Origin of the sequence: Pantoea sp. ARC270 (assembly GCF_003236725.1) — a bacterium.
Classification (GTDB): Bacteria; Pseudomonadota; Gammaproteobacteria; order Enterobacterales; family Enterobacteriaceae; genus Pantoea; species Pantoea anthophila.
Genome location: NZ_PUGA01000021.1, coordinates 1 through 55,835, shown reverse-complemented (window position 1 = coordinate 55,835; position 55,835 = coordinate 1). Strand labels below are relative to the sequence as shown.

Sequence of the window (55,835 nt, the reverse complement as noted above, 5' to 3'; positions counted from 1 at the left end):
GCCTGCAGGCCGCTGCTGCGTGAAGCACTGAGCTGAGCGCGCAGTCCCAGCGTATCAAACAGCGTCAGGGGATCGTCTGCCAGCAGCTGGTCAGGCATCCGGCCCTCAACAGCGGTCAGCAGTACCGCCAGCAGGCCACGTACGATGCGTCCTTCGCTGTCACCGTAGAAATGCAGCGCGCCATCCTCACGCAGCTGGCTGCCCAGCCAGACCCGGTTTTCACAGCCGCTCAGCTCAATGTCCGCGGTTTTCAGCGCCTCCGGCAGAGCCGGCAGCTGACGACTCAGCTGAATCAGCTGACGATAGCGATCTTCCCACTGATGAAAGTGGCTGAAACGCTCTGTCAGGCTGGCAACGGTAATCTGCTCGCCAAACGGGTGTGGCGCTAACAGCGATGAACACATAATCAAAACTCCGATAACAGCGCGACGGCGCTCTTCATGGCGCGCACCAGCGCATCAACATCCTGCAGGTTATTATAGGGGGCAAAAGAAGCCCGCAGCGTGCCGCTGACGCCCAGCGCCGCCAGTAGCGGCTGCGCACAGTGCTGACCGGCCCGCAGCGCGATACCCTGTTCGGCCAGCAGCGTCACCAGATCGCTGTGATGCTGATCGGCAAGATCAAAGGCCAGCAGGCTGGCACTGCCACAGCGGAAGCTGCGGAAACCCGGCAGCTCCGCCAGCTGCTCCTCGGCCAGCGTTGCCAGCTGCTGGCTCCAGCGCTCCATCTGCGTCAGGTCGTACTGCGACAGCCAGCTCAGCGCGGCACTTAAGCCCACCACGCCCGCCACATTCGGTGTTCCTGCCTCGAAGCGCCACGGTACCGGCTGCGGCGTAAAGCCCGTGAAATCGACATCGGTAATCATCTTGCCGCCGCCCTGCCAGGGTTCCATCGCCTCCAGCAGTTCAGCTTTGCCATAGAGCGCACCGATGCCCATTGGTGCGTAAATTTTATGGCCGGAAAAGGCGTAAAAGTCGACATCCAGCGCCTGCAGATCGGGCGGGCAGTGCACCACCCCCTGCGCGCCATCGACCATCACCCTGGCACCCACATCGTGCGCCAGCTGAATCGCCCCGGCGAGATCGGGACAACCGCCAGTGACGTTCGACATCTGGCCGACCGCCAGCAGGCGGGTGCGGCGGTTCAGCAGGGCGGGCAACAGGCCGATATCGGGCAGCCGGTCCGGCCCTAAGGGCCATTTCACCACGCGCGCACCGCAGGCCTGGGCGGCCATCAGCCAGGGCACCAGGTTTGCGTGATGCTCTGCTTCGCTGACCACAATCTCGTCGCCGGGCTGTAAGCGCGGACGCAGCCAGCTGTTTGCCACCAGATTGATCGCTTCGGTGGTGCCGCGTGTCCAGACGATCTCACGATCGTCCGCGGCGTTAAGCCAGCGGGCAACCTGCGATCGCGCCTGTTCATAGCGCTGGGTCAGGGCCTGCGCGGCGGCAAACTGACTGCGGTGCACCGTGCCCGCACTCAGGCTATAAAACTGCTGCGTACTCTCAATAACAGCCTGGGGTTTCAGCGTGGTCGCTGCGCTGTCGAGATAGACACCGGCGTCGGCGAGTGCGGGAAACTGCTGGCGAAATGCGGTGGGATTAAATGCGGTCATGCCTGGCCCATAGTGTGAATAATCAGGACCACACTGAAAGCGTGGTCGGCGTCTGGCAAAGCTGGAAAAGCGCGTTATGCTGAATATTGCAAGGTTTGAACCAAACCCGCATAACGATCGGACGTTCACTGGTCGATCTCACTTATCGGCTGCCTCTGGTTAGCGTAACGCGGGTGGTTTGATGCAATCAATCTACAAGGAGATAGCAGATGAATAAACTTACCGCAGTGCTGGCCGTGTGTACTCTGGCTTTTACCCTGGCGGGCTGTTCAAGCAATTACGTGATGCATACCAATGATGGACGCACCATTGTTGCTGATGGCAAGCCTAAGGTTGATGATGATACCGGTATGATCAGCTATAAAGATGCGAATGGCAACGAGCAGCAGATTAACCGTACTGACGTCAAAGAGATGGTTGAGATGGGCCAGTAAGCAGCAAAAAAAAGCACCGCAATTTGCGGTGCTATTTAAAATCACTATGGACAGACAGGGTAAATCTACAGGAATTAAGAGTTCGATCCGCAATCGTCGGATCAAAAAATTGCAAACACAACATCACGACCACAAGCCAAAAGCTTTCAGAAAATCTGCGAACTCACTCACAAATCTAAAAACTTTTCGTTCCGGCTCAGGAAGTGCGGCAACTATAGGTATTTGCTGGTGGTTCCTCAACGGACAAATTATAATGCCTCGGATTAAAAATTCTAATACGTAAACGCTTTGTATAAGCCCGCGTATTTTTCGCCGATCCGGATACGGAAAACCATGTCGAAACGCCTTCCTCCTCTCAACGCACTGCGTGTTTTTGACGCGGCTGCGCGTCATCTCAGCTTTACCAAAGCCGCTGAAGAGCTGTTTGTCACCCAGGCAGCTGTAAGCCATCAGATAAAGTCTCTGGAAGATTTTCTCGGGTTAAAGCTGTTCAGACGGAGGAATCGTTCGTTATTACTGACGGAAGAAGGACAAAGCTACTACCTCGATATCAAAGAGATCTTCTCGGCGATAAACGAAGCGACCCGCAAGCTGCAGGCGCGCAGCGCCAAGGGGGCGCTGACCGTCAGTTTACTGCCGAGCTTTGCCATTCAGTGGCTGGTTCCCCGTCTCTCCAGCTTTAATATGGCTTATCCGGGGATCGATGTGCGCATCCAGGCCGTAGACCGCGACGAAGAAAAACTGGCCGACGATGTCGACGTGGCGATCTTTTACGGACGCGGTAACTGGCCGGGGCTGCGGGTGGAAAAACTCTATGCCGAATATCTGCTGCCGGTCTGTTCACCGTCGCTGATGACCGGCGATAATCCGCTGAAAACGCCGATGGACCTGTCGCGCTTTACGCTGCTGCATGATGCCTCCCGCCGTGACTGGCAATCCTATATCCGGCAACTCGGCCTGCAGCATATTAATGTGCAGCAGGGGCCGATCTTCAGCCACAGCGCCATGGTGCTGCAGGCGGCGATTCATGGTCAGGGCGTGGCGCTGGCAAATAATGTCATGGCGCAGAGCGAAATCGAAGCGGGGCGGTTAATCTGTCCGTTTAATGATGTCTTAGTCAGTAAAAATGCTTTTTATCTGGTTTGTCATGACAGTCAGGCAGAACTGGGTAAAATAGCGGCCTTCCGACAGTGGATCCTGGCAAAAGCCGCAACCGAACAAGAAAAATTCCGCTTTCGTTACCAACAATAACATCTTGATTTATTTGCATTACGATGCAAAAGCACCCTGAGGATCGGTTAATGTCCAGTCGTGCCATGTTTGTTTTTGCGGCTATCAGCGGTTTTCTGCTGGTGGCTTTTGGCGCATTTGGTGCCCACGTTTTACGTCAGTCGCTGGGCGCGGCTGAAATGGCCTGGATTCATACCGGGCTGGAATATCAGGCTTATCATACGCTCGCGGTGATGGGCCTGGGGGCGGCGATGTTGCGCCGTGCCAATATCTGGTTTTACTGGAGCAGTGCGCTGATGGCGCTCGGCACCGTGCTGTTCAGCGGCAGCCTCTACTGTCTGGCGCTGTCGCATCTGAAGTTTTGGGTTTTTATCACCCCCGTGGGCGGAATCTGTTTCCTCGCCGGTTGGGTATTGATGTTGATTGGCGCGCTGCGTCTTAAACGAAAGGCAGAACGCCATGAATAAAGTTTTACTCTATTGTCGTCCCGGTTTTGAAAAAGAGTGCGCGGCGGAAATCAGCGCCAAAGCGGCAGAACGTGAAGTCTACGGTTTTCCGCGGGTTAAAGAGGATGCCGGCTATGTGCTCTTTGAGTGCTATCAGTTTGAAGATGCTGAGCGTCTGGTGCGGGAACTGCCGTTCCAGGAGCTGATCTTTGCCCGGCAGATGCTGGTCGTGGGCGAACTGCTGCGCGACCTGCCACAGGAGGATCGCATTACGCCGATTGTCGGTATGCTGACCGGCGTTGTTGAGAAGGGCGGCGAACTGCGTGTTGAAGTGCCGGACACCAACGAAGCCAAAGAGCTGACCAAATTCTGCCGTAAGTTTACCGTGCCGCTGCGCGCAGCCCTGCGTGAAAGTAAGATCCTGCTCAACTACGAGAGCCCGAAACGGCCGGTGGTGCATGTCTTCTTCATCGCGCCAGGTACCTGTTATGTTGGCTACTCCCTGCCGGAAAACAGCTCGCCGTTTTACATGGGGATTCCGCGCCTTAAGTTTCCATCGGATGCGCCAAGCCGCTCCACCCTGAAGCTGGAAGAGGCGTTTCACGTCTTTATTCCGGCCGATGAGTGGGATGAGCGCTTAGCCAGCGGCATGTACGCGGTCGATCTGGGTGCCTGTCCGGGCGGCTGGACCTATCAGCTGGTCAGACGCAGCATGATGGTTTACGCGGTCGACAACGGTCCGATGGCCCCGAGCCTGATGGAAACCGGTCAGGTGATGCACGAAAAAGCGGACGGTTTTAAGTTCCGTCCGCCACGCACCAATATCAGCTGGCTGGTGTGTGACATGGTGGAGAAACCGGTTCGCGTGGCAAATCTGATGGCCGACTGGCTGGTCAATGGCTGGTGCCGTGAAGCGATCTTTAACCTCAAGTTGCCGATGAAAAAGCGTTATGAAGAGGTAACGCAGAATCTGGCGATGCTTCAGGAGAGGCTGAATGAGAACGGCATCAATGCTCAGATCCAAGCGCGTCAGCTCTATCACGATCGCGAAGAGGTGACGGTGCATGTCCGTCGCATCTGGGCCGCCACAGGGGGGCGTCGCGACGAACGTTAATCGCCGGGCTGAGTGTTGCGGCACTCAGCCACGATAACGCAGCGTGTTCAGATTCCCTGCCAGCAGCAGATCCCGTTTCAGCGTCGCGACCTGACGGCTGATTTCAGCCATCTGCTGTCCTTCCGCAAGCTTTTCACGCCATTTAGCCGGCACCTTATCGAGTTGCTGATAGATCCCCTCCAGCGTGTGAAACTCTGCGAGCAGCTGTTTCGCGCTTTTCGGGCCGATGCCGCTGATACCCGGAATCTTACTGCTGCTGATCCCGCACAATCCCCAGAAGTCGGGCAACTGCTGCGGGGGAACGCCAAATTCGGCGTCGATAAAGGGCTGGTCGAGCCAGCGCTTCTGGAAGTAATCGCGGATGCGGATTTCGGGGGCCAGCAACTGGCAGTAGCCTTTATCCGTAGAGACAATAGTGGCCTGATGGCCAGCCTGGGCCATTTTGACCGCCAGCGTCGCCGCCAGATCATCTGCCTCATCCTCGCCCGCCATCCAGCAGCTTACCCCGGCGGCACGAAAGGCTTCCTGCAGCGCCGGCATCTCCGCCTGCAAATCCTCAGGCATCGGCGGACGCCCGCTTTTGTAATCGGCTAACAGCTGATGACGCCAGCCCTGATGACGCGCGTCGCCATCAAATACGGCCACGGCGTGCGTCGGGCGGGTGTGGCCTAAGACCTGACGCAGCGCGGCGACGCAGCCTTCGACACAGGGGGAGCCCTGAACCGCATGGAGACGGCGTATCAGGTTCAGCGCATCAACAATAACAAGATGAAGAGCCATGAGAGTCCGGGCAGCCCGATGGGCTGCCTCCTGGTTTATTTAATGATTTCGTAGCAGGGGATGTAGGCGGTGCCGGGCAGTTTCATACGCTGCTGAGCAACGAAGCCCTGCAGCAGCTCGTCCATGCGGTGCATGATGTCGGCATCGCCATGCAGCCGGTAACGTCCCTTCTCACGGATTTCGCGGATCCCGATCTCTTTCACGTTACCGGCTACGATGCCTGAGAAGGCCCGGCGCAGGTCAGCAGCCAGCTTTTCAGGAGGCTGGTTGGTGTAGAGATTGAGGTTCGCCATGTTTTCATGGGTTGGCAGGAAAGGGATCTGCAGATCGGGCTCGATGCGGATGGACCAGTTGAAACTGTACGCATCGCCGGTTTCGCGACGATTCTCTTTGACCTGCGGCATCGCTTTCTTCATCAGACGCGCCACTTCGGCAGCATCATTAATGATGATCTGATAATGCTTACGCGCCTGCTCGCCCAGCGTGTTAACAATGAAATCATCCAGCACGCGGAAGTAGTCGGCACTCTCTTCCGGTCCGGTCAGGATCAGCGGCAGCACTTGGTCCTTGTTCTGCGGGTTCATCAGAATGCCCAGCAGGTAGAGCAGCTCTTCGGCGGTGCCGACCCCGCCCGGGAAAATGATAATGCCGTGGGCAATACGCACAAAGGCTTCCAGACGCTTCTCAATGTCCGGCATGATGATCAGCTCATTGACCAGCGGGTTAGGCGGTTCCGCCGCAATAATTGAGGGTTCGGTGAGGCCAATAAAGCGGCTGTCACGGTAGCGCTGCTGCGCATGGCCGACGGCGGCCCCTTTCATCGGGGCTTCCATGACGCCGGGTCCGCAGCCGGTACAGATATTCAGTTCACGCAGGCCCAGCTGTGTGCCGACATTGCGGCAATACTGATATTCAACCGCGTTAATGGAGTGACCGCCCCAGCAGACCACGGTGTTGGGGTACTCACCGATGTGCAGTGCCCGTGCATTACGCAGAATGGAGAAAACGGTGTTGGTGATCGTGGCGGAGTCATTCTCTTCACCCGCGGTTAAGCGCCCCGGCATGGCGAGCTGGCCGCTGACAAACAGGATGTCGCGCAGTACCGCAAACAGGTTCGCCTGCAGGGAGCGGATGATGCGGCCATCCACAAAGGCCTCTTCCGGTGGGTTGATCAGCTCCAGTTTGACGCCACGCTCACGGCGCAGCACGTTGATGTCGAAGTTTTCAAAGCGGGAGAGCAGTTCGTGGCTGCTGTCAGTCTGGCTGCCAGAGTTAAGCACGGCCAGAGAGCAATTGCGGAACAGCTGATAGAGGTCGCTGCTGGCGGTGCGCTTGAGCATATCGACTTCCAGCTGCGAGAGCAGATCCATTGAGCCAAGGGGGCTAATATGGGTAATCAAATGAACTCCTTTACACCCGCCTGGGTGCGTGTTGGCACTGCAACGGCAGTGACGAAAATCCCTGGTCGGCAACCCGCAGATTGCCGCCATCACCAGAGTAGCCTTGTCGGCCCGCCCAGCTCAAGCGGAACTGCGCTTCCTTCATGCAGCCTGCGAGAGCTCTCGCAAACTACTGACGCACCAGACGCGAAAAACCGGGCGAGAAAGGCACATTCGTGCGCCATGGGTTGATGTCCAGCCCGCCGCGCCGCGTGTAGCGCGCATAGACCGTCAGCGCTTCCGGGTGGCAGAACCGCATCACATCGTTAAAGATGCGTTCGACACACTGTTCATGAAATTCGTTGTGCTGGCGGAAGGAGACCAGATAACGCAGCAGCGCTTCGCGGTGAATGCGCGGACCTTTGTAGCGGATCATCACCGAGCCCCAGTCGGGCTGATGGGTAATCAGGCAGTTTGATTTGAGCAGATGGCTGACCAGCGTCTCTTCCACGATTTCGCTGCCTGCGGCATCGGCCAGATAGTCAGCGTTAAAGCGATAATCCTCGATGGCGATATCCTGCTCATCAATGCAGGTCCCCTCAAAATGGCCGATCGGCTGTCCTTCGATTTCATTCAGACGGAACAGCGCCACCCGCACGTCACCTTCAGCACAGGCGCGGAGATCGCGCTCCAGCGTCTGACGCACCTCACCCCAGTCGGCAAAGCGGGTCTGGTTGAAACTGTTGAGATAGAGCTTGAAGCTTTTCGACTCGATGAGGTTGCGGCTATGCGCATCCAGCACCACTTCACCCACGGCAACCTGCGGCAGCCCCTTGCTGTTCAGCCAGGAGAGCTCATACAGCGTCCAGATATCGCCGCCGGTAAACGGCAGACTTTCAGGAAACAGGCCAAGAGGTTCGCGGTTCAGGCTGCGCGGCACCGCCTGCAATAAGCCATTGTCATAGCGATCGTGATAGGCTGTGGGCTTGCCCAGCGTCAGGTTGCTGAGTGCCTGATCCTGTTCGTGTGTAGTCATTGCGGTTACCACCAGAATTCATCAAAGTGGCTAAGTGTAACCCATCAGAAGTGAGAATATGAATGATGCAGCAAACTGCCGCCGCGTTGCGCGACTTTACCACCCGTTACTGCCAGCACTGGCTGGCGCAGAGGGGGCATGCTCCGGCCAGCCGGGATCTCGCCGGCGTCGCGTCGCCCTGCGCGCTGGAGGAGCGCGAGGAGCAGGTCATCTGGCAGCCGCAGCCTTTTAGTCTGCCGCCGACACTGGATGGAGTCGAGCGGGCCGTGGATCTGCAGCTGCAGCCATCAGTTACCGCCTTCTATACCACCCAGTTTGCCGGCGACATGCCGGCGCGTCATGGTGAGAATCAGCTGACGCTGTTGCAGGTGTGGAGTGAAGAGGATTTCCTGCGGCTTCAGGAGAACCTGATTGGGCATCTGGTTATGCAGCGCCGCCTCCGACAGTCACCGACGCTGTTTATCGCCACGACGGCGTCAGACGAGGAGATCATCTCCCTCTCTAACCTGACTGGCGAGGTGATTCTGGAACAGCCTGGCCGTAAACAGCGCCAGATTATTGCGGAAAATCTTGAGATGTTTCTTAAGTCATTACAACCGGTTATCATCTGAATTGCAGTGATTTGCCGCCTCGCTTGTGAGATATCTCTTACATGTGATGTAAGAGATCGCTATATAAAATCTGAGCCATCCGGAAGGCTGCAATGTAAAAATATTGTGAATCATCAACTTAATGGCGATTATCTGAATTTGTGCCGCACATTTTGTAAAGTTCAGCTGTAAGTCACTTGTGTGCGTAACGAGTTCTGTCAAAATATTTCCCACTGCAGGATGCTCAGGAAAAAGATATCGTCAGGATGATGATAAGCCATGAGGCAGGAACGTAACGGAGCTTACGGCACACGGAAGGTTTCAGGATGAAACAGGATCGCTCAGGATTGAGTCAGGGACACCTCCAGGATGGAGAACGGGAGCCCCTCGGACGAGGTGGCGGGCCAGGATGCTTAGGAATCATCAGGACGATGCGCGACAGGAGTTCGCACTGGACAAGTTGTCACGGAAGAGCAGGGAGCATTAACGTAGCAGGATGGCTGCAAACGAACCGGGAGCACTGTTTATACAGTGCTCCCTTTTTTTGTGCCTGTGCCAACAAGTGATATGCTTGCCGCCCATTTTTTGACGGCTAGCCGGAGGTGGCGCATGACGCCTGAACAATTGATTACGCAGCGGCTGGAGCAGCTGGAAGCGGTGATGCGTGAATATCAGCTCTGGCAGAGCACGCCGCCTGCCGTGGAGGCGCTGGAGAGTCGTGAACCCTTCTGCCTCGATACGCTTGAGCCGCTGCAATGGCTCCAGTGGGTGCTGATTCCGCGGATGCACGCCCTGATGGCGGCCGGCCATCCGCTGCCGCAAAACTTTGCCGTCGCGCCCTATTATGAGGTTGCGCTGGTGCCTGACCAGCCCGGCATTGCGCCGCTGCTGCTCACGCTGCGTCAGCTGGATGCGTTGCTCAGGGATGCGGCCCACTGATGCTGGAGATACTCTATCAGGATGCGTGGCTGGTTGCGGTCAACAAGCCCAGCGGCTGGCTGGTGCATCGCAGCTGGCTGGATCGGCATGAAACCGTGTTTGTGATGCAGACCGTGCGTGATCAGATCGGCCAGCATGTTTTTACCGCCCATCGTCTGGACAAGCCGACCTCCGGGGTGCTGCTGATGGGGCTATCGAGTGAGGTTGGCCGCCAGCTTTCTCAGCAGTTTGAACAGCATCAGATGCAGAAAACCTATCACGCCGTGGTGCGTGGCTGGCTGGAGAGCAGCGGGACGCTGGACTATCCGCTGGTTGAAGAGCGGGACAAAATCGCGGACAAGCACGCCACTGAAGCACGCGCCGCACAGCCCGCGGTCACCGACTATCAGTCGCTGGCCACGGTCGAGATGCCGGTCGCCATCAGCCGTTACCCCACCTCGCGCTACAGTCTGGTTGAGCTCTCACCTAAAACCGGTCGCAAACATCAGCTGCGCCGTCATATGTCCCACCTGCGTCATCCGATTATTGGCGATTCGGCGCATGGCGACCTGCGTCAGAACCGGGGCGCCGCGCAACATTTTGGCGCGGACCGGCTGATGCTGCACGCCAGCAGTCTGGCCCTGACCCACCCGGTGACCGGCGAGCCACTGGTGCTGCGCGCCGGACTGGATAGCGTCTGGCAGAGGCTGATGACGCAGTTTGGCTGGCAGGATTGCATTCCTGAGGTGCCGCGGGTTGAGTTTGACGCCGCGCCAGGACAGGATAACGTTTCAGAATAAGGGAGAGATCAGATGGCAAAGATTGGCATTTTTGTGGGGACGGTTTACGGCAATGCGCTGCTGGTGGCGGAAGAGGCCGAGCCGGTTCTGCAGCAGCAGGGGCACAGCGTGACCCTGTTTGATGACCCGACGCTGGCGGACTGGCAGGCCTTTGCAGGCGATGTGGCGTTAATCGTCACCTCAACCACCGGTCAGGGCGATTTTCCTGACACCATTTCCGGTCTGTTCCATGCCATAAAGGATCAGCTGGGGCACCAGCCCGCGCTGCGCTATGGCGTCATTGCGCTGGGCGACAGCAGTTACGACCACTTCTGTGGCGCGGGCAAAGCCTTTGATGCGCTGCTGCAGGAGCAGGGCGCACAGCGGGTCGGTGAGGTGCTGCTGGTGGATGCCACCGAAAATCCAGAACCGGAAGCGGTGACCTCGCCCTGGGTCGATGCCTGGGGTGTGCTGCTCTGATCGCCTCGCCCGGGCTCTCTCTGCCAGCCGACGGCAGGGAGACACCGGGCACGACTCACGTCACCGGTGCCGGATTAAAGACCGCCAGCTGATTACGGATGCCCCAGCGATCGGACCAGGTCTGCTTCCTGCCACTGGCGATATCGAGAATCAACGCAAACAGCCGCCAGCCGACCTGCTCAATACTCTCTTCTCCGGTGGCAATCGTGCCGGCATTGATATCCATCAGATCGTGCCAGCGCTCGGCCAGCGCGTTGCGGGTTGCCATCTTGATGACCGGAATGGCCGCCAGCCCGTACGGGGTGCCGCGACCGGTGGTGAAGACCTGCAGCGTAATGCCGGAGGCGAGCTGCTGGGTGCCGCAGACAAAATCGCTGGCGGGCGTTGCCGCATAGATCAGTCCGCGGCGGGAGGGGCGCTGACCGGGAGACAGCACTTCCACAATGGCGCTGCGTCCCGATTTGGCGATGGAGCCGAGCGCTTTCTCCACCACGTTCGCCAGTCCCCCTTTTTTATTGCCCGGTGACGGATTGGCGCTGCGGTCGGTGTTGCCCTGGTCGAGGTAATTGTCATACCAGGCCATCTCTTCAAGTAAACGCCTTCCGACCTCCTCATTAATGACCCGCGGCGTCAGCAGATGAATGGCATCCCGCACCTCCGTGACCTCAGAAAACATCACGGTGGCCCCGCAGCGCACCAGCAGATCCGAGGCGAACCCCACCGCCGGATTCGCCGTCACGCCGGAAAACGCATCGCTGCCGCCGCACTGCATGCCGACAATCAGTTCCGAGGCGGGACAGGTTTCGCGCTGACGCTGATTCAGCCGCTGAAGATGACGCTCTGCCACCTGCAGAATCGCCTTTACCATCGCACCAAACCCCACCAGCTTTTCATCCTGCAAACGCACGATGTCATCATCATCCAGCGAAATCGCCTGCACGTCGGGGGTGCCGGTCAGCAGACGCTCCGGCTGTAACTTTTCGCAGCCGAGGCTGATGACCATCACTTCACCGCCGAAATTCGCATTCAGCGCCAGGTTGTGAATCGTGCGAATCGGCACCACCGCTGCGGGGGCGTTGATCGCCACGCCGCAGCCGTAGAGGTGATTCAGCGCGACCACGCCATCCACATTCGGATAGCGCGGCAGTAACTCCCGTTCAATGATCTGTACCACATGATCCACCACACCCGCCACACAGTGGACGCTGGTGGTGATGCCGAGCAGGTTACGGGTGCCCACGCTGCCATCCGCATTGCGGTAGCCCTCAAAGGTGTAGCCCTCCAGCGGCGGCAGGTCGGGCGGGACCTGGGTGGCTAATGGCAGGCTCGCCAGCGGCGGCGCCTCCGGCAGCACCACCAGTGACTCATCGATCCAGCTGCCGCAGGCAATATCCCGCACGGCATAGCCGATCACTTCGCCATAACGCACGATCGCCCCTCCTTGGTGAATCGCCTGCAGCGCGACTTTATGCCCCTGCGGCACATGTTCCGTCAGCCTCAGGCCATCCGCAAACTGCGTGCCAGCGGGCAGACCCAGCGTGTTGACCACAATCGCCACGTTGTCATGCTCATGGACTCTGATGCAGAGCGGCTGTTCATCTGTTGTGGGGTTCATCGCCTATCTCCTGTCGGGCGCACCGGCTTGTCCGGCTCGCATAATCTGACCTGTTACCTGCCGTGTATTAGCCAGCTTCAGTATAAAGAGGGGAAGCAGGCCACACATTGTGCAACTGACCACTATTACGCCGATCTGCCGCGCTGTTTTGGGTCGATTCTCCAGAAGCAAGTGAAACGCCTCACAAAGCGGAGGGGAAAGGGCGACCCGGCACGGTTTCTGCGGCGCTATTTGCCGCTTTCGTGAGCCATGCCGCAGGGGTTCGTGCATCCGCCAGACAATCACTTCATAACGGCTGTTATTCCAGGGCGATACGCCAATGTGCTCGCCACAGGCTGTTTTTATACTGAGCGCCGTTAGCCAAAGTCAGGTTATCTGTCACGACGTATTAGCCCGTCCTGAACCAAAGAGATCGCCGTGTTTAACCCAACTTCTCTCTGATACCCAACGCGATGTGTATGCAGTCAGAGCGAATGTAGCTCACGCTATATTTCAGGAGTGCATCATGAATAGTTTCAGCCAGACTGCGGAAGCGGTGCAGAAGCGCACCAACGCCCGTTACTGGATTGTGGTGATGTTATTCATCGTCACCTCATTCAACTACGGCGACCGCGCCACCATTTCGATAGCCGGTTCGGCGATGTCCAAAGATATCGGCCTCGATTCGGTCGGACTGGGCTACATCTTCTCTGCTTTCTCATGGGCGTACGTGATTGGTCAGATCCCAGGCGGCTGGCTGCTCGATCGTTTTGGCTCAAAGCGCGTCTACTTCTGGAGTATTTTTACCTGGTCGCTGTTTACCCTGCTGCAGGGCTTTGTCGATATCTTCAGCGGCTTCGGCATCATCGTGTCACTCTTTCTGCTGCGCTTCCTGGTGGGGCTGGCTGAAGCCCCCTCTTTCCCTGGCAACAGCCGCATCGTGGCCGCCTGGTTTCCGGCGCAGGAGCGTGGCACCGCGGTGGCGATCTTCAATTCAGCGCAATATTTCGCCACGGTGATCTTTGCGCCCATCATGGGCTGGCTGGTGTCGGAAGTGGGCTGGGCACACGTCTTCTGGTTCATGGGCGGGCTGGGGATCATCCTGAGCTTCATCTGGCTGAAAGTGATCCACGATCCCACCGACCACCCCGGCGTAAACAAAGCCGAACTGGCCTACATGGAGCAGGGCGGGGCGCTAATCAATATGGATGTCAAAAAGGAGAGCCGCAGGGTGAGCTGGAGCGAAAAGTGGTTCCAGATCAAACAGCTGCTGACCTCCCGCATGATGCTCGGCATCTACCTCGGCCAGTATTGTGTTAACGCCTTAACCTACTTTTTTATCACCTGGTTTCCGGTCTATCTGGTGCAGGCGCGCGGCATGTCGATTCTCAAAGCGGGCTTTATCGCTTCGGTGCCGGCGGTGTGTGGCTTCCTCGGCGGGGTGCTGGGTGGGGTGATCTCCGACTGGCTGATGCGCAAAACCGGCTCGCTGAATATTGCACGTAAAACGCCGATTGTGCTCGGCATGCTGCTCTCTATCTCGATGGTGATGTGTAACTACACCGAAACCGAGTGGCTGGTGGTCTTCTTCATGGCGCTGGCGTTCTTCGGTAAAGGGATCGGCGCGCTGGGATGGGCGGTGATGGCGGATACCGCCCCCAAAGAGATCAGTGGCCTGAGCGGCGGCCTGTTCAACATGTTCGGCAACTTCTCCGGCATCGTGACGCCCATCGCTATCGGCTACATCATCGCCACCAGCGGCTCCTTTGAGGGTGCGCTGATCTATGTCGGTATCCATGCCTTCGTCGCCGCCTTCAGCTTCCTGGTGATCGCCGGTGATATCAAACGTGTTGAACTGAAAACCCGGCCGGTTAAGGACGCCTCATGACGACGCAAAGTTCACCCGTGATTACGGCGATGCAGGTTATCCCGGTCGCCGGTTACGACAGTATGCTGCTCAACATTGGCGGCGCGCACAACGCCTGTTTTACCCGCAATATCGTGGTGCTCACCGACAGCGCCGGACACACCGGCGTGGGTGAAGCGCCCGGCGGCGACACCATCTACCAGACCCTGATGGCCGCCATTCCGCAGGTCGAAGGCCAGCAGATTGCCCGCATGAATCGTCTGGTGCAGCAGGTGCACAAAGGGAATGCGTCGGCTGACTTCACCACCTTTGGCAACGGTGCCTGGACCTTTGAGCTGCGGGTCAACGCCGTGGCCGCGCTGGAAGCGGCGCTGCTCGACCTGCTGGGACAGTGTCTGGGCGTGCCGGTGGCGGAACTGCTGGGGCCGGGCAAACAGCGGGATGAAGTCACGGTGCTGGGCTATCTCTTCTATCTCGGTGACCGCCGCAAAACCGATCTGCCCTATCAGAGTGGTGAGCAGGCCAGCCACGACTGGTATCACCTGCGTCATCAGGAGGCGCTCACCAGCGAAGCGGTAGTGCGACTGGCGGAGGCGGCGGCGGATCGCTATGGCTTTAAAGATTTCAAACTTAAAGGGGGCGTGCTGCCGGGCGAGCAGGAGATCGCCACGGCGGTGGCGCTGAAGCAGCGTTTTCCCGGCGCGCGCATCACGGTGGACCCCAACGGGGCATGGCGGCTGGATGAGGCCATCACCCTCTGCAAGGGGATGCAGGATGTGCTGAGCTACGCCGAAGACCCCTGCGGGGCAGAGCAGGGCTATTCGGGACGTGAAGTGATGGCCGAGTTCCGGCGCGCGACCGGCCTGCCGGTCGCCACCAATATGATCGCCACCAACTGGCGGGAGATGAACCACGCGGTGATGGTTAACGCGGTCGACATCCCGCTGGCGGACCCGCACTTCTGGACGCTGAGCGGGGCCGTGCGGGTCGCCCAGCTGTGCGATGAGTGGGGCCTGACGTGGGGCTGCCATTCCAATAACCATTTCGATATTTCGCTGGCGATGTTCACCCATGTCGGTGCGGCCGCGCCAGGTAACCCGACCGCGATTGACACCCACTGGATCTGGCAGGAGGGCGATCAGCGCCTGACGAAAAACCCGCTGCAAATCCGCAACGGAAAGATTGCCGTGCCGGATGCGCCGGGTCTGGGGATCGAGCTCGACTGGGACCAGGTGCACAAAGCCAGTCAGCTCTATCAGTCACTGCCCGCCGGTGCGCGCAACGACGCCACGGCGATGCAGTATCTGATCCCCGGCTGGACATTTGATCGCAAGCGCCCGGCATTTGGCCGTGCAACAGCATAAGGAGCAGGAGATGAGTTCAACACCCAAAGTGACCGCCATGCAGGTGATCCCGGTTGCCGGCTACGACAGCATGCTGCTGAATCTCAGCGGCGCGCACTCGCCATTCTTCACCCGCAACATTGTCATTATCAAAGATAACGCCGGACATACCGGCGTCGGTGAAATCCCCGGCGGGGAGAAAATTCGTCAGACGCTGGAAGATGCCGCCTCGCTGGTGGTCGGCAAAACGCTGGGCGAATATAAAAATACCCTCAGCCTGGTGCGCACGACCTTTGCCGATCGGGATGCGGCCGGTCGCGGCAATCAGACCTTTGATCTGCGCACCACAATCCATGTGGTCACCGGCATTGAGGCAGCACTGCTGGATCTGCTGGGTCAGCACCTGGGCGTTAACGTCGCCTCGCTGCTGGGTGACGGGCAACAGCGCGACCGCGTGGAGATGCTGGGCTACCTCTTCTATATCGGCGACCGCAGAAAAACCGCCCTGCCATATCAGAGCCAGCCGGACGATCCGTGCGACTGGTATCGCCTGCGTCATGAAGAGGCGCTGACCCCTGAGGCCGTGGTGCGCCTGGCGGAGGCCGCCTATGAGAAATATGGCTTTAACGACTTCAAACTCAAAGGCGGCGTGCTGCGCGGCGGCGAAGAGGCCGAAGCGGTGACGGCGCTGGCAAAACGCTTTCCCACGGCGCGTATTACCCTCGATCCCAATGGAGCCTGGTCGCTCAATGAGGCGATCCTGCTCGGCAAACAGCTCAAGGGCGTGCTCGCCTACGCAGAAGATCCCTGTGGCGCGGAGCAGGGCTACTCCGGGCGGGAAGTGATGGCGGAGTTCCGCCGCGCGACCGGCATGCCTACCGCCACCAATATGATCGCCACCGACTGGCGGCAGATGGGTCACACCCTGTCGCTGCAGTCGGTCGACATTCCGCTGGCCGACCCCCATTTCTGGACGATGCAGGGCTCGGTGCGGGTCGCACAGATGTGCCACGACTTCGGCCTGACCTGGGGCTCCCACTCTAATAATCACTTCGACATTTCGCTGGCGATGTTTACCCACGTTGCCGCGGCCGCGCCGGGCGCGATCACCGCCATCGATACCCACTGGATCTGGCAGGAGGGGAATCAGCGTCTCACCAGAGAGCCGTTCCTGATCAAAGGCGGCATGGTGCAGGTGCCGCAGAAGCCCGGTCTCGGTATCGAGCTGGATATGGATCAGGTGATGCAGGCCCACGCGCTCTATCAGAAGCAGGGGCTGGGCGCGCGTGACGATGCCGAAGCGATGCAGTTCCTGGTGCCAGGCTGGACTTTCGATAACAAACGTCCGTGCCTGGTTCGTTAATCTTTCTGGCTCACGCGGAGCCGTCCTCACAGGAGTTCAACCATGAGTAATGCAGCCTGGCCCAACGGATTTCGTCGTCGCCTGTTAGCGGGTGAAACCCTGATTGGCAGCTGGTGCGCGCTGGCCAGTCCGATCTCTACCGAAATCCTGGGGCTGGCCGGTTTTGACTGGCTGGTGCTGGATGGGGAGCATGCGCCCAACGATATCACCACGTTTGTGCCACAGCTGATGGCGCTGAAAGGGAGCCACAGTGCGCCGGTCGTACGGCCGCCCTGCAACGAGCCGGTGATCATCAAGCGCCTGCTGGATATCGGGTTTAACAACTTCCTCGTGCCTTTTGTTGAGACAGAAGAGGAGGCGCGGCGCGCGGTCGCCTCAACCCGCTATCCGCCCGCCGGTATTCGCGGCGTGTCGGTCTCCCATCGCAGCAACATGTACGGCACCCTGCCGGATTACAACCAGAGCATCAATGACAACATCACCGTGCTGGTGCAGATCGAAACCCGGCAGGCGGTTGACCACATCGACGCCATAGCCGCAGTCGACGGCGTGGACGGCATCTTCGTCGGGCCGGGCGATCTCTCTGCGGCGCTGGGCTACCTCGGCCAGCCCGCCCACCCGGAGGTGCTGGACGTGATTAAACACATTTTTGACCGTGCCAGAGCGGCCGGGAAGCCGGCGGGCATACTGGCCCCGGTGGAGGCGGACGCCCGTCGTTATCTGGAGTGGGGAGCCACCTTTGTGGCGGTCGGCAGCGATCTCGGGGTATTCCGCAGCGCCACCCAGGCGTTGTGCGACAAATTCAAGCGCTAAGCAGCAAGGAGACACGCAATGAAGATTGGATTTATTGGCCTGGGCATCATGGGTAAACCCATGAGCAAAAATCTGCTGAAAGCGGGCTATTCAGTGGTGGTGCGCGATCACCACGCCAGCAACGAAGCTGAACTGGCTGAACTGGGCGCGACCGTGGCAACCTCGCCGAAAGAGGTGGCTGAGCAGTGTGAGGTGGTTATTACCATGGTGCCCAACTCGCCGCAGGTGAAAGCGGTCTGCCTGGGAGAGGGCGGCATTATCGAAGGCGCGAAGCCGGGCCTGGTGGTGATCGACATGAGCTCGATTGCGCCGCTGGCGAGTCGGGAAGTGCACGATGCGCTGGCTGAGAAAGGGATCAGCATGCTGGACGCCCCGGTCAGCGGCGGGGAGCCGAAAGCGATTGAAGGCACGCTTTCCGTCATGGCCGGCGGAGAGAAAGCGGTGTTTGATCGCTGTTACGACATCATGAAGGCGATGGCGGGATCGGTAGTGCACACCGGTGACATCGGCGCAGGCAATGTCACCAAGCTGGCCAATCAGGTGATTGTCGCGCTGAACATCGCGGCGATGTCCGAAGCCCTGTCGCTGGCGACCAAAGCGGGGGTCAGTCCGGAGCTGGTGTTCCAGGCGATTCGTGGCGGCCTGGCGGGCAGCACGGTGCTGGAGGCGAAAGCGCCGATGGTGATGGATCGCAACTTCAGACCGGGCTTCCGCATCGACCTGCATATCAAGGATCTGGCGAACGCTCTGGATACCTCGCACACGCTGGGCGCGCATCTGCCGCTGACGGCGGCGGTAATGGAGATGATGCAGGCGCTGCGTAATGATGGCCAGGGAACGTCCGACCACAGTGCGCTGGCCTGCTATTATGAGAAGTTAGCGAAGGTTGAAATCGCCCGCTAAATCCCGGTGCCGGTCTCCGCGGAAACCGGCCGGGTTCAGCGCCGTTTCAATGACTCAACTGTGCTCGGATTGCCTATGAAAATCGTAATCGCACCGGATTCATATAAAGAGAGTTTATCCGCCCTGGAGGTGGCATCGGCGATTGAAGCGGGATTCCGTGACATCTTTCCCGATGCCCACTACGTGAAAATACCAGTCGCCGACGGCGGCGAAGGAACGGTAGAAGCGATGGTCGCGGCGACGAAAGGAAACATCGTCAGGCTGAAGGTGACCGGGCCACTGGGCACACAGGTCGAGGCTTTCTATGGCCTCTCTGGCGATGCGTCCACTGCCTATATCGAAATGGCGGCGGCCAGCGGACTGGAGCGGGTGCCCGCCGCCCAGCGCGATCCGCTGATCACCACCTCGTTCGGCACCGGGGAGCTGATCCGGCATGCGCTGGATAAAGGCGTCGGTCACATCATTATTGGCATTGGCGGTAGTGCGACCAACGATGGCGGTGCCGGGATGATGCAGGCGCTGGGCGCCCGGCTGCTGGATGATCGCGGCCAGCAGATTGGTTATGGCGGCGGGGCGCTGCCTGACCTCGCCACCATTGAGATTGATGCACTGGATGCCCGTCTTCGGCAGTGTCGCATTGAGGTGGCGTGTGACGTCACCAATCCGCTGACCGGAAAGGAGGGCGCTTCGGCTGTTTTCGGTCCGCAGAAAGGGGCGACACCGGCACTGGTGCAGCAGCTCGATCAGGCGCTGACCCACTACGCCGCGATTATTCAGCGCGACCTCGACATCGACGTGCTGCATATCCCCGGCGGCGGTGCGGCGGGCGGCATGGGGGCGGCGCTGCATGCCTTTTGCCAGGCAGAACTGCGGCGCGGCATTGAAATTGTCACGGAGGCGCTGGGGCTGGCGGAGCAGGTAAAAGATGCCGACCTCGTGATCACCGGGGAAGGCCGCATCGACAGCCAGAGTATCAATGGCAAGGTGCCGGTGGGGGTCGCCAGCGTGGCAAAGCGCTTCAACAAGCCGGTGATAGGCATCGCCGGCAGCCTGACGGCGGATGTGGGGGTGGTGCATCAGCATGGTATCGATGCGGTGTTCAGCGTGCTCTACAGAATCTGCACGCTGGATGAGGCGCTCGCCACGGCCGGCAAAAATGTAACGATGACGGCGCGTAACGTCGCCGCCACGCTAAAGCTGGCCGGCTTTCACTGATCCTGCGGCCAGCCCCGGATTACCCGATGCCCAGCAGCTGCCGGGCTTCACGCGCCACGTTCTCCATCTCATCCTGCAGCTCCAGCAGTTCCGGCTCCAGGGCGGCGATATCGCTGGCCTGCAGGAGCTCTCTCTCCAGCTGGTGGCAGAGCTGCTTCATGCGCGGCACGCCGCTGTAGCTGGCACTGCCGTGCAGCTTGTGAATAATCTCCCGCAGGGCCGTGACCTCATTGGCGGCCATAAACTGCGCCATCTTCGCGTGGACTTCCGGTAAAAACTCCAGCAGCATCCGCAGCAGATCCCGTGCCAGGTCGGGTTTATTCGCCGCCTGCCGCAGTGCCAGCTGCCAGTCCAGCGTCGGCAGTATCGGCGGCAGTTCCGGCACGGCGACCACCGGTGCGGGCGTATAGCGCGCCAGCAGCTGCCTTAACTTGCTCTCATCAATCGGTTTGGCAAGATAGTCATTCATGCCCGCTTTGATGAGCTGCTCGCGTTCGCCATCGATGGCGTGAGCGGTCACCGCCACGATGGGGGTCGTGGCGTGCAGCGGCAGACCACGGATGATTTCGCTGGCGCGAATGCCATCGATGTCAGGCATCTGAATATCCATCAGAATCACATCCAGCGACTGCTGGCGCGCCTCGCGGATAGCGTGTTCGGCGCTGCTGCACAGCAGGATATTCTGCACCTGCTCCTCCAGCAGCGCACCAATCAGCTTGAGGTTGGCAGGGTTATCATCCACTGCCATCACCGTCAGCGGCAGGCGCGGGGAGAAGGGCAGCTCGCTGATCTGGCGGGTGTGCAGATCCAGCAGCATCGGCAGGAGTCGCGTCAGGGAGATCGGCTTCGCAATGCAGCCGTCAATGCCGCGCACCTTCAGTTCATCAGCCAGCAGCATCATCGGGCTGGGCAGGGCCATCAGTACATTGTCTGCCCGATCCAGCAGCGCATTGATCCTCCCCTCGTTCAGCAGCTCGGGCTGGCTGATGCTGACCGGCATTGCCATCAGCAGCAGGGGATAGTGGGACGCCGGCAGGCCCTCCAGCGTTTCGCTGTAGTCAATCTGCAACGGCGTGGCGCTCAGCATCTCCAGCGCCGCGCGGGCAACGGTGGCATCCGCCTCGACATAGGCGATGCGGGACTGGGACAGCGCTTCCAGCACGCGCGGCATACCGGGCGCGTTGGGGTTGAGATCCAGCTGCACGCGAATCACAAAGGTAGAGCCCTGATCCGGCTGGCTGCTGAAGGTGATATCCCCGCCCATCTCCCGCACCAGTTTCTGGGTGATGACCAGCCCCAGCCCGGTGCCGCCATGACGGCGCGAAATACTGGCATCGGCCTGGCGGAACGCCTGAAACAGCTGCGTCTGCTGCTGCTCAGAGATACCGATGCCGCTATCCTCTACCTGAATCTCCAGCTCGACGCGCGTCTGGGTCATAACGCGCTGCGTGACGCGCAGGCCGATATGGCCCTGTTCAGTAAACTTGATGGCGTTGCCAATCAGGTTGATCAGAATCTGCTGCAGGCGCAGCGCATCGCCGATGACGTTGTCCGGCACGCTGCTGTCGCACACCACCGTCAGCTCCAGCCCCTTGTCATGCGCCGACGGGGCCAGCAGCACCAGGGTCTCATCCAGGGTGGCACGCAGGGGGAAGGGGATCGCCTCCAGCATCAGCTTGCCCGCTTCCAGCTTCGAAAAATCGAGCACGTCGTTAATGATGCTGAGCAGGTTGTTGGCCGAGCGCTCGATGGTCTGCATGTAGTCGCGCTGGGTCGTGCGCAGCTGAGTTTTCAGCATCTGGCGGGTAAAGCCCAGCACGCCATTAAGCGGCGTTCGCAGCTCGTGCGACATGTTTGCCAGAAACTCCGATTTGATGCGCGCCGCTTCCTGAGCGCGCTTCTTCGCCAGATCCAGTTCGACGTTCTGTATCTCCAGCTGTTCCAGCGTTTCCCGCAGATCGTACGTCGCCTGGTCGATGTTATGCTGCATCTCTTCGTGATAGGCGGTCAGCGACATCGCCATGGCGTTGATGCCGTTTTTCAGCGTGCTGAGTTCGCCCAGCATGTACCCCTCAACGCGGCTGTCGAGCTGACCGCGACGGATGCGGTCAACGGTGGTCACCATATTGCGGATCGGGCCGGTTACATCACGCATCAGACGATAGGCAAACAGCATCGCAAGGCAGAGGCAGAAGAGCAGCATCAGGGTCGCGACAAACACCTCTTTATACTGCTGCAGGCGCACCGACTGCAGATCGAGTTCAATCGCCACATAGCCCAGGGGGTTGCCCGAGGGTTTGACCTTTTCATCGGGCAATTCATCCAGATCGTAGCGCTCGGCCGTGATCGGCGTGCGCAGAATCAACAGATTACCGTGACGCTCCATGGAGACATCATCGGGCAGGGCGTGGATATCCTCCTGCTGCAGCAGGCTGAGGTTCTGCCGGTTATTGGAGGTGACGTAGAGCTGGTTATGATTATCGAACACCGAGATCGCCCGGACGATGCCGGAGTGGCGGCGGTGCAGTAAACTCACCAGCTCCCGCATCGCATCGCGATCGTCCCAGGTCATGCTGTATTCGCTGGAGATCGCCAGCGGTTCGATGATATTCGCCCCAGCATCGATTACCTGGCGCTGCAGTTCATTGTAGCGATGGACCACAAAAAATGAGCTGAGCAGCAGGCCAACCATCAGCGTGGGTGCCAGAATTAAAATCATCATTCGCGCCCGCAGGCTGTATTTGGTCATAATAGTCGCCTGGCTACTCCGGCATTAACCTCCCTGCACATCCTGTCGACAGCACCGTGCAGGTCGTTTCGATAAAGAGAACTGATAACACTATGGCGCAATTTTACGTTGCAAAACAGCGCGTGGCGACACAACAGCGGATCACCGTCACCATCGATGAGCTCGATCCGTTCGGGCAGGGCGTGGCGCGTCACAAAGGCAAAACGATTTTTGTCGCCGGTGCCTTGCCGGGTGAGCAGGCGGAGATCACGCTGACAGAGGATAAACGCCAGTTTGCCCGGGGGAAAGTGAAACGGCTGCTCAGCCGCAGTCCGGCGCGCGTCGCACCGCGCTGTCCCCACTTTGATCGCTGCGGTGGCTGCCAGCAGCAGCATGCAGAGGTGGAGCTGCAGCAGCAGAGCAAAGCTCAGGCGCTGAGCCGGATGCTGAGCCAGGCCGCCGCGCAGACGATCGCGGTGGAGGAGGTGATCGCCGGTGAATCCTGGGGCTACCGGCGTCGCGCCCGTCTGGGTCTGCAGTGGCAGAATAAAGCGCAGCGGCTGCAGATGGGGTTCCGCCAGGAGGCGAGCAACGATCTGGTCGATATTCAGCACTGCCCCGTTTTAGTGCCCGAACTTGAGGCATTGTTGGTGCCGCTGCACCACTGCCTGAGTGCACTGCGCGCCGTCAGGCGTCTCGGTCATGTGGAACTGGTGCTGGCGGATAACGGCCCGCTAATGATCCTGCGCCATCTTGATGCGCTGCACCCGGACGACCGTGAAAAACTGGAACAGTTTTCGCATAAGCATCAGCTGATGCTCTTCCTGGATGCGGGTGATGAAGGGTTAACGTCGCTAACGACTCAGATACCTTTTTATCACTCTCACCAGCTTAAGCTAACCTTCAGTCCACAGGACTTTATTCAGGTTAACGATGCGGTGAATCAGCAGATGGTGGCAAAGGCGATAGCCTGGCTCGATCTGCAACCGGAAGACCGGGTTCTGGATCTCTTTTGCGGCATGGGAAACTTCACACTTCCTATAGGAATCTTCGTACAAAATGTGGTTGGTGTGGAGGGGGTTGCAGCATTAGTGCGGCAGGCAGCGTATAATGCTGATTCGAATAATCTTAAAAACGTCAGTTTTTTTCAGCATAATCTGGAAGAGACGGTGTCGCGCCAGCCGTGGGCGGCACAGGGATTTAACAAGGTATTACTCGATCCGGCACGCGCCGGGGCTGCGGGCGTGATGGCACATGTGGTTAAACTTGCGCCAGAACGCGTGGTCTATGTGTCGTGTAATCCAACAACACTCGCCCGCGACAGTCAGGTCTTGCTGTCGGCAGGCTACCAATTGGAAAGGGTCGCGATGCTGGATATGTTCCCTCATACCCGTCATCTCGAATCCATGGTGCTGTTCAGAAAAACATAAGCGATGTATGTCGTTGTGCAGGAGAGGTTATGGTTGCGGTCAGAAGTGCGCATTTAAATACTGAGGGGGAATTTGCCCTCGACCAGTGGATCGCCAGTCTCGGTATCGCCAATCCGCAATCATGTCAACGCGTTGCCGATACCTGGCGCTACTGTGAAGCGCAGACGCAGGACCATCCCGATCAGTCGCTGCTGCTGTGGCGCGGGATCGAGATGGTGGAAATCCTCTCCATGCTCAGCATGGATATCGAAAGCCTCTGTGCGGCGCTGATCTTCCCGCTGGCTAACGATGAAGTGGTGAGTGAGGAGGAGCTGGAAACCGCCGTCGGCAAAGGCATCGTCTCGCTGGTGCACGGCGTGCGCGACATGGACGCCATCCGCCAGCTGAAAGCGATTCACAACGACTCCATGGCCTCTGAACAGGTCGATAACGTCCGCCGTATGCTGCTGGCGATGGTCGAAGATTTCCGCTGCGTGGTGCTGAAGCTGGCCGAACGCATCATGAACCTGCGCGAAATGAAAGATGCGCCGGAAGATGAGCGGGTGCTGGCGGCCAAAGAGAGCACCAACATCTATGCTCCGCTGGCCAATCGTCTCGGCATCGGTCAGCTCAAATGGGAGCTGGAAGATTACTGCTTCCGCTACCTGCATCCCGACGAATACAAGCATATCGCCCGGTTACTGCATGAGCGGCGTATCGACCGCGAGCAGTATATCGACAACTTCGTCAGCAACCTGCGCAAAGAGATGGCCAAAGAGGGCGTGCGCGCCGAGGTCTACGGTCGTCCGAAACATATCTACAGCATCTGGCGTAAGATGCAGAAAAAGTCGCTGGCCTTTGATGAGCTGTTTGATGTGCGGGCGGTGCGCATCGTGGCCGATCGCCTGCAGGATTGCTACGGCGCGCTGGGCACGGTGCATACGCTCTATCGCCATCTGCCCAGCGAGTTTGATGACTACGTCGCCAACCCGAAACCCAACGGCTATCAGTCGATTCATACCGTGGTGTTAGGCCCGCAGGGCAAAACGGTGGAGATTCAGATCCGTACCCGCCAGATGCATGAAGATGCGGAGCTGGGGGTGGCGGCGCACTGGAAATACAAAGAGGGCCCAACCTCGAGCAGCGCGCGTGGCGCTGCCGGCCACGAAGAGCGCATCGCCTGGCTGCGTAAGCTGATCAGCTGGCAGGAGGAGATGGCGGACTCGGGCGAGCTGCTTGAAGAGGTGCGCAGCCAGGTGTTTGATGACCGGGTCTACGTCTTTACCCCGAAAGGGGACGTGGTGGATCTGCCCGCCGGATCGACACCGCTCGACTTTGCCTACCATATTCACAGCGACATCGGTCACCGCTGCATCGGCGCAAAAATCGGCGGCCGCATTGTGCCGTTTACCTATCAGTTGCAGATGGGCGACCAGGTTGAGGTGATTACCCAGAAGCAGCCGAACCCGAGTCGCGACTGGCTCAACCCGAACCTGGGCTACATCACCACCAGCCGCGGACGCTCGAAGATCCACAACTGGTTCCGCAAGCAGGATCGCGACAAGAACATTGCCGCCGGACGGCAGATTCTGGATAACGAGCTGAACCAGTTCGATATCAGCCTGCGCGAGGCGGAAAAACTGCTGCTGCCGCGCTATAACGTGACCTCGCTTGAAGAGCTGCTGGCGGCGATTGGCGGCGGCGATATTCGTCTTAATCAGATGGTGAACTTCCTGCAGGCGAAGCTGAATAAGCCGAGCGCCGAAGAGGAAGATCGTGAGGCGCTGCGCCAGCTGACGCAGAAAGCCTACACTCCGCCGGCGCGCAAAGAGAGCGGGCGCGTGGTCGTGGAAGGGGTGGGCAATCTGATGCACCATATCGCCCGCTGCTGCCAGCCGATCCCGGGCGACGATATTGTCGGTTTCATCACCCAGGGACGCGGCATCTCTATCCACCGCGCCGACTGCGACCAGCTGGCCGAACTGATCTCACACGCCCCGGAACGCATCGTCGATGCGGTGTGGGGCGAAAGCTACTCCAGCGGCTATTCGCTGGTGGTGCGGGTGACGGCCAACGATCGCAGCGGGCTGCTGCGCGACATCACCACCATTCTTGCCAATGAGAAAGTGAATGTGCTGGGCGTGTCCAGCCGCAGCGACACCAAAAAACAGCTCGCCACCATCGACATGGACATCGAGATCTACAACCATCAGGTACTGGGACGTGTCCTGGCGCGCCTGAACCAGGTCTCTGATATCATTGACGCCCGTCGCCTGCACTGATTGTCAGTCAGGCCCTGCGGCAACCGGCAGCGTGCGGTTGCGCGGGCGCAATCTGCACCCCGGGGCGCTGCCGGACGCGCGTTACTGCATCCGTCAGCGCCTGCCATGCGCCTCTCTGTTTCCTGTCATCTGACCATCAATCAAGGATCTACCCGAATGAACGCTATTGAGCGCCTGCTTGGCATTATGAAAACCCTGCGCGATCCCGAGCATGGCTGTCCGTGGGATCGTGAACAGACCTTTGCCACCATCGCGCCCTATACGCTGGAAGAGACCTATGAGGTGCTGGACGCCATCCAGCGCGAAGATTTCAGCGACCTGCGCGGCGAGCTGGGCGACCTGCTGTTTCAGGTGGTCTTTTATGCCCAGATGGCGAGCGAAGCGGATCGCTTCAACTTTGAGGATGTCTGCCACGCCATCAGCGACAAGCTGGAGCGCCGTCATCCGCACATCTTTGGCGAGGCCACAGCGGAAACCAGCACGGAGGTGCTGAAAAACTGGGAAGCGATTAAGAGCGCCGAACGGGCAGAGAAAGCGCAGCATTCGGCGCTGGACGATATCCCCAAAGCACTGCCTGCGCTGATGCGCGCCCATAAAATCCAGAAGCGTTGCCATAATGTCGGCTTCGACTGGACCACCCTGGGGCCGGTGGTGGCGAAAGTGCATGAAGAGATTGATGAGGTCATGCACGAGGCGCAGCAGAGCGTGGTGGACAGCGAAAAACTGGAAGAGGAGATTGGCGATCTGCTGTTTGCCACCGTCAACCTGTCGCGCCATCTGGGCAGCAAAGCAGAAACCGCACTGCAGAAGGCCAACGACAAGTTTGAGCGCCGCTTCCGCGCGGTGGAAGCGATCATTGCCGCGCAGGGACTGAGTATGCCGGGTGCGACGCTGGAACAGATGGAGGCCGCCTGGCAGCAGGTCAAAGCCGGAGAGAAGTGATGATTATTCCAGCGCTGTGCATAAAGTCGCCGTTTGCGCTTACACGATTCAGCGTGCCATCAACTTTGTGACGCACGTCAACATTTCTTTGGCGGCTATCCGCTATGTTAGCCGCAGCAATGCGTTGGAGGATGGCTGTGATTCATCAATTGTGGCTGATAGCGGTTTCCAGTATACTGTTTTCCCGTCCTGGTTATTCCACCGTCTTTAAACCTAAACTCTCAGGTTCAGCATGACAACGAATTATATTTTTGTGACCGGCGGGGTCGTTTCCTCTCTGGGTAAAGGCATTGCCGCAGCCTCCCTCGCAGCCATTCTCGAAGCCCGTGGTCTGAACGTGACCATCATGAAGCTGGACCCGTATATCAACGTGGATCCAGGCACCATGAGCCCGACGCAGCACGGCGAAGTTTTCGTCACTGACGACGGCGCCGAAACTGACCTGGATCTGGGTCACTACGAGCGCTTCATCCGCACCAAAATGACGCGTCGCAACAACTTCACCACGGGTCGTATCTACTCAGATGTCCTGCGCAAAGAGCGCCGGGGCGACTATCTGGGCGCAACCATTCAGGTTATCCCGCACATCACCAACGCCATCAAAGAGCGCATCATTGAAGGCGGCGAAGGTCATGATGTCGTGCTGGTCGAAATCGGCGGCACGGTAGGCGATATCGAATCGCTGCCGTTCCTGGAAGCGATTCGTCAGATGGCCGTCGATGTGGGCCGCGAGCACACCATGTACATGCACCTGACGCTGGTGCCTTATATGGCGGCGGCGGGTGAGGTGAAAACCAAACCGACTCAGCACTCTGTGAAAGAGCTGCTGTCGATCGGTATCCAGCCAGACGTGCTGATTTGCCGTTCTGACCGTGCCGTACCGGCTAACGAACGCGCCAAAATCGCCCTGTTCTGTAACGTCCCTGAAAAAGCGGTTATCTCGCTGAAGGACGTCGATTCCATCTACAAGATTCCTGGCATGCTGAAATCGCAGGGCCTGGATGACTATATCTGCAAGCGCTTCAACCTGAACGCACCGGAAGCCAACCTGGCCGAGTGGGAGCAGGTGATTTACGAAGAAGCCAATCCGGGTGGCGAAGTCACCATCGGTATGGTGGGCAAGTATGTTGAGCTGCCGGATGCCTACAAGTCCGTGATCGAAGCGCTGAAACATGGCGGCCTGAAAAATCGCGTGACCGTGAACATCAAACTGATCGATTCGCAGGATGTGGAATCACGCGGTGTCGAATTGCTGAAAGATCTGGATGCGATTCTGATTCCGGGTGGCTTCGGTTACCGCGGTGTGGAAGGCAAGCTGATGACCGCGCAGTATGCGCGTGAAAACAATGTGCCGTACCTGGGTATCTGCCTGGGCATGCAGGTCGCGCTGATGGAGTTTGCGCGCAATGTCGCCGGGATGCCGGGCGCCAACTCCACCGAATTTGTGCCAGACTGTAAATACCCGGTGGTGGCGTTAATCACCGAATGGCGTGACGAAGAGGGCAACGTCGAAGTCCGCAGCGAGCAGAGCGATCTGGGCGGCACCATGCGTCTGGGCAGCCAGCAGTGTCAGTTAACGCCGGGCAGCCAGGTTCGCCAGCTCTACGGCTCTGACACCATCGTTGAGCGCCATCGCCACCGCTACGAAGTCAACAATATGCTGTTAAAGCAGATTGAAGCAGCCGGTCTGCGCGTGGCGGGTCGCTCTGGTGATGATCAGCTGGTTGAGATCATCGAGATCCCGAACCACCCGTGGTTTGTGGCTTGCCAGTTCCACCCGGAGTTCACCTCGACACCACGCGACGGCCATCCGTTGTTTGCCGGCTTTGTGAAAGCCGCGCATGAGCATCAGAAGCGTTTAGCGAAGTAAATTTCACAAACAGCGCGCGAACTTTTCGCGCGTTGTTTGTCTTAGGATTGACTAACTTGTACTGAGGAAAATCGTAATGTCCAAAATCGTAAAAGTCATCGGTCGCGAAATTATCGACTCACGTGGTAACCCGACTGTTGAAGCTGAAGTGCATCTGGAAGGCGGTTTCGTAGGCCTGGCCGCTGCGCCATCAGGTGCCTCTACCGGTTCACGCGAAGCGCTGGAACTGCGTGACGGTGACAAATCACGTTTCCTGGGCAAAGGCGTAACCAAAGCCGTTGCTGCAGTAAACGGTCCGATTGCTGAAGCGGTAAAAGGCAAAGACGCGAAAGATCAGGCGAACATCGACAAGATCATGATCGACCTGGACGGTACTGAGAACAAATCTAACTTCGGTGCAAACGCCATTCTGGCTGTTTCCCTGGCAGCGGCAAAAGCGGCGGCGGCGTCTAAAGGTCAGCCACTGTATGAGCACATCGCTGAACTGAACGGCACCCCAGGCAAATACTCTATGCCTCTGCCAATGATGAACATCATCAACGGTGGCGAACATGCCGACAACAACGTCGACATCCAGGAGTTCATGATTCAGCCGGTTGGCGCAGCTAACGTGAAAGAAGCCATCCGTATGGGTTCTGAAGTGTTCCACAACCTGGCAAAAGTGCTGAAAAGCAAAGGCATGAGCACCGCTGTCGGTGACGAAGGCGGCTACGCACCAAACCTGGGTTCCAACGCTGAAGCACTGGCTGTTATCGCAGAAGCGGTAAAAGCAGCAGGCTACGAGCTGGGCAAAGACATCACACTGGCGATGGACTGTGCGGCATCTGAGTTCTACAAAGATGGCAAATATGTTCTGGCCGGTGAAGGCGGTAAAGCGTTCACCTCTGAAGAGTTCACCCACTTCCTGGAAGATCTGACTAAACAGTATCCGATCGTCTCTATCGAAGATGGCCTGGACGAATCTGACTGGAACGGCTTCGCTTACCAGACCAAAGTTCTGGGCGACAAAATCCAGCTGGTGGGTGATGACCTGTTCGTAACCAACACCAAAATCCTGAAAGAAGGTATCGAAAAAGGTATCGCTAACTCCATCCTGATCAAATTCAACCAGATCGGTTCTCTGACCGAAACTCTGGCTGCGATCAAAATGGCGAAAGACGCGGGCTACACTGCGGTGATCTCTCACCGTTCAGGTGAAACCGAAGATGCGACCATCGCTGACCTGGCGGTTGGTACTGCAGCAGGCCAGATCAAAACCGGTTCAATGAGCCGCTCTGACCGTGTTGCTAAGTACAACCAGCTGATCCGTATCGAAGAAGCGCTGGGTTCTAAAGCGCCATTCAACGGTCTGAAAGAAGTTAAAGGTCAGTAATGACCCGGTGCTGATGCCACGTTGCGTGGCATCGCATAAACAGAAAGCCCCGCCCTGTGCGGGGCTTTTTGTTTATGCAGTGTACAGTCACGGATGGCAGGGCCCGATCAAGCGGCAATCCTGCCGGCCCGTGCACTTCCCTGCGCGCGGAGAAAAGGCACAACGCGTGGTTGAGCTGCGCGACAAATCTGCCATAATCAGCGCCCCGATTTATCCAGGCGAGTAAAAAATGTTCTACCCGATTAACGAAATGTTCCAGACACTGCAGGGCGAAGGTTACTACACCGGCGTGCCTGCTCTCTTTATCCGCCTGCAGGGATGCCCGGTGGGCTGTAGCTGGTGCGATACCAAACATACCTGGGACAAACGGGCAGATCGGGAAACCTCGCTGGGCGACATTTTGATTAAAACGGTGGAGAGTGATGCCTGGGGCGATGCCGACGCGGCGACCCTGCTTCGCGCCATCGAACAGCAGGGCTGGACGGCGCGGCACGTGGTGATTACCGGCGGTGAACCGGCGATATACGATCTGCGTCCGTTAACCGCTGCGCTGGAGCAGCAGGGTTTTCAGTGCCAGATTGAGACCAGTGGCACTCACGAAATCCACTGCTCTGAACAGACCTGGGTGACGGTGTCGCCGAAGGTGAACATGCGCGGCGGCTACGACGTGCTGCCGCAGGCCCTGAGCCGGGCTGATGAAATCAAACATCCGGTGGCGCGCCAGCGTGATGTCGAGGCACTGGATGAACTACTGGCGGGCATTGAGGACAGCAAACCGCGCATCATCGCGCTTCAGCCCATCAGCCGCAAAGAGGAGGCGACCCGCCTCTGCATTGAGACCTGCATCGCCCGCAACTGGCGTCTGTCGATGCAGACCCACAAATATCTCAATATCGCCTGATTTTCATCGCGGCGGTTTCTGCGCGCGGAGGGGGGCGTGCAGAGCAGGGGATAGCAGAGGCGAAAAAGGGGAGCCGCGTCGGATCGAAGGATTCGATCCGACAGGGTCAGCCGCGGTAAACGCAGCCCGCAGTACAGGTTTCTTTGATCATGACCGCGCTTAACAGCGGCAGTTGCGGCTTCATCTGATCCCAGATCCATTTCGCCAGCACTTCGCTGGTGGGATTTTCCAGGCCGGGAATATCGTTCAGGTAGTAGTGGTCCAGCCGATCGTAGACCGGCTTAAACGCCGCTTTCAGTTCAGCAAAATCCATAACCCAGCCGGTATGCGCATCCACTTCGCCGGTAATCTCCAGACGAACCAGGAACGAATGACCGTGCAGACGGCCACATTTGTGTCCGGCCGGCACATTCGGAAGATGGTGCGCGGCCTCGAACTGGAATTCTTTAAACAGGGTGGTAGACATAGTGGTTCTCAGACATTAAAAAACCGCTGGATTCTACCTGATTACCGCTTTTTTCGCACCCGCTGCGCACGAAGCGTTCTTTTTCTTCACCCCTCTTCCTCTGATGTCCAGCTAATTAACTGATATAGCGCCGCTTTGCTTACCACTTTTGCTGATTAATCCTACCTGAAAAACCATTTAGTCATTTTGGTTATTTGATATGTCGAAGGCGTATTTAATCGTTAATATACAGCCCGGTAACCTACGCACTCTTCCGCCATTTTACGGTCCGGACTTCTGATACTGGAATTTTTAACGCGATGACGACTCAGGCACCTGGTTCAATGCTTCCGCTCTCTCCGGAACAACTCGCCCGCTTACAGGCGGCGACGACAGATTATTCCCCGACTCAACTGGCGTGGCTGTCAGGCTATTTCTGGGGCAGGGTAGAACAGGCACCGGGTAGCGCCGTCGCCAGCAGCACACCGCCTGCGGCGGCCGCTGAAGCACCGGTTATCACACTGCTTTCCGCCTCACAGACCGGCAATGCCCGTCGTCTGGCCGAGCAGCTGCGTGATGACCTGCTGGCCGCGAAGCTGAATGTCAACCTGGTGAACGCCGGTGATTACAAGTTCAAACAGATTGGCCAGGAAAAGATGCTGGTCGTCGTTACCTCGACCCAGGGCGAGGGCGAACCGCCTGAAGAGGCGGTGGCGCTGCATAAGTTCCTGATGTCGAAAAAGGCACCGAAAATGGAGGGGGCCGCCTTTGCCGTGTTTGGCCTGGGCGACACCTCCTATGAATTCTTCAGTCAGGCGGGCAAAGATTTTGACAGCCGTCTGGCCGAGCTGGGCGGCGAGCGCCTGCTTGATCGCGTGGATGCGGATGTCGAGTATGCGGAGCAGGCCACGGCCTGGCGCAGTGCGCTGACAGCGATCCTCAAAGCGCGGGTGCCGACCGAATCGCCGGCGCAGGCGGCCGCGACAGTGGCAGGCAGCGTCAACGAAGTGACCACCAGCCCCTACAGCAAAGAGGCGCCGCTCAGCGCCAGCCTGGCGGTGAATCAGAAAATCACCGGACGCGATTCCGACAAAGATGTGCGCCATATCGAAATCGATCTGGGCGACTCCGGTCTGCGCTACCAGCCCGGCGATGCGCTGGGCGTCTGGTATGAAAACGACGCGGCGCTGGTCAGCGAACTGCTGGAGCTGGTCTGGCTGAAAGGCGATGAACCGGTTGAGGTTCAGGGCAGCACGCTGCCGCTGGCCGAGGCGCTGCAGAAGCATTTCGAACTGACGGTGAACACGGCGCAGATTGTTGCGCAGTACGCTCAGCTGTCGCGTAACGCCGAACTGCTGGCTCTGGTGGATGATAAAGCCAGACTGCAGCACTATGCGCAGCAGTACCCCATCGTCGACATGGTGCGCCTGGCTCCGTCTGAGCTCAGCGCAGAACAGCTGACCGGCCTGCTGCGTCCGCTGACGCCGCGACTCTACTCTATCGCCTCCTCTCAGGCAGAGACCGATACCGAAGTGCATATCACCGTGGGTGCCGTTCGCTTTGATATTGAAGGTCGCCAGCGTGGCGGCGGTGCATCCACCTGGCTGGCCGATCGGATCGAAGAAGAGGGCGAGGTCCGGGTGTTCATCGAACATAACGACAACTTCCGCCTGCCGGCCGATCCGGATGCTCCGGTCATCATGATCGGGCCGGGCACCGGCATCGCTCCCTTCCGCGCCTTTATGCAGCAGCGCGATAACGACGGTGCGGGCGGCAAAAACTGGCTATTCTTTGGCAATCCCCACTTCACCGAGGATTTCCTCTATCAGGTCGAGTGGCAGAAATATGTGAAGGATGGTCTGCTGACCCATATCGACCTCGCCTGGTCACGCGATCAGGCTGAAAAGATTTACGTTCAGGATAAGATCCGCGCGAAAGGTGCTGAAGTGTGGCGCTGGATTCAGGAGGGCGCGCATCTTTATGTCTGTGGCGACGCCAATCGCATGGCAAAAGACGTCGAGCAGGCATTGCTGGATGTGGTGGTCGAACACGGCGGAATGGATCGTGAAACGGCCGACGAATTTTTAAGTGAGCTGCGCATTGAGCGCCGTTATCAGCGAGACGTTTACTAATGAGCGATAAACACCCTGGACCGCTGGTTGTAGAAGGCAAATTAACCGACGCCGAGCGTCTGAAGAAGCAGAGCAACTATCTGCGCGGCACTATTAAAGAAGATCTGGAAGAGGGGCTGACCGGTGGATTTACCGGCGATAACTTCCTGCTGATCCGTTTCCACGGCATGTACCAGCAGGACGATCGCGACATCCGCGCCGAGCGTGCTGAGCAGAAGCTGGAGCCGCGCCACGCCATGATGCTGCGCTGCCGTCTGCCGGGCGGGATCATTACGCCGACCCAGTGGCTGGCTATCGACAGATTTGCCACCGACAAAACCCTTTATGGCAGCATCCGTCTGACTAACCGTCAGACCTTCCAGTTTCACGGCATTCTGAAAAAGAACGTGAAGCCGACGCATCAGATGCTGCACGAAGTGGGGCTGGACGCGCTGGCGACCGCCAACGACGTCAACCGTAACGTGCTCTGCACCTCGAACCCGGTTGAGTCGGAACTGCATCAGGAAGCGTATGAGTGGGCGAAGAAGCTCTCTGAGCATCTGCTGCCGCGCACCCGTGCCTATGCCGAGATCTGGTGGGATAAGGAAAAGATCGCGACCACCGATGAAGAGCCGATCCTCGGTGAAACCTATCTGCCGCGTAAGTTCAAAACGACGGTGGTGATCCCGCCGCACAACGACGTGGATCTGCACGCCAACGATCTGAACTTCGTGGCGATCGCTGAAAATGGCAAGCTGGTGGGCTTTAACCTGCTGGTGGGCGGTGGCCTGTCGATCGAGCACGGCAACAAAGCGACCTACGCACGCACCGCCAGCGAGTTTGGCTACTTCCCGGTGGATAAGATCCTCGACGTGGCTGAAGCGGTCGTCACCACCCAGCGCGACTGGGGTAACCGTACCGACCGTAAAAACGCCAAAACCAAGTACACCCTGGAGCGCGTGGGCGTCGAGACCTTTAAGGCGGAAGTGGAAAAACGTGCCGGCGTGACCTTTGAGCCGATCCGCCCGTATGAATTCACCACCCGTGGCGATCGCATTGGCTGGATTAAAGGCATCGACAATAAATGGCACCTGACGCTGTTTATCGAGAATGGTCGCCTGCTCGACTATCCAGGCCGTCCGCTGAAGAGCGGCATTGCCGAAATTGCGAAAGTCCATCAGGGCGATTTCCGCCTGACCGCCAACCAGAACCTGATTGTGGCGGGCGTGCCGGAGAGCGAGAAAGCGAAGATTGAAGCGATTGCCCGTGAACATGGTCTGATGGATCACGTCACGCCGCAGCGCGAAAACTCGATGGCCTGCGTGGCCTTCCCGACCTGTCCGCTGGCGATGGCGGAAGCAGAACGCTTCCTGCCTGCCTTCGTGACCAAAGTCGAGGGCATCATGCATGCGCACGGCGTCGGTGATGAGCACATAGTGTTACGCGTTACCGGTTGTCCGAACGGTTGTGGTCGTGCCATGCTGGCAGAGCTGGGTCTGGTGGGTAAAGCGCCAGGCCGCTATAACCTGCATCTGGGCGGAAACCGCACCGGAACGCGTATTCCCCGCATGTACCGTGAGAACATTAACGAAAGCGAAATTCTCGCCACCATTGATGAGCTGGTGGGACGCTGGGCCACCGAGCGCCAGGCCGCAGAAGGCTTTGGTGACTTCACCATCCGCGCGGGCATTGTCGCGCCGGTGCTGGACCCGGCACGCGACTTTTGGGAGGAGGCAAAATGAGTCATCCTGACCTCGCAACACTGAATGAGATGTCCAAAGTCCAGCGTGCAATGGCGCTGGCGGCGACCAATGCGCAGCTGGAGAAGGCGTCAGCAGAAGAGCGGGTCAGCTGGGCGCTGGAGCATCTGCCGGGCGCCTATGTGCTCTCCTCCAGCTTCGGTATTCAGGCCGCGGTGTCGCTGCACCTGGTGACGCGTCAGCAGCCCGATATTCCGGTGATCCTGACCGACACCGGCTATCTCTTCCCGGAGACTTACCGTTTTATTGATGAGCTGGCTGACCAGCTCAATCTCAACCTCAAAGTGTTCCGCGCCGAAACCTCCCCGGCCTGGCAGGAAGCGCGCTACGGCAAACTGTGGGAGCAGGGCGTCGAGGGGATTGAGAAGTACAACGAGATCAACAAAGTCGAACCGATGAACCGCGCGCTGGAAACCCTGGGCGCGCAGACCTGGTTTGCCGGTTTGCGCCGCGATCAGTCGGGCAGCCGGGCGAATCTGCCGGTGCTGGGCGTGCAGCGCGGCGTCTTTAAGGTGCTGCCGATTATCGACTGGGATAACCGGAAGATTCATCAGTATCTGGAACAGCACAAGCTGAAATACCATCCGCTGTGGGATGAGGGCTATCTCTCGGTGGGCGATACCCACACCACCCGCAAGTGGGAACCGGGTATGGCAGAAGAAGAGACCCGCTTCTTCGGTCTCAAGCGTGAGTGCGGCCTGCACGAAGGCTGAATCCTGCGCCTCTTTTCTCCCCCCTGGCTGGGGGGAGAGAAGGGCGTCACTGCCCGAACTCAGACGCCGGTTAAGCCACTGAAGGCTTCCGCTGCCCGCGTGACATTCACCTTTGTCACCTCATACTGCGCCACGGCGACAAAAGGATCTTCCGCTAAGATCGCCTCCAGCCGTTCACACTCAATATCCCTCACCAGCAGCATCCCGCCGGTGCGCGGATCTTTCCGTCCCGCCGCAATAAAAATGTCCGCGTCAAAATAGCGATTGAGCCAGTCGATATGGCCAGCCAGCAGGGTTTCAACTTCCTCTACCGGCCGAATGTAATTCAGAAAGACGACGTACATGTTAGATCCTCACACGTTGGGATTGGTCAGTTCTCTGAGCAGCGGCAGCAGCACGCTGACACTGTCATGGGTTCGTCGGGCTATCTGACCCGGCAGCCAGCGGTCAAGGTAGTTCAGATTATCCAGGTCAGTCTGATGGCGGGTGACACCATCGGGAAAGTGGCGGCTGCGGTGACGCTGCAGCGCGCCATCTTTATTTCCCAGCGTCCAGTTACTGGCGGTCACATCCAGCAGCGGAAAACCCGCCCTGTCAAAGGCATTCAGCCCGCTGACATCTTTGCGGGTCAGCTGATGACTGGCGGCGGGAATGCCGAGCTGGCGGGCCAGCAGCAGCGCCCGATCGCTGGTCTGCTTGCGTACCGCCCGGGGCGTATTCATGCCGCTGTTAAAATAGAGATGATCGCCGGTGATCAGGCTGTTGAGGTCGATGACCAGCAAGGTGTTCTTCTTCTCACGCGCGCTCATCCGCTCCACGTAGTCATCCATGCCGTGCAGATCGGCTTCTCCGGCGCTCAATGCCACAAAGCGGACGCCATAGTGCAGCGGTTTCTGACTCAGCTGCTGCGCCAGCTCCAGCATCACGCCCAGCCCTGAGGCGTTATCATCCACCCCCTGCAGACGCAGGCCGCCCAGATTGCGGTGAACCTGAGCGCTGTTCAGCGGCGTCCAGGTATCCAGATGGGCCACGATCAGGATCTCCTGCGGCACGCTGCCGGCGCGTGCGGCAATGACCGAGGTGGCGGTCAGCTTGTGCCAGCGCCGCGAGCCATCCTCTTCCTGCCAGTTGTAACCGGTGTTGAACTGGCGGGTATTGGTCTGATAACCCAGCGCGGTAAATTGCTGCTGCAGATAGTCAGCCGCCATCAGCTCGGCCGGGCTGCCGCTCATCCGGCCCGGGAAAAAGGTGGCGATGTGCCGGACCTGCTGCTCGGCAAACTGGCCGGGCGGCGTGGCCAGTGCCAGCGGGGAGAGGAGTGCGCCAGACAAAAGAGTGGCAACCCTCAGACGGAGGGAACAAAACATAGTGCATCCTTTTTTTTATTTGTCCGGAGCGGGCCTGTACAGGGGCCAGGGCCGCTCATGCCGGGCGTATTATACGCTTTTTGTTCCGCAATCCTGTTAGTGGAATCGGGCGCTGTCGCCTCCGGCACAGAGAGGCAGGCCTTTGCGCTGGCACTTATCTGCTTTTGCAGCGCAGCAGGTGCGGAGGAATCTGTGAGCCTGTTCACGAAAAAGCCATTACATTTCATCTGTTAAGATCAAATTGTTCTGTGCTTTGCGCCACCGTTATTCCATTCGGTAACTACTCATTCCAATTCGTAATTTCATCTGGATAAACTCAGCGACGTATAGTCCCGTTAATACAAAGTTAAAACATCAGGGTTAACGTGGACTATTTGCCTCTTTTTGCCGATCTCTCTGGCCGCCCGGTTCTGGTTGTCGGCGGTGGAGATATTGCGGCGCGAAAAATTGAACTGCTGCGTCGCGCGCGCGCGCGTGTTCAGATCGCCTCTCGTGAACTCTGCCCGGAACTGCAGGAACTGCTGGATAAGCAGGAGCTGGAGTGGGTGGCGACCGAATTTGATCCGTCCCAGCTGGATGGCGTTTTCCTGGTGATTGCTGCCACCGACGATAACCATCTCAACACCCAGGTTTTTGAAGCCGCTAACGCGCGGCATAAGCTGGTTAACGTGGTCGACGACCAGCCCAAATGCACCTTTATCTTCCCGTCGATTGTCGATCGCTCACCGCTGGTAGTAGCGATCTCCTCCAGCGGCACCGCGCCGGTACTGGCGCGCATGCTGCGCGAAAAAATCGAAACGCTGCTGCCCGCCAGTCTGGGTCAGATGGCGGAGGTAGCCGGACTCTGGCGCGATAAGGTCAAACAGCGCTTCAGCCGGATGTCCGATCGTCGGCGTTTCTGGGAGCGGGCCTTCGACGGTCTGTTCGCCAGTCAGATGTCCGCCGGTAACGTCGAAGAGGCGAAGCGCACGCTGGATCGTGAACTGCTGGAAGAGCCAACCCGTCAGGGCGAGATCTTTCTGGTCGGTGCCGGGCCGGGCGACAGCGGCCTCCTGACGCTGCGTGGCCTGCAGGTAATGCAGTTAGCCGATGTGGTGCTCTATGACCATCTGGTCAGCGAAGAGGTGCTGGACCTGGTGCGTCGTGACGCCGACCGCATCTGCGTCGGTAAACGCGCCAGCGCGCATACGTTGCCGCAGGAAGAGATTAATCAGTTGCTGGTTTCACTGGCGCTGAAAGGTAAGCGCGTTGTCCGCCTCAAGGGCGGCGATCCCTTTATCTTTGGCCGCGGCGGCGAAGAGCTGCAGGCGGCACATCAGGCGGGCGTGCCGTTCCAGGTGGTGCCGGGCGTCACCGCGGCTGCCGGTGCGACGGCCTATGCCGGGATTCCGCTGACCCACCGCGACTATGCCCAGAGCGTGATGTTTATTACCGGTCACTGCCGTCCCGATGGCGATGATATTGACTGGCCATCGCTGGCGCGTGCGCGTCAGACGCTGGCGATCTACATGGGCACGGTTAAAGCGGCTGCTATCAGCGCGGCGCTGATTCAGCATGGTCGTGCACCATCAACGCCGGTGGCGGTGATCAGTCGCGGCACCCGTCAGGATCAGCAGGTGCTGACCGGCACCTTAGAACACCTTGAGGCGCTGGCCGCCTCGGCACCTACTCCGGCGCTGCTGGTGATCGGAGAGGTGGTTAATCTGCACGGGCAACTCGCCTGGTTTAAACATTCAGCACAGCAGGGGGCTCGCGAGTCCGCCGTTGTCAATCTGGCTTGAGGGAAAATCATGGACCAAAAACGACTCACTCATCTGCGTCAGCTGGAGGCGGAGAGCATCCATATCATTCGCGAAGTGGCTGCAGAGTTCAGCAACCCGGTGATGATGTACTCCATCGGCAAAGACTCTTCGGTCATGCTGCACCTGGCACGCAAAGCGTTCTATCCGGGCACGCTGCCGTTTCCGTTGCTGCATGTGGACACCGGCTGGAAATTCCGCGAGATGTATGAATTCCGTGACCGCACCGTGAAAGCGATGGGTGCCGAGCTGATCGTTCACCGCAACCCGGAAGGGGTGGCGATGGGCATTAACCCGTTTGTCCACGGCAGCGCCAAACACACCGATATCATGAAAACGGAAGGGCTGAAGCAGGCGCTGGACAAATATGGTTTTGACGCGGCCTTCGGCGGCGCACGTCGCGATGAAGAGAAGTCGCGCGCCAAAGAGCGTATCTACTCGTTCCGTGACCGCTTCCATCGCTGGGACCCGAAAAACCAGCGCCCTGAGCTGTGGCACAACTACAACGGTCAGATCAACAAGGGCGAAAGCATCCGCGTTTTCCCGCTGTCGAACTGGACCGAACTGGATATCTGGCAGTACATCTTCCTGGAAAACATCGAGATCGTGCCGCTCTATCTCGCCGCGCCGCGTCCGGTGCTGGAGCGTGACGGCATGCTGATGATGATTGATGACGATCGTATCAATCTGCAGCCGGGTGAAGAGATCACCCAACGGATGGTTCGTTTCCGTACACTCGGCTGCTGGCCGCTGACCGGCGCAGTGGAATCCGAAGCGCAGACGCTGCCGGAGATCATCGAAGAGATGCTGGTGTCCACCACCAGTGAGCGTCAGGGCCGCATGATCGACCGCGACCAGTCCGGTTCGATGGAACTGAAAAAACGCCAGGGTTATTTCTAAGGAGACGCCAGATGAATACCGTAATTGCACAACAGATTGCCGACCAGGGCGGCGTTGAAGCCTGGCTGACCGCTCAGCAACACAAGAGCCTGCTGCGTTTTCTGACCTGCGGCAGCGTGGACGATGGAAAAAGTACCCTGATTGGGCGTCTGCTGCACGACACCCGTCAGATCTATGAAGACCAGCTCTCTTCACTGCACAACGACAGCAAACGTCACGGCACCCAGGGCGAGAAGCTCGATCTGGCGCTGCTGGTTGACGGTCTGCAGGCGGAGCGTGAGCAGGGCATTACCATCGACGTGGCCTACCGCTACTTCTCGACCGAAAAGCGTAAATTCATTATTGCCGACACGCCGGGCCATGAGCAGTACACCCGCAACATGGCGACCGGGGCCTCCACCTGCGACCTGGCGATCCTGCTGATCGACGCGCGTAAAGGCGTGCTGGATCAGACCCGTCGTCACAGCTTTATCTCGACGCTGCTGGGCATTAAAAACCTGGTGGTGGCGATCAACAAGATGGATCTGGTGGACTACAGTCAGGAGCGCTTCGAGGCGATCAAACAGGATTATCTCGATTTCGCCGCCCAGCTGCCGGACGATCTCGACATCCGCTTTGTGCCGATGTCGGCGCTGGAAGGGGACAACGTTGCGACGGCCAGCCAGACCATGCCGTGGTACACCGGCCCGACGCTGCTGGACGTGCTGGAGACCGTGGAGCTGAAGCGCGTTGTCGACCATCAGCCGATGCGCTTCCCGGTGCAGTATGTGAACCGTCCTAACCTCGATTTCCGTGGCTATGCCGGTACCCTGGCGTCAGGCAGCGTGCAGGTGGGTCAGCGCGTTAAAGTGCTGCCGTCTGGCGTGGAGTCAACGATTGCCCGCATTGTGACCTTTGATGGCGATCTGCAGGACGCGGGAGCAGGGGAGGCGATTACCCTGGTGCTGCAGGATGAGATTGATATCAGCCGTGGCGATCTGCTGGTGGACGCCAGTGAAACGCTGACGGCAGTGCAGTCGGCCAGCGTTGACGTGGTGTGGATGGCGGAGCAGCCGCTGCAGGCGGGTCAGAGCTACGATCTGAAAATCGCCGGTAAGAAAACCCGTGGCCGGGTCGAAAAGGTGCTGCACCAGGTCGACATCAACTCGCTGGCGACCCATCAGGTCGAGGCGCTGCCGCTGAACGGAATCGGTCGCATTGAGATCGTCTTCAATGAACCGATGGTGCTCGACAGCTATCAGCAGAACCCGGTGACCGGCGGCATGATCTTTATCGATCGCCTGAGCAACGTCACGGTCGGGGCGGGCATGATCCATCAGCCCAACCAGGATGTGCCGGTCAATACAGGTGAGTTCAGCGCCTTTGAGCTGGAACTGAATGCGCTGGTGCGCCGTCACTTCCCGCACTGGAACGCGCGCGATCTGCTGGGCGGTCAATAATGGCGCAGCACGACGACAACGTGGTGTGGCATGACCATCCGGTCACCCGCGCGGCACGCGAACAGCAGCACGGCCATCAGGGCGTGGTGCTGTGGTTCACCGGGCTGTCAGGCTCGGGGAAATCCACGGTCGCCGGTGCGCTGGAGCAGGCGCTGCACCGCATCGGTGTCAGCACCTATCTGCTGGATGGGGATAATGTGCGTCACGGCCTGTGCCGTGACCTCGGTTTCAGCGATGACGACCGTAAAGAGAATATCCGTCGTGTCGGCGAAGTGGCGAAACTGATGGTGGATGCCGGATTAGTGGTGCTCACCGCCTTTATTTCACCGCATCGCGCCGAGCGGCAGATGGTGCGCGATCTGCTGGAACCGGGACAGTTTATCGAGGTGTTTGTCGATACGCCGTTAGCGGTGTGCGAGGCGCGCGATCCTAAAGGGTTATACCGCAAAGCCCGGGCCGGAGAACTGCGAAACTTCACCGGCATCGACAGCGTTTACGAAGCCCCGGAGAGCCCGGAAATTCAGCTGGATGGCGAACAATTGGTTACAAAACTGGCCGCCCAATTGTTAGACCTGCTGCGTGACCGCGATATCATCAGATCCTGAAGAGACAGCGGCAAATCGTCTCTGATTTGCCGCCCTCGCACCAACAGGATGCCTATGCAGAACATAACCCCACTGCTCGCTCGTAAAGATGACACTGCCCCGGATGAGCCGCGCTCATTGCTGCCGGGCTGCGTGATCGGCTTTCTCGCTTACTGGTGTGCGCTGGCGATCCCGTTCCTGCTGTTCGGCTCTAACACGCTGTTTTTCTTTCTTTATACCTGGCCATTCTTTCTGGCGCTGCTGCCGGTTGCGGTGGTCGCCGGTATTGCCCTGAATACCCTGCTCAGCGGACAGTGGCTCTGGACCGCACTCGCCACCGTGATTCTGGTGGTCTCCCTCTTCTGGTTAATGTTCTCTTTTCTCTCCGGCTGGTAAGCGCTGATGCCCCTGCGCTGATGTGCAAACGCATCGGCCGGTTACAAATCTTTTCCCCCCGGAATCGCTGCTGATTCATATTTTGCGCAGACGCGCGGCAAAGCGCGCCATTTTCTCCGCTGGTGTGGAGTCCTGTGCAAAGTTATGGGATGATTGGGCCGTTTTTAGGGGGCGGGATGGGAAAACTGACGTTACTGTTACTGGTGCTGCTCGGCTGGCTGCAATATTCATTGTGGCTGGGGAAAAATGGCATCCACGACTATACGCGCGTCAATGATGATGTCGCGGTGCAACAGGCTAACAATGCCAAACTGAAATCGCGCAACGATCAGCTGTTTGCCGAAATTGATGACCTCAATGGCGGCTCGGAAGCGATCGAGGAGCGTGCACGCAATGAGCTGGGCATGATTAAGCCCGGTGAGACCTTCTATCGTCTGGTGCCTGACCAGAACAAACGCAACGCGCAACAATCAGCGCAAAACCAACAACGATAAAACATGAATACTCTGGCCTCCCTTGCGGATGTGATTGCCGTAGTGCCCGCGGCCGGGATCGGCAGCCGCATGCAGGCAACCTGTCCTAAGCAGTATCTGACGATTGGTCAGCACACCCTTCTGGAACACAGCATTGCACGTCTGTTTTCCCATCCTGCCATTAAACAGGTTATTGTCGCCCTCAGTCCCGACGATCAGCACTTCGCCTCACTGCCGCTGGCGCGCGATCCGCGCGTGCTCAGGGTTACCGGCGGAGAGACCCGCGCCGAATCGGTGCTGGCTGGCCTGCAGGCCGCGCAGGGTGCCGCGTGGGTTCTGGTTCACGATGCTGCCCGTCCCTGTCTGCATCCCGACGACCTGCAGCAGCTGCTTAACGTGCGCGAACAGAGCCACGTCGGCGGGATTCTGGCCGCACCAGTGCGCGACACCATGAAACGTGGCGAGCCGGGCAAAGCCGCGGTGGCCCACACGGTAGAGCGTGACGATCTCTGGCACGCCTTAACCCCCCAGTTTTTCCCGCATGCGCTGCTGACAGCCTGCCTGACGCGGGCACTGACCGAGGGCGCAACCATTACGGATGAGGCCTCGGCGCTGGAGTATTGCGGCTACCATCCGCTGCTGGTCAGCGGACGCAGTGATAACATCAAAGTCACCCGGCCAGAAGATCTGGCGCTGGCGGCTTTTTATCTGAGTCAGATTCAATTAAAGGAGAGCGCATGATGCGTATCGGTCACGGTTTTGACGTTCACGCCTTTGGCGGAGAGGGTCCGTTAGTGATTGGCGGTGTGCGGATCCCGTTTGAGCAGGGGTTTATCGCCCATTCCGATGGTGATGTGGCGCTGCATGCGCTGACCGACGCGCTGCTGGGCGCGGTCGCCATGGGCGATATTGGCAAGCTGTTTCCGGATACCGATCCCGCGTTTAAAGGCGCGGACAGCCGCGGCCTGCTGCGCGAGGCCTGGCGTCGTATCGAAGCCAAAGGCTATCGCATCGGTAACGTGGATGTCACCCTGATAGCCCAGGCGCCGAAAATGCTTCCGCATGTGCCGCAGATGCGCATCAACATCGCGGAAGATCTGGGATGTCACATGGATGCGGTCAATGTCAAAGCCACCACGACCGAAAAGCTGGGCTTTACCGGGCGCGGTGAAGGGATCGCCTGCGAAGCGGTGGCCCTGCTGCTGAAAGCCGACACTCAATGACGCTTCACTATCTGCACGGCACGCCCGCTGCCACCGGCGTCATCAAAGCCAGCCCGGAAGATTTTGTGGTGGTTGAAGATCTCGGTTATGGCCCGGATGGGGAAGGTGAGCATCTGCTGGTGCGCATCCGTAAAGTGGGCGCGAATACCCGCTTCGTGGCGGAGGCGCTGGCGAAATATCTCGGGGTGCATCAGCGTGACATGAGCTATGCCGGGATGAAGGATCGCCATGCCGTGACGGAGCAGACGCTCTGTTTCCGTCTGCCGGGGAATGCGATGCCCGATCTGCGCGGTTTTGCGCTGGAGGGGGTTGAGATCCTGCAGGCGGTACGCCACAAGCGCAAGCTGCGCATCGGCGCGCTGGCCGGAAATGCGTTCCGGCTGGTCATCCGCCAGCTCAGCGACCGTGAGGCAGTTGAGACGCGCCTGACGCAGATTCGTGACGCGGGTGTGCCGAACTATTTCGGTGAGCAGCGTTTCGGGCGCGGCGGCAATAACCTGGTGATCGCAGAGAAGTGGGCGCGCAACGAGATTACCCTGCGCGATCGCAACAAGCGCAGCCTGATGCTCTCTGCCGCGCGCAGTGCGCTGTTTAATCAGGTGACCAGTGCGCGTCTGGCACAGCAGGGCGGCCTGAGTCAGGTCCTTAACGGCGATGCCCTGCAGCTGACCGGGCGAGGCAGCTGGTTTGTTGTGCAGCCGGATGAGCTGGAAGCGTGCCAGCGCCGGGTTGAACAGCATGAACTGCGCATCACCGCGCCGCTGCCGGGGCGGGGCGAGCCGGGTCCGCAGGCGGATGCGCTGGCTTTTGAAGAGCAGGTGCTGGCTGGCGAAACCCTGCTGACTGGCCTGATTGAGCGCGAGCGGGTGGATGCCGCACGCCGTGCCATGCTGGTCGTGCCGCGCGATCTGCGCTGGAGCTGGTGGGATGAGGTGACGCTGGAGCTGACGTTCTGGCTGCCCGCAGGCAGCTTCGCCACCAGCGTCGTCAGAGAACTGCTGGTTCAGACCGACGCGTCCGATCAGATTGATGAGTAATCTTCGCCGCAACCTGACCCGCTGTGTGGGGAATGTTGCGGCAACCCCCCTCTGCTGTGTGATTTACGCCTACCACTTCCTTGCGTGCCTCGCTAGAATGCAAAAATCGCCGCCCATTCATCACCTGTTGCCATGCCGTTCAGACAGGTTCAGTCGCGGCGACCAGTCGAATAAAAAAAGGTCAGAACGAAATGCGGATATTGCTCAGCAACGATGACGGCATTCATGCGCCAGGTATTCAGACTCTGGCGAAAGCCCTGCGGCAGATTGCTGACGTGCAGGTGGTTGCCCCCGATCGTAACCGAAGCGGTGCGTCAAACTCGCTCACCCTGGAAACGCCCCTGCGAACGTTCACCCATGAAAACGGCGATATCGCGGTGCAGATGGGTACCCCGACCGACTGTGTCTATCTGGGGGTGAATGCCCTGATGCAGCCGCGGCCCGATATTGTGGTGTCAGGCATCAATGCCGGTCCCAACCTGGGGGATGATGTGATTTACTCCGGTACGGTCGCGGCGGCGATGGAGGGGAGACACCTGGGCTTACCGGCGATCGCCGTTTCGCTCAATGGTCATCAGCACTACGAGACAGCCGCGGCGGTGACCTGTGCGCTTCTCCGGGCGCTGACGCATGAGCCGCTGCGCACCGGTCGCATTCTCAATATCAACGTGCCCGATCTGCCGCTCTCCGAACTCCGGGGCATTCGCGTGACGCGCTGTGGCAGCCGCCATCCGGCCGATCAGGTGATTGCGCAGCAGGACCCGCGCGGCAATACCCTCTACTGGATTGGCCCGCCGGGTGAAAAACTGGATGCCGGGCCAGATACGGACTTCGCCGCCGTGGATCAGGGTTATGTCTCTGTCACCGCGCTGCACGTCGATTTAACGGCGCACAGTGCCCAGGAGGTGCTCAGCGACTGGCTGGCGAAAGCTGAGGTGAATCTGGCATGGTGAATCGGCGTATTGAGACGTTGCTGTCACAACTGCGTCAGCAGGGCATCCATGACGAAAACCTGCTGAAAGCCATTAGCGAGGTGCCACGCGAACGCTTTATCGATGAGGCGTTCGAGCACAAGGCCTGGGACAATGTCGCCCTGCCTATCGGCTCCGGTCAGACCATCTCACAGCCTTACATGGTAGCGCGGATGACCGCGCTGCTCGGGCTGAATCCCCATTCGCGGGTGCTGGAAATCGGCACCGGTTCGGGTTATCAGACCGCCATTCTGGCCCACCTGGTTGATCACGTCTATTCCGTGGAGCGGATTAAAGGGCTGCAGTGGCAGGCCAAGCGCCGGCTGAAACAGCTCGATCTGCACAATGTCTCCACCCGCCATGGCGACGGCTGGCAGGGCTGGCCATCCCGAGGCCCGTTCGATGCGATTATCGTCACGGCGGCCCCGCCGGAAATTCCGATTGCGCTGATAGCGCAGCTGGCAGAAGGCGGCATTATGGTGCTGCCGGTGGGGGAAGATCAGCAGGTACTGAAACGGCTGCGTCGTCAGGGAAAAGAGGTGACGGAAGAGACCATCGAGCCGGTGCGTTTTGTTCCGCTGGTGCAGGGCGACCTGGCCTGACCCTCTACGTATTTCTTCACAACTGTTTCATGGCACCACGTACCTGATGTTGTTACTATCCGGTTTACCTAACGAAAACACAGCTTTTATCGCGTCACGCAGAGCATTCTGCTGGCAGATACAGTGAAACAGATAGATCAGAGTTGCCATCACGGGGGATTAATGAGCACGGGAAGCACACTTTTTCAGTTACGCCGTCTGGCGGCGCTTTCACTGGTAGGTTTCTGGCTGGCAGGCTGCAGCTCCAGCGACAACTCGCAGGCGCCCATCAGTCGCGTGGGCGACAATAGCGGCATGAACAGCAGCCCGTCTGACACAGGCATGGTTTCGGGCGGCGTACCTGCCACACCTGCCCAGGGACAAATGTTAAGCACAAATTCAGGATCTGCTCCCCGTAGCGGTGGAATGATTAGTACCAGCGATAATGTTGAGACACAGAATGGCCGGATTGTGTACAACCGCAGTTATCAGAATATTCCAAAGGGTAGTTACTCCGGTGAAACATATACCGTTAAGCGCGGTGACACATTGTTTTACATTGCCTGGATTACCGGCAACGACTTCCGCGATTTAGCCCAGCGCAACAACGTTCCGGCGCCCTATAGCCTGAATGTGGGGCAAACGCTGCAGATTGGAAATGGGTCAGGTCAGCCGATTACGGGCGGAAATCCTATTACCGTTGCTGATGCAACGCAGGGCGGTGTTCCGGCGTCGCCACAAATTAAAGCGCCTGTTGTTGCACAGCAACCTGTTATTACGTATTCTGATGATTCGGGTAATTCGGGTGGCAGCAAATTGTTGCCTTCGAAAGGAGCAAATGTTGCAACGACAACAGCTCCAGTCGTGACCGCCCCCCCAACGGTGAGCAGTACCACCAACAGTTCAACGCCGGTCGGAAGCTGGCGCTGGCCGACCGATGGGAAGATTATCGATAACTTCTCTGCCGCCGAAGGTGGCAATAAAGGGATCGATATCGCCGGAACGCGCGGACAATCTGTCGTTTCCACCGCATCAGGACGCGTGGTTTACGCAGGTAACGCACTCCGGGGGTACGGTAATTTAATCATCATTAAACACAACGATGATTACCTGAGTGCCTACGCCCACAACGATACAATGCTGGTTCGGGAACAACAGGAAGTTAAGGCGGGGCAGAAGATCGCTACCATGGGTAGCACCGGAACCAGTTCAGTCAGATTACATTTTGAAATTCGTTACAAGGGGAAATCCGTAAACCCGTTGCGTTATTTACCGCAGCGATAATCCGGCAGAACAGACCCTTTTTATGTTCTGCCCTGGAATCACGGGTAGGAGCCGCTTATGAGCCAGAATACGCTGAAAGTAAACGAGTTACATGAGAACGCGGAATTCGATGAGAACGGAGCTGAAATTTTTGACGAGAAAGCACTCGTTGAAAACGAAGCCAGTGATAGCGACGTAGCGGAAGAAGAGTTGCTATCACAGGGTGCGACGCAGCGTGTTTTAGATGCGACGCAGCTCTATCTTGGGGAGATTGGCTATTCTCCGTTGTTAACGGCAGAGGAAGAAGTTTTCTTCGCTCGCCGTGCATTGCGGGGTGATATCCCTTCCCGTCGCCGTATGATCGAAAGTAACTTACGCCTGGTGGTGAAAATCGCCCGTCGTTACAGCAATCGTGGTTTAGCTCTACTGGACCTGATTGAAGAAGGTAACCTCGGCCTGATTCGCGCCGTTGAGAAATTTGACCCGGAGCGCGGGTTCCGTTTCTCAACGTACGCCACCTGGTGGATTCGTCAGACCATTGAACGGGCGATCATGAATCAAACCCGTACTATCCGTCTGCCGATTCACATTGTTAAAGAACTGAACGTTTATCTGCGTACTGCGCGTGAACTGTCCCACAAGCTCGACCATGAGCCGAGTGCGGAAGAGATCGCGGAGCAGCTTGATAAACCGGTTGATGACGTAAGCCGTATGTTGCGTCTCAACGAACGCATTACCTCGGTTGACACGCCATTAGGCGGGGATTCTGAAAAAGCGCTGCTGGATATTCTGGCCGATGAGAAAGACAACGGCCCGGAAGACACCACGCAGGACGATGACATGAAACAAAGCATCGTCAAATGGCTGTTCGAACTGAACGCCAAGCAGCGTGAAGTGCTGGCACGTCGTTTCGGCCTGTTGGGCTATGAAGCGGCAACGCTTGAGGATGTCGGTCGTGAAATCGGCTTAACCCGTGAGCGTGTCCGTCAGATTCAGGTTGAAGGTTTGCGCCGTCTGCGCGAAATCCTGCAGGCGCAGGGCCTCAACATTGAAGCACTGTTTCGTGAATAACTGATCTGAGCATGAATGCGAAAAGCGGTGGTGAAAACCACCGCTTTTTTTATGCCTGCAGAAAAGGTCAGGCAGAAACGTAGCGGGCCGGTCCGCGCTTTTACGCGGCACGGCGAACCTTCAGACCAGCGACTTAAGGCGATAGATCCAGTCGAGCGCCTGACGCGGCGTCAGCGTATCCGGGTCCAGCGCCTCCAGGGCTTCTACCGCCGGTGAGGTCTCTTCAACCAGCAGAGGCAACTGAGAACCATCTACCGTCGATGAGGCGGAGTGACTGGAGACGGTCTCCAGCTCTTTCAGCTTGCTGCGCGCGCGTCTGATGACCTCTTTGGGCACCCCCGCCAGCGCTGCCACGGCCAGACCATAGCTCTTGCTGGCGGCCCCCTCCTGCACGCTGTGCATAAAGGCGATGGTGTCACCGTGCTCCACCGCGTCCAGGTGAACGTTGACCACGCCCTCCATTTTCTCCGGCAGGGTGGTCAGCTCGAAGTAATGGGTGGCGAACAGCGTCATCGCTTTAATGCGGTTGGCCAGGTTTTCGGCACAGGCCCAGGCCAGCGATAAGCCGTCGTAGGTGGAGGTACCGCGTCCAATCTCATCCATCAGCACCAGACTGTTTTCGGTGGCGTTGTGCAGGATGTTGGCGGTTTCGGTCATCTCCACCATAAAGGTCGAGCGTCCGGAGGCGAGATCGTCAGCGGCACCGACGCGGGTGAAAATGCGATCCAGCGGGCCAATCAGCGTCTCATCGGCGGGAACAAAACTGCCAATCCACGCCATCAGCGCAATCAGCGCCGCCTGACGCATATAGGTACTTTTACCGCCCATGTTCGGACCGGTAATGATCAGCATTCTGCGCTGAGGGGCCAGGGAGAGCGGGTTCGCAATAAACGGCTCTTTCAGCACCTGCTCGACCACCGGATGACGACCGCCGCTGATTTTGATCCCGGCTTTATCCTGCAACACCGGCCGGCAGTAGTTCAGCGTCCAGGCGCGCTCGGCCAGATTGCTCAGCACATCCAGCTCTGCCAGCGCCGCGGCACTCAGCTGCAACGCTTCAAGATGCGGCAGCAGCTGATCGAACAGCGCCTCATAGAGGCTTTTTTCCAGCGACAGCGCTTTCCCCTTCGAGGTCAGTACTTTGTCTTCGTACTCTTTCAGCTCCGGGATAATGTAGCGTTCCGCATTTTTCAGGGTCTGACGACGGACATAGTGCATCGGCACCTGATGGCTCTGCGCGCGGCTCACCTGGATGAAGTAGCCGTGTACGCCGTTAAAGCCAACCTTGAGGGTATCCAGTCCCAGCTTCTCGCGTTCGCGAATCTCCAGCCTGTCGAGATAGTCCGTTGCGCCATCGGCCAGCGCACGCCACTCATCCAGCTCGGCGTTATAACCGGGGGCAATCACGCCGCCGTCGCGGATCAGCACCGGCGGGGAGTCGATGATCGCCTGCTCCAGCAGCTCACGCAGCGCGGCGAACTCGCCCATCTGGGTGCGCAGCTTCTGCAGCTGTGGCGCTTCAACATCGGCCAGCAGCTGGTTAAGCTCCGGCAGCTGCTGAAAAGCGTGCCGCATGCGGGCCAGATCGCGCGGGCGGGCGGTGCGCAGCGCCAGGCGGGCCAGGATTCGTTCCAGATCGCCGACCTGACGCAACACCGGCTGAAGCACCTCACTGAGAGGCTGCAGTTCTGCAATCGACTCCTGACGCTGGGTGATCGTGCGCACGTCGCGCAGCGGCATATGCAGCCAGCGCTTGAGCATGCGGCTTCCCATCGGGGTGACCGTTTTGTCCAGCACGGCCGCCAGGGTGTTGTCGGTGCCGCCTGCCAGGTTCTGGGTGATCTCCAGATTACGGCGGGTGGCCGCATCCATAATGATGCTGTCCTGCTGCCGCTCCATGCTCAGCGAGCGGATGTGCGGCAGGGTGGTGCGCTGGGTATCTTTGGCATACTGCAGCAGACAGCCCGCCGCACTCAGTCCGAGCTGCGCATTCTCCACGCCAAACCCGTTAAGGTCACGGGTGCCGAACTGCAGATTGAGCTGCTGCCGGGCGGTGTCGATCTCAAACTCCCACAGCGGACGGCGGCGCAGGCCACGACGCTGATCGATCAGTGACATCGCCTGGAAATCTTCAGGGTAGAGCAGCTCGGCCGGGTTGGTGCGCTGCAGCTCTGCCGCCATAGTTTCGGCATCGGCAGGTTCGCTGAGGCGAAAACGGCCCGAGCTGATGTCGAGCGTGGCGTAGCCAAACCCCCGCGGACTTTGCACAATCGCCGCCAGCAGGTTGTCGTGCCGCTCCTGCAACAGCGCCTCATCGCTGATGGTTCCCGGCGTAACGATACGCACCACTTTGCGCTCAACCGGACCTTTGCTCAGCGCCGGGTCACCGATCTGCTCGCAGATCGCCACGGATTCGCCCAGCTGCACCAGCTTAGCCAGATACCCCTCAACCGCATGATAGGGCACACCGGCCATCGGAATCGGTTCACCCGCCGACGCGCCGCGCTTGGTCAGCGAAATCTCCAGCAGCTGTGAGGCACGTTTCGCGTCGTCATAAAACAGCTCGTAGAAGTCACCCATACGGTAAAACAGCAGAATGTCAGGGTGCTCGGCCTTGAGGCGCAGGTACTGCTGCATCATGGGCGTGTGAGAAGGAAAGTCCTTTTCGGTTGGCTCTTGCATAAGGTTTTAACTCATCTTTGATGCGGTAAATTTCTGGCGGTCAACGCCCATGAAACCGAAAGGGATTCCAGGCGCGCAGGATAATCAGATGATAACGAATAGGGCAGGGCATATGCCAGCCTGATGCGCAGACCGTGAACCTGACCGGCCAGGAGCCATCCTGGCAAATGGCAGGGCGGCTGGCGACAGAAAAGTGTCACTTTTGCACTCTCTGGTGTGCTGCTGCGAGGCGGCTCGCGATTTCTGACAGGATAGCGCACCGGGGGATTGCCGATCAGGTGGCTGCGCGCGGAGCGTGCGGTTCACCGGCAGGGTCGGGCGGATTAAAGAAAAATCAGTCCACCGTGCCGCCTGAAAAAGAGACTCCGGTCAAAGAAGCGGCACGCACATCTGCGCCCGGCGGACAAAAGTGCTTGAATCAACGGGTTACATTTTCAGCGCGCAAAATTTACCCGGTGAAGTCCGGTCAGCATCACGCCGTCATAGCGGCGACCGGGAGAGTTTGCCGGGATGATGACGTCGCGCTCAGGATGGAACGGAAAGTCTGAATAACGGCTTTAATGACCTTAATTATCAGGAGGATAAATGTCACTAACCCGTCGGCATTTCTTACACTCAGGCGCGGCGCTGGCTTTCGCTGCGGCGTTTCCCGCCTTCGCAAACGTGCCTTACAGTTCGGGCGAGAAAAAACCTCAGCTGATTCCGCCGCCAGGCAGCGTCGATTGCCATATGCATCTGTACGACAGCCGCTGTCCTGCCGTGCCTGGCACAAAACTGATGAACCCGGCGAACGCCTCACTGGAAGACTATCGGAAGCTTCAGCAGAGACTGGGCATCAACCGGATGGTGATTGTCACACCCTCCCGCTATGGAACCGATAACAGCGTCCTGCTGAATGGCCTGGCGGCGAGCGGGGGAAATGCGCGCGGCGTGGTGGTGCTGGATTCGTCGGTCAGCGATGATGAACTGCAGAAGCTGCATCAGGCGGGCGTCAGGGGAATCCGGTTCAATCTGCGTTACAGCGCGGTTAACCTCGATGATATGGAGAAGTTAGCAGCACGCGTAAATCCCCTGAACTGGCATATTCAGGTGGTGACCTCTGGTAAACACTTAACCGAACTGGAAAGCCGGCTGCAAAGACTCCCGACCCCGGTGGTGATCGATCATATGGGGCACGTGCCGCAGCCGGAGGGCATTACGTCGCCGGTGTTTACCACGCTGCAGCGGATGCTGGATGGCGGGAAAAGCTGGATAAAACTCTCCGGGGTTTATATCGACTCCTTAACCGGCGCGCCGGGCTATAACGATGTGACGCCGGTGGCACAAAAACTGGTGCAGATTAACCCGGAACGGCTGCTGTGGGGCAGCGACTGGCCGCATCCGACCGAACCGGACAGCCATAAGCCGGACGATGCAGTGTTACTCGATCTGATGCAGGTCTGGGCGCCGGAGAGCCGGGATCGGCAGAGAATACTGCGTGATAACCCCGTTAAGCTCTATGACTTCTGACGCAGCATTTACAGGCAGCCAGGTCAGTTCAGCCCGTGCTGCAGCGCCCATACCGCGGCTTCCAGCCGGGATTTAAGGTTCATCTTCTTCAGCAGATATTTGACGTGGACCTTAACGGTGCTTTCGCTGATGGCCAGCTTACGGGCGATCGCTTTATTGGTCATCCCGTCGCTGATCAGCTGCAGGATTTCGCGTTCGCGTCGGGTCAGCTGCGTGATGTCACGCGGCCGGGCAGGCCGGGCGTCGCGCAGCCGGGTGACCAGCATCGGCGTTAACGCCTCGCTCAGCACGATCTGACCGGCTGCCGCCTGATGCAGGGCTTTCAGCAGCGCTTCCGGCTCCATATCCTTCAGCAGATAGCCATCGGCGCCGCGCTGCAGTGCGCTGACGACATCCTCTTCCTCATCCGACACGCTGAACACCACCACCCGCCCGGAGAGGGGGGCTTCGCGCAGTCGGGTCAGGGTATCCAGCCCATTCAGTCCCGGCATATTCAGATCCAGCAGGATCAGGTCAGGATCGTGCTGCTGCGCCAGCGCCACGCCCTGCGCACCGTTTCCCGCCTCGGCAACCACCTGCAGTCTCTCATCCAGCGCGATTAGCTGCTTCAGCCCGTTGCGCAGCATGGGGTGGTCGTCGATCAATAAAAGCGTAAATGTCTCTGCCGTCACCATGACTCCTGTTCCTGTCGCCGCTGCCCGTCCGGATCGGGTGTGGGCCTATCTTACCGGTGAGGCGGGGGCGCTATATACCCCCAAAGGACTACTCCTTTATTTCCATTTTCCCTCTCCCCGGCTCACCATTTTCAGTGCAGCCGATTAACCTTATGATTTGCAATGACTCTCTGCTGCCTCTCCGCTACTTATCCCGGCTGAGACAGGATGACCACGCCCGGATAACCTGCATTGCCGTTGATTTGTATCAAGCAAGCGGGCAGGGCGGATACGCAGGATATGCCCCATTATTCTTCTGCTGATGAGAGAGTCATGACCCAATCTGCCCCTTTGCAAACCCCGACGCGCGGCGCACCGATCCAGGAGTGGCAACCGGAAAATGCGGCCTTCTGGCAGGCGCGGGGTAAACGCATCGCCAGCCGCAACCTCTGGATCTCTGTCTTCTGTCTGCTGTTGAGCTTCTGCGTCTGGATGCTGTTCAGCACCGTCGCGGTTAACCTGAATAAGGTCGGCTTCCGCTTCAGTACCGAACAGCTCTTTCTGCTGACCGCGCTGCCGTCGGTCTCCGGCGCGCTGTTGCGTGTGCCTTACTCATTTGTGATTCCCGTCTTTGGCGGACGCCGCTGGACCGCCTTCAGCACCGGCATCCTGATCGTTCCCTGTCTGTGGCTCGGTTTTGCGGTAAGGGACAGCCAGACCTCCTTCGCCACCTTTATGGCGATCGCTCTGCTGTGCGGTTTCGGGGGGGCGAACTTCGCCTCCAGCATGGGCAATATCAGCTTCTTCTTTCCCAAAGCCCGTCAGGGCGGCGCGCTGGGCATCAATGGCGGCCTGGGGAACCTCGGCGTCAGCGTCATGCAGTTTGTTGCCCCGCTGGCGATCTCCTGCGCCATTTTTGGTTTTGCCGATGGAGGGCAAGTCACCGCGAGCGGCGATAGCCTCTGGCTGGAAAATGCGGCCTGGATCTGGGTGCCGTTTCTGGCCATCGGCACGCTGGCCGCCTGGCTGGGGATGAACGATCTGGCGGCAGCGAAATCCTCGCTGCGCGAACAGCTGCCGGTGCTGAAACGTCCGCACCTCTGGATCATGGCGCTGCTCTATCTGGCGACCTTCGGCTCCTTTATCGGCTTTTCAGCCGGCTTCGCCATGCTGACAAAGACGCAGTTTCCCGGGGTGGTGATTATGCACTACGCCTTTTTTGGCCCGCTGATTGGCGCACTGGCGCGCTCAGCAGGCGGCATGATCTCGGATCGCTTCGGCGGAACCCGCGTCACCCTGATCAACTACGTGCTGATGGCGCTGTTTGCTGCGCTGCTGTTCCTCACGCTGCCGGGAGCCGGACATCAGGGATCGTTCGTCGCCTTCTTCGCCCTGTTTATGGGCCTGTTCCTCACTTCCGGCCTCGGCAGCGTGAGGAACAGCAGCGCAGCAAAC

General features: G+C 58.8%; 50 protein-coding genes. 38 read left to right on the top strand and 12 right to left on the bottom strand.

The window, feature by feature from the left end; all coding sequences use genetic code 11:
* Together csdE and csdA are read right to left on the bottom strand one after the other, a co-directional pair.
* On the bottom strand, positions 1-404 hold a 404-nt coding region (gene csdE / locus CKF42_RS11385), incomplete at its 3' end, for a cysteine desulfurase sulfur acceptor subunit CsdE (protein WP_111208222.1).
* Positions 405-406: 2 nt separating this feature from the next.
* Complete coding sequence (csdA, locus tag CKF42_RS11380) at positions 407-1,615, bottom strand: cysteine desulfurase CsdA (protein WP_111208221.1); 1,209 nt, start codon at positions 1,613-1,615, stop codon at positions 407-409.
* Positions 1,616-1,824: 209 nt separating this feature from the next.
* On the opposite strand from csdA, the gene CKF42_RS11375 reads away from it, so the two are divergent.
* The 4 genes from CKF42_RS11375 (at position 1,825) to rlmM (ending at position 4,839) form a co-directional block, all read left to right on the top strand.
* A complete protein-coding gene (locus tag CKF42_RS11375) occupies positions 1,825-2,049 on the top strand; it encodes a YgdI/YgdR family lipoprotein (RefSeq protein ID WP_009087002.1) in 225 nt (74 codons plus the stop codon).
* Positions 2,050-2,382: 333 nt separating this feature from the next.
* Positions 2,383-3,300 carry a transcriptional regulator GcvA gene (locus tag CKF42_RS11370; protein ID WP_046102471.1) on the top strand — a complete coding sequence of 306 codons (918 nt, stop codon included), beginning with the start codon at positions 2,383-2,385 and terminating at the stop codon, positions 3,298-3,300.
* 50 nt (positions 3,301-3,350) lie between these two features.
* Positions 3,351-3,746 (top strand): DUF423 domain-containing protein, encoded by a 396-nt coding sequence (locus tag CKF42_RS11365; RefSeq protein ID WP_009087000.1) that lies wholly within the window; start codon positions 3,351-3,353, stop codon positions 3,744-3,746.
* The gene (gene rlmM, locus CKF42_RS11360; protein WP_009086999.1) at positions 3,739-4,839 is read left to right on the top strand and encodes a 23S rRNA (cytidine(2498)-2'-O)-methyltransferase RlmM; all 1,101 of its coding nucleotides are present in this window, start codon (positions 3,739-3,741) and stop codon (positions 4,837-4,839) included. Before CKF42_RS11365 ends, rlmM begins: the two co-directional genes overlap by 8 nt.
* A 24-nt stretch (positions 4,840-4,863) precedes the next feature.
* Here the strand turns inward: rlmM and xni are convergent, their stop codons facing one another.
* From xni to queF, 3 genes are all read right to left on the bottom strand, one after another.
* Positions 4,864-5,619 carry a flap endonuclease Xni gene (gene xni / locus CKF42_RS11355; protein WP_111208220.1) on the bottom strand — a complete coding sequence of 252 codons (756 nt, stop codon included), beginning with the start codon at positions 5,617-5,619 and terminating at the stop codon, positions 4,864-4,866.
* Between the two features lie 35 nt (positions 5,620-5,654).
* Positions 5,655-7,019 (bottom strand): nucleotide 5'-monophosphate nucleosidase PpnN, encoded by a 1,365-nt coding sequence (gene ppnN, locus CKF42_RS11350; RefSeq protein ID WP_009086997.1) that lies wholly within the window; start codon positions 7,017-7,019, stop codon positions 5,655-5,657.
* A gap of 169 nt (positions 7,020-7,188) precedes the next feature.
* Positions 7,189-8,034, bottom strand: a complete 846-nt coding sequence (gene queF, locus CKF42_RS11345; RefSeq protein ID WP_009086996.1) for an NADPH-dependent 7-cyano-7-deazaguanine reductase QueF — start codon at positions 8,032-8,034, stop codon at positions 7,189-7,191.
* 62 nt (positions 8,035-8,096) lie between these two features.
* Here queF and syd point away from each other — a divergent pair, with 62 nt between their 5' ends.
* The 4 genes from syd to CKF42_RS11325 all read left to right on the top strand — a co-directional run bounded on the left by syd (position 8,097) and on the right by CKF42_RS11325 (position 10,801).
* Positions 8,097-8,645, top strand: coding sequence for a SecY-interacting protein (gene syd, locus CKF42_RS11340; protein WP_111208219.1), 549 nt, complete (start codon positions 8,097-8,099; stop codon positions 8,643-8,645).
* 588 nt (positions 8,646-9,233) lie between these two features.
* Complete coding sequence (locus CKF42_RS11335; protein ID WP_046102467.1) at positions 9,234-9,563, top strand: YqcC family protein; 330 nt, start codon at positions 9,234-9,236, stop codon at positions 9,561-9,563.
* A complete protein-coding gene (gene truC / locus CKF42_RS11330; RefSeq protein WP_009086991.1) occupies positions 9,563-10,342 on the top strand; it encodes a tRNA pseudouridine(65) synthase TruC in 780 nt (259 codons plus the stop codon). Before CKF42_RS11335 ends, truC begins: the two co-directional genes overlap by 1 nt.
* 12 nt (positions 10,343-10,354) lie before the next feature.
* On the top strand, positions 10,355-10,801 hold the full coding sequence (locus CKF42_RS11325; RefSeq protein WP_111208218.1) for a flavodoxin: 447 nt from the start codon (positions 10,355-10,357) through the stop codon (positions 10,799-10,801).
* A 55-nt stretch (positions 10,802-10,856) separates the two neighbouring features.
* Here the strand turns inward: CKF42_RS11325 and garD are convergent, their stop codons facing one another.
* Positions 10,857-12,416: a galactarate dehydratase gene (gene garD / locus CKF42_RS11320; protein ID WP_111208217.1), complete on the bottom strand. Its 1,560-nt coding sequence runs from the start codon at positions 12,414-12,416 to the stop codon at positions 10,857-10,859.
* A gap of 505 nt (positions 12,417-12,921) precedes the next feature.
* On the opposite strand from garD, the gene CKF42_RS11315 reads away from it, so the two are divergent.
* From CKF42_RS11315 to CKF42_RS11290, 6 genes are all read left to right on the top strand, one after another.
* On the top strand, positions 12,922-14,283 hold the full coding sequence (locus tag CKF42_RS11315) for an MFS transporter (protein ID WP_009086984.1): 1,362 nt from the start codon (positions 12,922-12,924) through the stop codon (positions 14,281-14,283).
* Complete coding sequence (locus CKF42_RS11310) at positions 14,280-15,626, top strand: enolase C-terminal domain-like protein (protein WP_111208216.1); 1,347 nt, start codon at positions 14,280-14,282, stop codon at positions 15,624-15,626. The genes CKF42_RS11315 and CKF42_RS11310 overlap by 4 nt, the downstream gene beginning before the upstream one ends.
* Before the next feature lie 10 nt (positions 15,627-15,636).
* The gene (gudD, locus tag CKF42_RS11305; RefSeq protein ID WP_009086980.1) at positions 15,637-16,968 is read left to right on the top strand and encodes a glucarate dehydratase; all 1,332 of its coding nucleotides are present in this window, start codon (positions 15,637-15,639) and stop codon (positions 16,966-16,968) included.
* 42 nt (positions 16,969-17,010) lie between these two features.
* Positions 17,011-17,781, top strand: a complete 771-nt coding sequence (garL, locus tag CKF42_RS11300; RefSeq protein ID WP_058958278.1) for a 2-dehydro-3-deoxyglucarate aldolase — start codon at positions 17,011-17,013, stop codon at positions 17,779-17,781.
* Positions 17,782-17,799: 18 nt separating this feature from the next.
* Positions 17,800-18,684, top strand: coding sequence for a 2-hydroxy-3-oxopropionate reductase (gene garR, locus CKF42_RS11295; protein ID WP_111208215.1), 885 nt, complete (start codon positions 17,800-17,802; stop codon positions 18,682-18,684).
* 75 nt (positions 18,685-18,759) lie between these two features.
* A complete protein-coding gene (locus CKF42_RS11290; protein ID WP_111208223.1) occupies positions 18,760-19,899 on the top strand; it encodes a glycerate kinase in 1,140 nt (379 codons plus the stop codon).
* Between the two features lie 19 nt (positions 19,900-19,918).
* Here the strand turns inward: CKF42_RS11290 and barA are convergent, their stop codons facing one another.
* Positions 19,919-22,648, bottom strand: coding sequence for a two-component sensor histidine kinase BarA (barA, locus tag CKF42_RS11285; protein WP_009086972.1), 2,730 nt, complete (start codon positions 22,646-22,648; stop codon positions 19,919-19,921).
* Positions 22,649-22,740: 92 nt separating this feature from the next.
* On the opposite strand from barA, the gene rlmD reads away from it, so the two are divergent.
* The 6 genes from rlmD to queE all read left to right on the top strand — a co-directional run bounded on the left by rlmD (position 22,741) and on the right by queE (position 31,403).
* Positions 22,741-24,057, top strand: coding sequence for a 23S rRNA (uracil(1939)-C(5))-methyltransferase RlmD (rlmD, locus tag CKF42_RS11280; protein ID WP_111208214.1), 1,317 nt, complete (start codon positions 22,741-22,743; stop codon positions 24,055-24,057).
* A 29-nt stretch (positions 24,058-24,086) separates the two neighbouring features.
* Positions 24,087-26,318 (top strand): GTP diphosphokinase, encoded by a 2,232-nt coding sequence (relA, locus tag CKF42_RS11275; RefSeq protein ID WP_009086968.1) that lies wholly within the window; start codon positions 24,087-24,089, stop codon positions 26,316-26,318.
* A gap of 156 nt (positions 26,319-26,474) precedes the next feature.
* On the top strand, positions 26,475-27,260 hold the full coding sequence (gene mazG, locus CKF42_RS11270; RefSeq protein ID WP_009086966.1) for a nucleoside triphosphate pyrophosphohydrolase: 786 nt from the start codon (positions 26,475-26,477) through the stop codon (positions 27,258-27,260).
* Positions 27,261-27,492: 232 nt separating this feature from the next.
* The gene (pyrG, locus tag CKF42_RS11265; protein WP_009086964.1) at positions 27,493-29,130 is read left to right on the top strand and encodes a glutamine hydrolyzing CTP synthase; all 1,638 of its coding nucleotides are present in this window, start codon (positions 27,493-27,495) and stop codon (positions 29,128-29,130) included.
* A 76-nt stretch (positions 29,131-29,206) separates the two neighbouring features.
* The gene (gene eno / locus CKF42_RS11260; protein ID WP_009086962.1) at positions 29,207-30,502 is read left to right on the top strand and encodes a phosphopyruvate hydratase; all 1,296 of its coding nucleotides are present in this window, start codon (positions 29,207-29,209) and stop codon (positions 30,500-30,502) included.
* A 229-nt stretch (positions 30,503-30,731) separates the two neighbouring features.
* The gene (gene queE, locus CKF42_RS11255) at positions 30,732-31,403 is read left to right on the top strand and encodes a 7-carboxy-7-deazaguanine synthase QueE (protein WP_111208213.1); all 672 of its coding nucleotides are present in this window, start codon (positions 30,732-30,734) and stop codon (positions 31,401-31,403) included.
* A 106-nt stretch (positions 31,404-31,509) separates the two neighbouring features.
* Here queE and queD read toward each other — a convergent pair whose 3' ends face one another.
* A complete protein-coding gene (gene queD, locus CKF42_RS11250) occupies positions 31,510-31,869 on the bottom strand; it encodes a 6-carboxytetrahydropterin synthase QueD (RefSeq protein ID WP_009086958.1) in 360 nt (119 codons plus the stop codon).
* A gap of 299 nt (positions 31,870-32,168) precedes the next feature.
* Between queD and cysJ the strand changes: the two genes are divergently transcribed.
* Genes cysJ through CKF42_RS11235 form a run of 3 tightly spaced genes read left to right on the top strand, consistent with a single transcriptional unit; the run spans position 32,169 to position 36,432 of the window.
* On the top strand, positions 32,169-33,980 hold the full coding sequence (cysJ, locus tag CKF42_RS11245) for an NADPH-dependent assimilatory sulfite reductase flavoprotein subunit (protein ID WP_009086955.1): 1,812 nt from the start codon (positions 32,169-32,171) through the stop codon (positions 33,978-33,980).
* Positions 33,980-35,701, top strand: a complete 1,722-nt coding sequence (cysI, locus tag CKF42_RS11240; RefSeq protein ID WP_009086953.1) for an assimilatory sulfite reductase (NADPH) hemoprotein subunit — start codon at positions 33,980-33,982, stop codon at positions 35,699-35,701. Before cysJ ends, cysI begins: the two co-directional genes overlap by 1 nt.
* Entirely contained in the window at positions 35,698-36,432 is a 735-nt protein-coding gene (locus tag CKF42_RS11235) for a phosphoadenylyl-sulfate reductase (RefSeq protein WP_111208212.1), read from the top strand. The genes cysI and CKF42_RS11235 overlap by 4 nt, the downstream gene beginning before the upstream one ends.
* 59 nt (positions 36,433-36,491) lie before the next feature.
* Here the strand turns inward: CKF42_RS11235 and CKF42_RS11230 are convergent, their stop codons facing one another.
* Positions 36,492-36,776: a YciI family protein gene (locus CKF42_RS11230; protein ID WP_111208211.1), complete on the bottom strand. Its 285-nt coding sequence runs from the start codon at positions 36,774-36,776 to the stop codon at positions 36,492-36,494.
* Between the two features lie 9 nt (positions 36,777-36,785).
* A complete protein-coding gene (locus CKF42_RS11225; RefSeq protein WP_033736029.1) occupies positions 36,786-37,799 on the bottom strand; it encodes an aminopeptidase in 1,014 nt (337 codons plus the stop codon).
* A gap of 365 nt (positions 37,800-38,164) precedes the next feature.
* On the opposite strand from CKF42_RS11225, the gene cysG reads away from it, so the two are divergent.
* The 13 genes from cysG (at position 38,165) to rpoS (ending at position 49,536) form a co-directional block, all read left to right on the top strand.
* Positions 38,165-39,580: a siroheme synthase CysG gene (gene cysG / locus CKF42_RS11220; protein ID WP_111208210.1), complete on the top strand. Its 1,416-nt coding sequence runs from the start codon at positions 38,165-38,167 to the stop codon at positions 39,578-39,580.
* A 9-nt stretch (positions 39,581-39,589) separates the two neighbouring features.
* Positions 39,590-40,498: a sulfate adenylyltransferase subunit CysD gene (cysD, locus tag CKF42_RS11215; RefSeq protein WP_009086943.1), complete on the top strand. Its 909-nt coding sequence runs from the start codon at positions 39,590-39,592 to the stop codon at positions 40,496-40,498.
* 11 nt (positions 40,499-40,509) lie between these two features.
* Positions 40,510-41,937, top strand: a complete 1,428-nt coding sequence (gene cysN, locus CKF42_RS11210) for a sulfate adenylyltransferase subunit CysN (RefSeq protein ID WP_111208209.1) — start codon at positions 40,510-40,512, stop codon at positions 41,935-41,937.
* A complete protein-coding gene (cysC, locus tag CKF42_RS11205) occupies positions 41,937-42,542 on the top strand; it encodes an adenylyl-sulfate kinase (protein WP_046102454.1) in 606 nt (201 codons plus the stop codon). The genes cysN and cysC overlap by 1 nt, the downstream gene beginning before the upstream one ends.
* A 54-nt stretch (positions 42,543-42,596) precedes the next feature.
* Entirely contained in the window at positions 42,597-42,917 is a 321-nt protein-coding gene (locus CKF42_RS11200) for a DUF3561 family protein (RefSeq protein ID WP_009086937.1), read from the top strand.
* 176 nt (positions 42,918-43,093) lie between these two features.
* Positions 43,094-43,411 (top strand): cell division protein FtsB, encoded by a 318-nt coding sequence (gene ftsB / locus CKF42_RS11195; protein WP_009086936.1) that lies wholly within the window; start codon positions 43,094-43,096, stop codon positions 43,409-43,411.
* A 3-nt stretch (positions 43,412-43,414) separates the two neighbouring features.
* Positions 43,415-44,131: a 2-C-methyl-D-erythritol 4-phosphate cytidylyltransferase gene (ispD, locus tag CKF42_RS11190; RefSeq protein ID WP_046102453.1), complete on the top strand. Its 717-nt coding sequence runs from the start codon at positions 43,415-43,417 to the stop codon at positions 44,129-44,131.
* Positions 44,131-44,613, top strand: a complete 483-nt coding sequence (gene ispF / locus CKF42_RS11185; protein WP_009086933.1) for a 2-C-methyl-D-erythritol 2,4-cyclodiphosphate synthase — start codon at positions 44,131-44,133, stop codon at positions 44,611-44,613. Before ispD ends, ispF begins: the two co-directional genes overlap by 1 nt.
* Complete coding sequence (gene truD / locus CKF42_RS11180; protein WP_111208208.1) at positions 44,610-45,650, top strand: tRNA pseudouridine(13) synthase TruD; 1,041 nt, start codon at positions 44,610-44,612, stop codon at positions 45,648-45,650. Before ispF ends, truD begins: the two co-directional genes overlap by 4 nt.
* Before the next feature lie 191 nt (positions 45,651-45,841).
* On the top strand, positions 45,842-46,603 hold the full coding sequence (gene surE / locus CKF42_RS11175) for a 5'/3'-nucleotidase SurE (protein ID WP_009086929.1): 762 nt from the start codon (positions 45,842-45,844) through the stop codon (positions 46,601-46,603).
* On the top strand, positions 46,597-47,223 hold the full coding sequence (locus tag CKF42_RS11170) for a protein-L-isoaspartate(D-aspartate) O-methyltransferase (RefSeq protein ID WP_009086927.1): 627 nt from the start codon (positions 46,597-46,599) through the stop codon (positions 47,221-47,223). Before surE ends, CKF42_RS11170 begins: the two co-directional genes overlap by 7 nt.
* A gap of 162 nt (positions 47,224-47,385) precedes the next feature.
* Positions 47,386-48,486, top strand: coding sequence for a murein hydrolase activator NlpD (gene nlpD / locus CKF42_RS11165; protein ID WP_058958445.1), 1,101 nt, complete (start codon positions 47,386-47,388; stop codon positions 48,484-48,486).
* A gap of 57 nt (positions 48,487-48,543) precedes the next feature.
* A complete protein-coding gene (gene rpoS / locus CKF42_RS11160; RefSeq protein WP_009086923.1) occupies positions 48,544-49,536 on the top strand; it encodes an RNA polymerase sigma factor RpoS in 993 nt (330 codons plus the stop codon).
* A gap of 120 nt (positions 49,537-49,656) precedes the next feature.
* On the opposite strand, the gene mutS is transcribed toward rpoS, so the two are convergent.
* Entirely contained in the window at positions 49,657-52,218 is a 2,562-nt protein-coding gene (gene mutS, locus CKF42_RS11155; RefSeq protein ID WP_009086921.1) for a DNA mismatch repair protein MutS, read from the bottom strand.
* A gap of 585 nt (positions 52,219-52,803) precedes the next feature.
* Here mutS and CKF42_RS11145 point away from each other — a divergent pair.
* Positions 52,804-53,727 (top strand): amidohydrolase family protein, encoded by a 924-nt coding sequence (locus tag CKF42_RS11145; protein WP_111208206.1) that lies wholly within the window; start codon positions 52,804-52,806, stop codon positions 53,725-53,727.
* A gap of 23 nt (positions 53,728-53,750) precedes the next feature.
* On the opposite strand, the gene narL is transcribed toward CKF42_RS11145, so the two are convergent.
* Positions 53,751-54,401, bottom strand: coding sequence for a two-component system response regulator NarL (narL, locus tag CKF42_RS11140; protein WP_111208205.1), 651 nt, complete (start codon positions 54,399-54,401; stop codon positions 53,751-53,753).
* A 312-nt stretch (positions 54,402-54,713) separates the two neighbouring features.
* Between narL and CKF42_RS11135 the strand changes: the two genes are divergently transcribed.
* The coding region (locus CKF42_RS11135) for a NarK family nitrate/nitrite MFS transporter (RefSeq protein ID WP_111208204.1) at positions 54,714-55,835 on the top strand (1,122 nt) is incomplete at its 3' end.

What these genes read in the sequence shown, in the direction of transcription:
- queD (WP_009086958.1), bottom strand. Translation starts at nt 31,869, where the DNA reads ATGTCTACCACCCTGTTTAAAGAATTCCAGTTCGAGGCCGCGCACCAT.
- rlmD (WP_111208214.1), top strand. Translation starts at nt 22,741, where the DNA reads ATGGCGCAATTTTACGTTGCAAAACAGCGCGTGGCGACACAACAGCGG.
- garD (WP_111208217.1), bottom strand. Translation starts at nt 12,416, where the DNA reads ATGAACCCCACAACAGATGAACAGCCGCTCTGCATCAGAGTCCATGAG.
- CKF42_RS11325 (WP_111208218.1), top strand. Translation starts at nt 10,355, where the DNA reads ATGGCAAAGATTGGCATTTTTGTGGGGACGGTTTACGGCAATGCGCTG.
- ispD (WP_046102453.1), top strand. Translation starts at nt 43,415, where the DNA reads ATGAATACTCTGGCCTCCCTTGCGGATGTGATTGCCGTAGTGCCCGCG.
- ftsB (WP_009086936.1), top strand. Translation starts at nt 43,094, where the DNA reads ATGGGAAAACTGACGTTACTGTTACTGGTGCTGCTCGGCTGGCTGCAA.
- cysJ (WP_009086955.1), top strand. Translation starts at nt 32,169, where the DNA reads ATGACGACTCAGGCACCTGGTTCAATGCTTCCGCTCTCTCCGGAACAA.
- garR (WP_111208215.1), top strand. Translation starts at nt 17,800, where the DNA reads ATGAAGATTGGATTTATTGGCCTGGGCATCATGGGTAAACCCATGAGC.
- CKF42_RS11310 (WP_111208216.1), top strand. Translation starts at nt 14,280, where the DNA reads ATGACGACGCAAAGTTCACCCGTGATTACGGCGATGCAGGTTATCCCG.
- CKF42_RS11315 (WP_009086984.1), top strand. Translation starts at nt 12,922, where the DNA reads ATGAATAGTTTCAGCCAGACTGCGGAAGCGGTGCAGAAGCGCACCAAC.
- truC (WP_009086991.1), top strand. Translation starts at nt 9,563, where the DNA reads ATGCTGGAGATACTCTATCAGGATGCGTGGCTGGTTGCGGTCAACAAG.
- pyrG (WP_009086964.1), top strand. Translation starts at nt 27,493, where the DNA reads ATGACAACGAATTATATTTTTGTGACCGGCGGGGTCGTTTCCTCTCTG.
- cysC (WP_046102454.1), top strand. Translation starts at nt 41,937, where the DNA reads ATGGCGCAGCACGACGACAACGTGGTGTGGCATGACCATCCGGTCACC.
- syd (WP_111208219.1), top strand. Translation starts at nt 8,097, where the DNA reads ATGATGCAGCAAACTGCCGCCGCGTTGCGCGACTTTACCACCCGTTAC.
- CKF42_RS11230 (WP_111208211.1), bottom strand. Translation starts at nt 36,776, where the DNA reads ATGTACGTCGTCTTTCTGAATTACATTCGGCCGGTAGAGGAAGTTGAA.
- CKF42_RS11170 (WP_009086927.1), top strand. Translation starts at nt 46,597, where the DNA reads ATGGTGAATCGGCGTATTGAGACGTTGCTGTCACAACTGCGTCAGCAG.
- nlpD (WP_058958445.1), top strand. Translation starts at nt 47,386, where the DNA reads ATGAGCACGGGAAGCACACTTTTTCAGTTACGCCGTCTGGCGGCGCTT.
- surE (WP_009086929.1), top strand. Translation starts at nt 45,842, where the DNA reads ATGCGGATATTGCTCAGCAACGATGACGGCATTCATGCGCCAGGTATT.
- cysI (WP_009086953.1), top strand. Translation starts at nt 33,980, where the DNA reads ATGAGCGATAAACACCCTGGACCGCTGGTTGTAGAAGGCAAATTAACC.
- CKF42_RS11200 (WP_009086937.1), top strand. Translation starts at nt 42,597, where the DNA reads ATGCAGAACATAACCCCACTGCTCGCTCGTAAAGATGACACTGCCCCG.
- relA (WP_009086968.1), top strand. Translation starts at nt 24,087, where the DNA reads ATGGTTGCGGTCAGAAGTGCGCATTTAAATACTGAGGGGGAATTTGCC.
- garL (WP_058958278.1), top strand. Translation starts at nt 17,011, where the DNA reads ATGAGTAATGCAGCCTGGCCCAACGGATTTCGTCGTCGCCTGTTAGCG.
- rpoS (WP_009086923.1), top strand. Translation starts at nt 48,544, where the DNA reads ATGAGCCAGAATACGCTGAAAGTAAACGAGTTACATGAGAACGCGGAA.
- queF (WP_009086996.1), bottom strand. Translation starts at nt 8,034, where the DNA reads ATGACTACACACGAACAGGATCAGGCACTCAGCAACCTGACGCTGGGC.
- queE (WP_111208213.1), top strand. Translation starts at nt 30,732, where the DNA reads ATGTTCTACCCGATTAACGAAATGTTCCAGACACTGCAGGGCGAAGGT.
- mazG (WP_009086966.1), top strand. Translation starts at nt 26,475, where the DNA reads ATGAACGCTATTGAGCGCCTGCTTGGCATTATGAAAACCCTGCGCGAT.
- truD (WP_111208208.1), top strand. Translation starts at nt 44,610, where the DNA reads ATGACGCTTCACTATCTGCACGGCACGCCCGCTGCCACCGGCGTCATC.
- rlmM (WP_009086999.1), top strand. Translation starts at nt 3,739, where the DNA reads ATGAATAAAGTTTTACTCTATTGTCGTCCCGGTTTTGAAAAAGAGTGC.
- csdA (WP_111208221.1), bottom strand. Translation starts at nt 1,615, where the DNA reads ATGACCGCATTTAATCCCACCGCATTTCGCCAGCAGTTTCCCGCACTC.
- gudD (WP_009086980.1), top strand. Translation starts at nt 15,637, where the DNA reads ATGAGTTCAACACCCAAAGTGACCGCCATGCAGGTGATCCCGGTTGCC.
- ispF (WP_009086933.1), top strand. Translation starts at nt 44,131, where the DNA reads ATGCGTATCGGTCACGGTTTTGACGTTCACGCCTTTGGCGGAGAGGGT.
- CKF42_RS11370 (WP_046102471.1), top strand. Translation starts at nt 2,383, where the DNA reads ATGTCGAAACGCCTTCCTCCTCTCAACGCACTGCGTGTTTTTGACGCG.
- barA (WP_009086972.1), bottom strand. Translation starts at nt 22,648, where the DNA reads ATGACCAAATACAGCCTGCGGGCGCGAATGATGATTTTAATTCTGGCA.
- CKF42_RS11145 (WP_111208206.1), top strand. Translation starts at nt 52,804, where the DNA reads ATGTCACTAACCCGTCGGCATTTCTTACACTCAGGCGCGGCGCTGGCT.
- CKF42_RS11335 (WP_046102467.1), top strand. Translation starts at nt 9,234, where the DNA reads ATGACGCCTGAACAATTGATTACGCAGCGGCTGGAGCAGCTGGAAGCG.
- CKF42_RS11290 (WP_111208223.1), top strand. Translation starts at nt 18,760, where the DNA reads ATGAAAATCGTAATCGCACCGGATTCATATAAAGAGAGTTTATCCGCC.
- narL (WP_111208205.1), bottom strand. Translation starts at nt 54,401, where the DNA reads ATGGTGACGGCAGAGACATTTACGCTTTTATTGATCGACGACCACCCC.
- CKF42_RS11375 (WP_009087002.1), top strand. Translation starts at nt 1,825, where the DNA reads ATGAATAAACTTACCGCAGTGCTGGCCGTGTGTACTCTGGCTTTTACC.
- CKF42_RS11365 (WP_009087000.1), top strand. Translation starts at nt 3,351, where the DNA reads ATGTCCAGTCGTGCCATGTTTGTTTTTGCGGCTATCAGCGGTTTTCTG.
- xni (WP_111208220.1), bottom strand. Translation starts at nt 5,619, where the DNA reads ATGGCTCTTCATCTTGTTATTGTTGATGCGCTGAACCTGATACGCCGT.
- CKF42_RS11235 (WP_111208212.1), top strand. Translation starts at nt 35,698, where the DNA reads ATGAGTCATCCTGACCTCGCAACACTGAATGAGATGTCCAAAGTCCAG.
- mutS (WP_009086921.1), bottom strand. Translation starts at nt 52,218, where the DNA reads ATGCAAGAGCCAACCGAAAAGGACTTTCCTTCTCACACGCCCATGATG.
- eno (WP_009086962.1), top strand. Translation starts at nt 29,207, where the DNA reads ATGTCCAAAATCGTAAAAGTCATCGGTCGCGAAATTATCGACTCACGT.
- cysN (WP_111208209.1), top strand. Translation starts at nt 40,510, where the DNA reads ATGAATACCGTAATTGCACAACAGATTGCCGACCAGGGCGGCGTTGAA.
- cysD (WP_009086943.1), top strand. Translation starts at nt 39,590, where the DNA reads ATGGACCAAAAACGACTCACTCATCTGCGTCAGCTGGAGGCGGAGAGC.
- CKF42_RS11225 (WP_033736029.1), bottom strand. Translation starts at nt 37,799, where the DNA reads ATGTTTTGTTCCCTCCGTCTGAGGGTTGCCACTCTTTTGTCTGGCGCA.